The organism is Pseudonocardia sp. D17 (assembly GCF_036984265.1).
GTDB classification, from domain to species: Bacteria; Actinomycetota; Actinomycetes; order Mycobacteriales; family Pseudonocardiaceae; genus Pseudonocardia; species Pseudonocardia benzenivorans.
On sequence record NZ_BPRG01000030.1, the window covers coordinates 57,672 to 100,276 of the forward strand.

Here is a 42,605-nt window from a genome sequence, read left to right on the forward strand (position 1 = left end):
CCTGCAAGGAGCTCAAGCCGCCGCACGTGGCGTGCCCCACCTGCGGGACCTACGACGGCCGCCAGGTCGTCACCCCGGCCTGATCGCACCGCGTTGGCGGGCAAGGGAGTCCAGGGGGCCGTGGAGGATCACGGCCCCCTCCTCCGTGCGCTCGGGGTCGAGCTCGACCCCGAGCTGCTGACCCTCGCGCTGACCCACCGCTCCTACGCCTACGAGAACGGCGGGCTGCCCACCAACGAGCGCCTGGAGTTCCTGGGCGACTCCGTGCTGAGCATCGTCGTCACCGAGCGGCTCTACCTCGACCACCCGGACCTGCCCGAGGGCCAGCTGGCCAAGCTGCGGGCGAGCGTGGTCAACATGAACGCGCTGGCCGGTGTGGCCGCCGAGCTGGTGCCCGACGGGCTGGGCGCGCACCTGTTCCTCGGCCGCGGTGAGGAGCTCACCGGCGGCCGGGCGAAGGCGAGCATCCTCGCCGACGCCACCGAGGCGCTCATCGGTGCCGTCTACCTGCAGCACGGGCTGGAGACGTCGCGCGACGTCATCCACCGGCTCTTCGCCGACCTGCTGCGCAACGCCCCGCTGCTGGGCGCCGGACTCGACTGGAAGACGTCGCTGCAGGAGCTCACCGCCGCGGCCGAGCTGGGTGTGCCCGAGTACCGGATCACCGAGGACGGTCCCGACCACCTCAAGACGTTCACCGCGACGGCCGTCGTCGGCGGGCGCGAGCTGGGCTCGGGCGACGGGCGCACCAAGAAGGAAGCCGAGCAGAAGGCGGCCGCGCTCGCCTGGCGGACGCTGTCCGCCGAGGCCGACGGATCCGTCGGCACCGCCGTCTGAACGGGCGCGCGTGCCAGAGCTCCCCGAGGTCGAGGTCGTCCGCCGCGGACTGGCCGACCATGTGGCCGGTCGCCGGATCGCCACCGTCACCGTCGCGCACCCCCGCGCGATCCGCCGGCACGCCGCCGGGGCCGCCGACTTCACCGGCCGGCTCGCCGGTCGACTGGTCGGTGCGGTCCGCCGCCGAGGCAAGTACCTCTGGCTGGAGCTGGCCGATGCGGCGCAGGACGCGCCGCAGCCGGGCGACGACGCCGTCCTCGCCCACCTCGGGATGAGCGGGCAGATGCTCGTCGCCGACCACGGCAAGCCCGACGAGAAGCACCTGCGCGTGCGCGTCACGTTCGACGACGACGGGCCCGAGCTGCGGTTCGTCGACCAGCGCACGTTCGGCGGCCTCTCGGCCCACCCCCTGGCCCCCGCCGCCGGGGGCGGGCTGCTGCCGGCGCCGGTCGCCCACATCGCGCGCGACCCGATGGACCCCGCGTTCGTCCTCGACGACGCCGTCGCCGGCATCCGGCGCCGCCGCACCGGGCTCAAGCGGGCGCTGCTCGACCAGACCGTCGTCTCCGGGATCGGCAACATCTACGCCGACGAGGCGCTCTGGCGGGCGCGGCTGCACTGGGCCCGTCCGACGGAGAGCCTCACCCGGGCGCAGGGCCGCGCCGTGCTCACCGCGGCGGCCGAGGTGATGGACGAGGCGCTCGCGCAGGGCGGGACGTCGTTCGACGCGCTGTACGTCAACGTCAACGGGGCGTCGGGCTACTTCGACCGCTCGCTGGCCGTCTACGGGCAGACCGACCGGGCCTGCCCGCGCTGTGGCACGCCGATCCGGCGCGAGGCGTTCATGAACCGGTCGTCGTTCTCCTGCCCGCGCTGCCAGCCGCGCCCCCGCAACGCGCACCCCTGATGTGTAGGTCTCAGAGCCAGCCGCGGCGCTTGAAGATCAGGTACAGGATGACGCCGAGCAGCAGCATCAGCCCGAGCGCCATCGGGTAGCCGAACCACCACTGCAGCTCCGGCATGTGCGTGAAGTTCATGCCGTAGATGCCCGCGATCAGGGTCGGCGCGAACAGGATCGCCGCCCACGACGACACCCGCTTCATCTGCTCGTTCTGCACGTAACCGGCCTCGGTCAGCCGGGTCATCTCGTCGTTCTGCCGCTGGGCGACGAGTGTCGAGTTGACGGTCAGGATGTTGGCGAGCAGCTGCCGGAACCCGTCGGTGCGTTCGAGGACGCGCAGCGCGTGGTCGGCGACGTCGCGCAGCGCCCGGCGCAGCTCGGGGTCGCTGTCGGTGCCGCCCTTGGAGAACCGGTAGCGCAGCTCGCCGAACAGCTCCCGCAGCGGCTCGACGGCCCGCTGGAACGCGATGACCTCGCGGGTGAGCTGGTAGATCCGCCGCGACGCACCCGGGTCGCCGTCGAATACCTGGACCTCGATCTGGTCGATGTCGTCCTGCAGGCCGTCGAGGACGGGCCCGTAGTCGTCGACGACCTGGTCGAGCACCGCGTAGAGCACCGCGAACGGGCCGTGCGACAGGAGCTCGGGGTTGGCCTCCAGCCGCTGCCGGACCACGGCGAGGTCGGGCTCGTCGGCGTGGCGGACCGTCACGACGAAGTCCCGGCCCAGGAACAGGTGGATCTCGCCGAGCTCGACGACCTCGACCGGGTCGACGTAGCGCGCGGGTCGCAGTACCACGAACACCGTGTCGTCGTAGTGCTCGAGCTTGGGCCGCTGGTGGGCGTGCACGGTGTCCTCGACGGCGAGGTGGTGCAGCCCGAACTCCTTGGCGACGGCGGTGATCTCGTCCTCCGACGGCCGCAGCAGGCCGATCCAGCCGAAGCTGCGCCCGTCGGGGCAACGTCGCAGCGCGGCGAAGGTCTGGTCGAGCGAGCTCGGCTCGGCCTCCCGCTTCCCGTCCACGTAGACGGCGTTGTCGACGACCGTCACGACCGCTCCTCCCGCCGCCCGGGTGGGCCCGGACCGCCGGGCCAGCGTATCCGCGGGCCTCGGCGGTCGCCGGTCGGTCGACGTCGGACGTGGTGAGCCGCAGCTCCTCGGCGGGCGGGCGCGGCCGCGGGAAGCGCGACGTCGGCGCGGCGCCGCCCGTCGACGACGCGCGGGGCGGAGTCAGAATGTCCGTGTGAGCTCCCCGGTGCGCGTCCTGGTCGTCGACGACGACCCGCAGATCCTGCGCGCCCTGCGGATCAACCTCGCCGCCCACGGCTACGACGTCCAGCTCGCCGACACCGGGAGCGGCGCCCTGCGCGCCGCGGCCGACGGCCGCCCCGACGTGGTCGTCCTCGACCTGGGGCTGCCCGACCTCGACGGCACCGAGGTCGTCGAGGGTCTGCGCGGGTGGAGCAGCGTGCCGATCGTCGTGCTGTCGGCCCGGACCGACGCCGGCGACAAGGTGCGGGCGCTCGACGCCGGCGCCGACGACTACGTCACCAAGCCGTTCGGGATGGCCGAGCTGCTGGCCAGGCTGCGGGCCGCGGTGCGCCGGGCCGCGGTGTCGGGTGCCGACGGCGGCGAGGCCGTCGTCGACGCCGGGGCGTTCCGGGTCGACCTCGCCGCCAAGCAGGTGGTGCGCCGGGCCGCCGGGGGCGAGGTCGTCGTGCACCTGACGCCGACCGAGTGGGGCATCCTCGAGATGCTCGCCCGGCACCCGGGACGGCTCGTCGCGCAGCGCGACATCCTTCGCGAGGTGTGGGGCCCCGGCTACGCGACGGAGACCAACTACCTGCGGGTCTACCTCGCCCAGCTGCGCCGCAAGCTCGAACCGGAACCTGCCCGCCCCGTGCACCTGCTCACCGAACCGGGCATGGGCTACCGGCTGGTCCTCGACCCCTGATCCGGTGCGTGGGGCGACGGAGCCGTCGCCGGACGCACCGGACCGGGGTCAGCGGCCGAAGTCCTGGGTCCAGTAGTTCCCGTTCGACGCCCAGCCGACGCCGATCGTCCGCAGCGAGCAGTCCAGGATGTTGCGGCGGTGGCCGGGTGAGTTCATCCAGTCGTCCATGACCTCCTGGGCGCTCCGCTGGCCCTGCGCGATGTTCTCCGCGCCGGGCGAGGGATAGCCCTCGGCGCGGATCCGCTGGTCGAAGGTGCGGCCGTCCTGGCTGTCGTGGTCGAAGTAGCCGCCCGCCGACATGTCGGCGCTGTGTTTCTGCGCCGCGGCGGTGAGCCGTGCGTCGACGGTGAGCGCACCGCAGCCGTTGGCGGCGCGTTGCTGGTTGGTGATCGCCACGACCTGGGCTGCGGGTCCGCCGGATGTCGGGGGAGCGACGGCGGAGGAGGGGGAGCGGGGAGCGGTCGTGGTGCGGGGAGGCTGGCTCGTCGTGCGGGGTGGGGCGGCCGTGGCGGAGCCCGGCGGCGCACCTGCGCGGGGACTCGGGGCCGGTGGGCCGGTCGACGTCGGCAGGGTCTCGCCGGGGAGGGCGAGCGCCGACGAGGACTGCGTCGTCGGTGGGGTGTACGCGGGGAGCGGGGGGTCGTTCGACATGCCCGTCGTCGAGGCGAGCCCGGCGGGCATCGCGTCGACGCCGAGCAGCGTCCCGAGACCTGCGAGCAGCGCACCGACGGTCAGGGCGATCAGCAGGGGACCGCCGCGCCTTCCCGTCAGTCGGGTCACGGCCGGGTAACGTACCAGTACTGTGAGTATCAACGATGGTTCCGCCGTTCGGCTCACGGCGTGGGTGCACGGAGCCGTACAGGGCGTCGGTTTCCGCTGGTGGACGCGGGCGCGGGCGCTCGAGATCGGGCTCGTCGGGGAGGCCCGCAACCTTCCCGACGGACGAGTGGCGATCGTTGCGGAGGGTGATCACGAGTCGTGCGAGCGGCTGCTCGGGCTGCTGCGCGGCGGCGGGACACCGGGCCGGGTCGACGACGTCGTGACGCAGTGGGGCGACGCGCGGGGCGGCTGGGCCGGATTCCGCGAGGCCTGACCCCGGTAGCCTTTCCCGACCGCCGCTCCCCGGGAGATCCGAGTGCACCTCAAGAGCCTGACGCTGAAGGGCTTCAAGTCCTTCGCCTCGGCCACGACGCTGCGCCTCGAACCGGGCATCACCTGCGTCGTGGGACCGAACGGGTCGGGTAAGTCCAACGTCGTCGACGCGATCAGCTGGGTGCTCGGCGAACAGGGCGCCAAGGCGCTGCGCGGCGGGAAGATGGAGGACGTCATCTTCGCCGGCACGTCGGGCCGCGCGCCGCTGGGCCGCGCCGAGGTGACGCTGACGATCGACAACTCCGACGGGGCGCTGCCCATCGAGTACTCCGAGGTGTCGATCACCCGGCGGATGTTCCGCGACGGCGCGGGCGAGTACGAGATCAACGGCGACCGGGCCCGGCTGCTCGACGTGCAGGAGCTGCTGTCGGACTCCGGCATCGGCCGGGAGATGCACGTCATCGTCGGGCAGGGCCAGCTCGACGGGGTGCTGCAGTCCAAGCCGGAGGACCGGCGCGCCTACATCGAGGAGGCCGCGGGCGTCCTCAAGCACCGCAAGCGCAAGGAGAAGGCGCTCCGCAAGCTCGACGCGATGCAGGCCAACCTGACCCGCCTCACCGACCTCACCGCGGAGCTGCGCCGCCAGCTCAAGCCGCTGGGCCGGCAGGCCGAGATCGCCCGGCGGGCCCAGGCCGTGCAGTCGGAGCTGCGCGACGCCAGGCTGCGGCTGGCCGCCGACGACCTCGTCGCGCTGCGCGACGCGCTGGCCCGCGAGGAGGCCGACGAGCAGGCCGCCCGGGCCCGGCGCGCGGAGGTCGAGGAGGAGCTGCGGGTCGCCCGCGAGACGCAGGCGGAGCTGGAGGAGGCGCTGGCCGCGGACGCGCCGCGGCTCGCCGCCGCCCAGGACGTGTGGTACCGGCTGTCCGCGCTGGCCGAGCGGCTGCGCGGCACGGTCCGGCTCGCCCAGGAGCGGGCACGCCACCTCGCCGACTCGGCCGCGGCCGAGCGCACGCCCGGCCGCGACCCCGACGAGCTCGACGCCGAGGCCGACGAGATCGCCGCCGAGGAGGAACTGCTCGTCGAGGGTGTCTCGCAGGCACGTACCCGGCTCGCGGAGGTGCTCGAGGAGCGCACCGAGCACGAGCGCACGCTGCAGGCCGCCGAGCGCGCACACCTCGCCGCGGTCCGGGCGCTGGCCGACCGCCGCGCCGGGATCGCGACCCTCGCCGGGAAGGCCGAGGCCCTTCGCACCGGCGCGGCCGCCACCGCCGACGAGATCGAACGGCTGTCCGAGGCGCTGGCCGAGGCGCAGGCCCGGACGGAGGAGGCCGCGGGCGAGCTGGAGGCCGCGCGGGAGAGCACCGGCGTCCTCGACGACGGCGACTCCGGCCTGGCCGACCGCGTCGCCGAGGCCGAGGCCGCCCGGGAGAGCGCCGCGGCGCGCGTCGCGGAACTGGTGGCCCGCGAACGGGAGGTCGAGCAGCAGCGGGCGCACTGGCGGGCGCGGGTCGACGCGCTGTCGGTCGGACTCGCCCGCAAGGACGGCACGGGCGCGCTGCTCGGCGCCGACGGGGTGCTCGGCGCGGTGTCGGGGCTGCTCACCGTCGACCCGTCGGCGCGGACCGCGATCGCGGCGGTCCTCGGGTCGCTGGCCGACGGTGTGGCCGTGGCCTCGCCGGCCGACGCGGTGGCCTCGCTGCGGTCCCTGCGCGCCACCGACTCCGGGAGCGCGTCGCTGCTGGTGGGCGGTTTCTCGACGGCGGCCCGGACGGGGGAGCCGCCGACGGGTCGCTGGGCCTCGGCGCTGGTCACCGCCGCCGAACCCCTGACCGGTACGGTCGCCGCCCTGCTGGCCGACGTCGTCGTCGTCGACGACCTCGACGCCGCGCGCGCCGTCGTCGACGCCCGGCCCGAGCTCACCGCCGTCACCGTCGAGGGCGACGTGCTGTCCGCGACCCGGGCGCGTGGCGGGTCCGGCGCGGCGTCGTCCGCCCTCGACGTGCAGGCCGCGATCGACGCCGCCGTCGAGTCCCGCGAGGCCGTCGAGCAGGAGCTGGCCCGGCTGCGCCCGGCGGTCGAGGGTGCGCGGGCCGAGGAGGCCGCCCGGTCGGCCGACGTCGACGCGGCGCGCGGCGCGCTGCGGTCCGCCGAGGCGGGCCGTTCGGCCGCCACGGCCCAGCTGTCCCGGCTGGAACAGGTCGTCGCCTCGGCCGAGGCGGAGGCGCGGCGGCTGCGGGAGCGTCGGGACGCCGTCGAGGCCCGCCGGTCCGACGCGCTGCTCGCGCTGGAGGCCGCCGAGCACCAGCTGTCCATCGCCGAGGACGAGCCGGTCGAGGAGGAGCCCGACACCGAGGTCCGCGACGCGGCCGCCGACGCGCTCGCGCACGCCCGCTCGGAGGAGGTCGAGGCCCGCCTCGCACTGCGCACCGCCGAGGAGCGGGCCCGCGCCATCGCGGGGCGGGCGGAGTCGCTGCGCCGGCAGGCGTCGTCGGAACGCCAGGCCCGCGCCCGCGCCGAGGCCGCCCGGGCCGAACGCGAACGCGGTGCCGCCGTGGCCGCCCTGGTGGTCGATGCCGGGGCCGCCGCGTTGGAGCGCATCGACGTCTCGCTCGGCCTCGCCGCCGCCGAACGCGACGAGGTGGCCGCGGCCCGCGCCGACCGCGAGGCCGCCCTCGCGGAGGCCCGCACCGCGACGACGCGGCTCACCGGGCTGCTGGAGAAGCTCACCGACGCCGTGCACCGCGACGAGGTGCTGCGCGCCCAGTCACGGCTGCGCCTGGAGCAGCTCACCGAGAAGGTGCTGGCCGACCACGGCCTGGGCGTCGACGACCTGGTCGCCGAGTACGGGCCCGACGTGCCGGTGCCGCCGTCGGCCGCCGAGATGGCCGAGTTCGAGGCGGCCAGGGAACGCGGCGAGGACGTCGTCGCGCCCCCGGCCATGCCGTTCGACCGGCCCACCCAGGAGCGCCGGCTCAAGCGCGCCGAGAAGGACCTCTCGCTGCTGGGCAAGGTCAACCCGCTCGCCCTGGAGGAGTTCGCCGCGCTCGAGGAGCGCTACCGCTTCCTGTCCACGCAGCTCGAGGACCTCAAGAACACCCGCCGCGACCTGCTCACCGTCGTGCAGGAGGTCGACGACAAGATCCTCGAGGTCTTCGCCGCCGCGTACGCCGACGTCGCCCGCGAGTTCGAGATCGTCTTCGCGACGCTGTTCCCCGGCGGCGACGGCCGCCTCGTCCTCACCGACCCCGACGACCTGCTCACCACCGGGATCGAGGTCGAGGCCCGCCCGCCGGGCAAGAAGGTCAAGCGGCTGTCGCTGCTGTCGGGCGGCGAGCGGTCGCTCACGGCGATGGCCCTGCTCGTCGCGATCTTCCGGGCGCGGCCCTCGCCCTTCTACGTGCTCGACGAGATCGAGGCCGCGCTCGACGACGTCAACCTCCGGCGGCTGATCTCGCTGATGGAGGAGCTGCGCGAGACCAGCCAGCTCATCGTCATCACCCACCAGAAGCCGACGATGGAGGTCGCCGACGCGCTCTACGGCGTCTCCATGCGCGGCGACGGAATCACGACGGTCATCTCGCAACGGCTGCGCCCCGCGTCGTGACGCCCTCCGGGGCATGACAGGGTGGAAACGTGACGCAGACCCTCTGGATCGTCGTGGCCGTGGTCGCGGCTGTGCTGCTGATCGCGCTCGTCCTCGGGCTGGTGATCGGGAGGCGCAGACGCATCAGCCTGCGCGAGCCGGGCCAGGTCGAGGGCGGCTCTGCTCCGGAGGTGGCCGCCCCACCGAAGGGCGGCGGCTACAAGGCGAGCAGCGGGTTCAGCTTCTCGTCGGGAACGGCGACCGCACCGGCCCCCGCGCCGTCCGGACCGGAGGAGGCGCCCGAGGCGGAGCCGCCCGCCGAGGCGCCGCCGGCCTCCGCGGCACCGGCGCCCACCGGCTCCACGGACACCGCCGACGACGTCCGCACCCCGCCCGACGGCCTGCCCACCGCAGGCACCGCCACCGACGCGCGCACGCCCCCCGAGGGCGTCCCCACGGTCCCCAGCGGCGCGCCCAACGACGTCCCGACGCCGCCGCGCGGCACGGCGATCGTCTCGCCCGCCGAGCCCACTGCCGACGCTCCGGCCCCGGAGAAGGCGCCCGAGGAGAAGGCTCCCGAGGAGAAGCCGGGCACCGCCACCGACGGCAGGCCGGGCACCGCGGCGGCCGCCGCGGCAGCAGCTGCCGCCGCGGCGCCGACGGAGGCGAAACCGGCCCCGGCCGACGGGGCAGCTGCGCCCGCCGAGCCCGCGGAGAAGGCGCCCGCTGAGCCGGCCGCGGAGAAGGCGCCCGCTGAGCCGGCCGCCGAGAAGCCCGCCCCGGCGGCACCCGTCGAGAAGGTCGCTCCCGAGAAGCCCGCTCCGGCGAAACCCACTGCGGGGAAGCCCGCTGCGGACACCGCCGCTCCGGCGAAGCCCGCGGAGAAGGCGCCCCCGACACCGGCCGACGAGGCGTCGGCCGCCGGGGCCGCGCCGGCCGCGCCCACCGAGCCCATCGCGCCGACCGCCGGCCGCCTGGAACGGCTGCGTGGCCAGCTCTCGCGGTCGCGGTCGGCATTCGGGCAGAGCCTGCTGGGCCTGCTGGGCGCGGGAGAGCTCGACGAGGAGTCGTGGGAGGACGTCGAGGCGACGCTCCTGCAGGCCGACCTCGGCCCCGAGATGACGGCCGAGCTCGTCGAGATCCTGCGTACCGAGATCGCGTCCCGCGGCGTCCGCACCCCCGACCAGGCCCGCCGGCTGCTGCGCGACGTCCTGGGGCAGGCGCTCGAACCCGGACTCGACCGCTCCGTCGCGGCCCTCCCGCACGACGGGCGGCCCGCCGTGCTGCTCGTCGTCGGCGTCAACGGCACGGGCAAGACGACGACCACCGGCAAACTCGCCCGGGTGCTGGTCGCCGACGGCCGTCACGTCGTCCTGGGCGCCGCCGACACATTCCGGGCCGCCGCCGCCGAGCAGCTCGCGACATGGGGCGAGCGCGCGGGCGCGGCCGTCGTGCGCGGTCCCGAGGGTGGCGACCCCGCGAGCGTCGCGTTCGACGCGGTCAAGCGCGGGACCGCCGACGGCGCCGACGCCGTCCTGCTCGACACCGCCGGGCGGCTGCACACCAAGACCGGCCTGATGGACGAGCTGGGCAAGGTCAAGCGCGTCGTCGAGAAGCAGGCCGAGGTCGACGAGGTGCTGCTCGTCCTCGACGCCACCACCGGCCAGAACGGCCTCACGCAGGCCCGCGTGTTCGGCGACGTCGTCAAGGTGACGGGCATCGTCCTCACCAAGCTCGACGGCACGGCCAAGGGCGGCATCGTCTTCCGCGTGCAGCGCGAGCTGGGCGTCCCGGTGAAGCTCGTCGGCCTCGGCGAGGGCCCCGACGACCTCGCCCCCTTCGAGCCCGCCGCCTTCGTCGACGCCCTCCTGGCCTGACCGGCCTGCTGCTTCGCGACCGCACGGGCCGACGCCCGCCGCGCGCAACCTCACGGTCCTGCTGGGCGCCAAGGGCGACCGTGGGGTTGCGCTCGGGATTGCGCGGGGGTCCGGGCGGCCTGCCGCCCGTCCGGGGCGGGGCGTCGTGCCGCGCAGGCGTTCGACGGCTCGGCCCCGGTCGGGCGCAACCTCACGGTCCTGCTGGGCGCCGCGGGCGACCGTGAGGTTGCGCCCGGATGGTCGGGGCCCCGACAGCCTGTCGCCCGTCCGGGTCACGGCGTCGCGCCGCGTGTAGCCGATCGACGGGGCGGCCGAGGCGTCGTGACCTGCGCGTGACCTTCCTGGCGCCCGGGGGAGCCGACCGGTGAGCCCCGCCACGCGGTAATCCGCTTGTAACGCGCCGGGGCGGTCCGTTCACCGCGCCGAAACGTACGGCGGCTCCCGGTGAAACACGGCGATCCGAGTATTCCCGCACCTGCCGCACTACGAGCGGCGTAGACGGGAGGGAGTTCCGTGCCTGACACCGGCGATACCGCATGGATGCTCGCCAGCTCCGCGCTGGTGCTGCTCATGACACCCGGACTGGCGTTCTTCTACGGCGGCATGGTCCGCAGCAAGAGCGTCCTGAACATGATGATGATGAGCATCTCCTCGCTCGGCATCGTCGGGGTGCTCTGGGTGCTCTACGGCTACTCCATGGCCTTCGGCAATGACGTCGGCGCCGGCCTGCTCGGCAACCCGGCGCAGTACGCGGGCCTCAAGGGCCTGTTCGGCGGGACGTATCTCGAGGCGGCGGGCGGACCGCCGGTCGAGGTCCCGCTCGTCGGCACGATCCCCGCGACGGTGTTCGTCGCCTTCCAGGGGATGTTCGCGATCATCACGGTCGCCCTGATCTCGGGTGCCGCCGCCGATCGTCTCCGGTTCGGTCCGTGGCTGGTCTTCGCGGGCCTGTGGGCGACGATCGTGTACTTCCCGGTCGCGCACTGGGTGTTCTCCTTCGACGGCGTCACCGCCGAGAAGGGTGGCTGGATCGCCAACACGCTGAAGGCGGTCGACTTCGCGGGTGGTACCGCGGTCCACATCAACGCCGGTGCCGCGGGTCTCGCGCTCTGCCTGGTCCTCGGCAAGCGCCGCGGCTGGCCCAAGGAGCCGATGCGTCCGCACAACCTGACGCTGGTCATGCTCGGCGCCGGGCTGCTGTGGTTCGGCTGGTTCGGGTTCAACGCCGGTTCGGCGGTCGGCTCGAACGCGGTCGCGGGCATCACGTTCGTCAACACGCTGGTCGCGACCTCGGCCGCGATGCTCGCCTGGCTGCTGGTCGAGCGCTTCCGCGACGGCAAGCCCACCAGCCTCGGTGCCGCGTCCGGCATCGTCGCGGGCCTCGTCGCGATCACGCCGTCCTGTTCGTCGGTGTCGCCGCTCGGCGCGATCGCCGTCGGTGCCATTGCCGGCGTCGTGTGTGCCCTGGCGGTCGGCCTCAAGTACCGGCTGGGCTTCGACGACTCGCTCGACGTCGTCGGCGTCCACATGATCGGTGGTCTCGCGGGCACCCTGCTGGTCGGCTTCTTCGCCACCTCGTCGGCCCCCGCGGGTGTCGACGGCCTGTTCTACGGCGGCGGTCTCGACCAGCTGTGGCGGCAGGCGGTCGGCGGGTTCGCGGTGATGATCTACAGCTTCGTGCTGAGCCTGGTCATCGCGTTCATCGTCAAGGCGATCTTCGGTCTGCGTGCCACGGCCGAGGACGAGGTCCAGGGTCTCGACGAGACCGAGCACGCGGAGACGGGCTACGACCTCGCGGGTCTGCGCGGTGGCGGCGGCCTGGGCACCCCGCGTCCCGACGCGGCGACCGTCTCGGCTGCCGTTCCCGCAGGCGCCGGTAAGGAGAGCTGACGATGAAGCTGGTCACGGCGATCATCAAGCCGTTCGTGCTGGAGGACGTGAAGGGCGCGCTGGAGCAGATCGGCGTGCTCGGCATGACGGTCAGCGAGGTCCAGGGCTACGGCCGGCAGAAGGGCCACACCGAGGTCTACCGCGGTGCGGAGTACTCGGTGGACTTCGTGCCCAAGGTCCGGGTCGAGGTCGTCGCCGACGACGCGCTGGCGGAGAAGGTCGTCGACGCGGTGATCGAGTCGGCCCGCACCGGCAAGATCGGTGACGGCAAGGTCTGGACGACGCCGGTCGAGTCGATCGTCCGGGTCCGCACCGGCGAGCGCGGCGCCGACGCCATCTAGCAGCCCGAATGCCCCGGGGCCCGTCGCGGAGTACAGCGGCGGGCCTCGGGGCCGTCGGGGCGGGTTGTTGGAGGAGGGAAATGCAGCTCGTGACGGCCGTCGTCAAACCGTTCGCGCTCGACGACGTCCGGGCGGCGCTCGCCGCGCTCGGGGTGGAGTCGGCGACGGTCACGGAGGTCTCCGGGTTCGGCCGCCAGCGCGGCCACACCGAGGTCTACCGCGGGGCGGACTACCGGCTGGACTTCGTGCCGAAGGTGCGGGTCGAGGTCGTCGTGGACGACGCGGTGGCCGACGAGGTCGTCGACGCCGTCGTCCGGGCGGCTCGGTCCGGGCGCATCGGCGACGGCAAGGTATGGGTGTCGCGGCTGGAGACGGCCCGGCAGACGAACGGCCCCGAGGCAGGCGCCCCGGGGGACGACGGAGCAAGACCCGCGATCGTGTCGTGGGGGAACAGGGTCCCGTGACACGCCACGGGCAGGACGACGCCTCGGGGGGCGCGCAGTGGTGACGGCAGGGTCCACGTCGGCGGAGGACCTGGTCAAGGCGCGGGCGGTGCTGCTCGACCCGGTCGACGGGAGACGGCGGCTGGCGCCCGAGGCGCTGCGCACCGCGCTGGTCGACCTGCACGACTTCTGGCTTGCGGGCCGCGCCGCGGCCATCGGCATCGGCGGCGCCGGATCGGGGATCGCGCTCGCCGCGGTGGGGGCACTGGGCCGCCGTGAGCTCGCCCCGTACTCCGATCTCGACCTCGTCCTGCTGCACGAGGCCCGCACGGGCGTCGATCGGCTGGCCGAGCAGATCTGGTACCCGCTGTGGGACGCCGGGATCGGCCTCGACCACTCGGTGCGCACTCCCGGCCAGGCCGTCCAGGTCGCGGCCACCGACCTGCGGGCCGCCTTCGGCCTGCTGGAGCTACGGCACATCGCCGGCGATCCGGGACTCACCGACACGGTGCGGACCGCGGTGCGCAACGCCTGGCGGTCGGGCATCCGCGGCCGCTTCGACGAGATCGCCGACGGCGCCACCGAGCGCTGGCGGCGCAACGGCGAGGTCGCGCACCGCGTCGAGCCGGACCTGAAGAACGGGCACGGCGGGCTGCGCGACATCCAGCTCGTCGACGCGCTCGCCGCCGCCCAGCTGCTCGACCGGCCCGCGGCCGACGTCGTCGCGGCGCGGCTGCTGCTGCTCGACGTCCGCACCGAGCTGCACCGCCTCGCGGGCCGCGCGCGTGACGTGCTGCGCGCCCAGGACGCCGACGAGGTCGCGAGCGTGCTGGACCTGGGCGACCGGTTCGACCTGGCCAGGGCCCTGTCCGGGGCCGCGCGGGCCGTGGCGTTCTCCGCCGAGGTCGGTCTGCGCTCGGCGCGGGCGGCACTGCCGAGGCGGGGGCTCGCGGCGCTGCGCCGACCGCCGGTGCGCCGTCCGTTGGACTCGGGCGTCGTCGAGCACCTCGGCGAGGTCGCGCTGGCCCGCGACGCCAGCGCGGCGCGCGACCCCGCGCTGGTGCTGCGGGTGGCCGCGACGGCCGCGCGGACCGGCCTACCGGTCGCCGCGTCGACGTTGCACCGGCTGTCGGAGACCGCGCCCGAGCTGCGCGAGCCGTGGCCGCGGGAGGCGGTCGGCGAGCTGCTGTCGCTGCTGGGGTCGGGCCGCGGGATGGTCGACGTCGTCGAGGCGATGGACCGCACCGGGCTGTGGGGACGGCTCTTCCCGGAGTGGGGCGCCGTGCGCGACCTGCCGCCGCGCGACCGGGCGCACGTCTGGACCGTCGACCGGCACCTGGTCGAGGCCTGCGCGCACGCCGCCCGCCTGACGACGCGCGTCGCCCGCCCCGACCTGCTGCTCGTGGGGTCCCTGCTGCACGACATCGGCAAGGGCCGCGGTGCCGACCACTCCGTCGTCGGGGCCTCGCTGGCGCGGCAGGTCGGGCACCGGCTCGGGCTGCCGGAGGCCGACGTCGAGGTGGTGGGGGAGATGGTCCGCCACCACCTCCTGCTGCCGCACACCGCGACGCGTCGCGACCTCGACGACCCCGCGACGATCGAACGCGTCGTCGAGACCCTCGGCGGGAGCCCGCTGCTGCTCGACCTGCTCGCCGCGCTGGCCGAGGCCGACTCGCTGGCCACCGGACCGGGCGTGTGGAGCCCGTGGAAGCAGCGGCTCGTCGGCGATCTCACCGTCCGGGCCCGTGCGCTGATGGCGGGGGAGCCGCTGCCGCGGCCGGGGGCGCTGGGCGAGGAGGGACTCGCGCTGGCCGCGGCGACCCGCGACGACGGGAAACCGCACGTCAGCATCAGCGGCGACAAGCCCGCGTCGGTCGTGGTCGCGATGCCGCACGGACCCGGCACCCTCGCCGCGGCCGCCGGGGTGCTCGCGCTGCACTCGCTGGAGGTGCACGCCGCCGAGATCCACTCGGTGGACGGCGAGGCGGGCGAGGTCGTCGTGCACGAGTTCACCGTGTCCCCGCGGTTCGGCGGGATGCCCGACCCGGCGTTGGTCCGCAGCGATCTCGCGCGCGTCGCGTCGGGCGCGCTGTCGTTGCCCGACGCGTTGGCGCGCAAGGAACGTGACTACGCCCCGGCCAACCCGGATGCGGAGTCGTCGGCGCCCCCGCGGGTGCTCTGGTTCGACGACGAGTCGTCCGGTGTCGTGGTACTGGAGCTGCGCGGGACCGACCGGATCGGGCTGCTGCACCGCGTCGCCGCGGCGCTGGAGCAGGAGTGCGGGCTGGACCTGCGCTGGGCCCGCGTCTCGACGCTCGGCGCGTCGGTCGTCGACTCCTTCGGGGTGTCGGGGCCCGGCCCGGGTGGGGCCCTCCCCACGCCGCTGCGCACCGCCGTGGAGCATGCGGTACTGACCGCGGCGGGCACCGCCGCGGCCCGACCGTCCCCGGAGGGCCCCCGATGATGCTCGTGACCGCGATCGTCAAGCCGTTCCAGCTCGCCGACGTCCAGGCGCAGCTCGAGCGGGCGGGCGTGCTCGGCATGACGGTCTCCGAGGCCCAGGGCTTCGGCCGGCAGAAGGGCCACACGGAGGTCTACCGCGGCGCGGAGTACTCCGTCGACTTCGTCCCCAAGCTGCGCATCGAGGTGCTGGTCGACGACGAGTTCGCCGACCGCGTGATCGACGCCGTGGTGGCGGGCGCGCGGACGGGCAAGATCGGCGACGGCAAGATCTGGGTGACGCGCGTCGAGACGGTGGTGCGCGTGCGGACCGGCGAGCGGGGCCCCGACGCCGTCTGACCGTGAGCGCCGATGGTCGCCGGTGCGACCTGTGCCAGAACGACCATCGCCGCTCACGACCCCGCCACGACCCCCGGCACGGCCCCCGCTGCGCGCGGGGTCGTGACTCACGGAACGAGTGGACGGAGCGGGACGCCGAGCCCACCCAGGCGCTGCGCGGCCAGCACGCCTGCGGCCGGACGGTGCGGCCCGAGGCGTTCGACCGGCACGTCGCGGCCCGCCGACGGGCCGGCCGGACGGCTGCGCCGCGGCGAGGTCGACGACGGTTGGGCGTCGGTCCGGGTGCCCGACCGCACCGACACCGGGCGTGGCCTGCGGGTGGACACGACGCCCGCTGCCGGGCCCAAGTAGGCTCGGAGGGGTGTTCGACACCCTCTCCGATCGACTCGGTACGGCGCTCGCCGGTCTCCGTGGCAAGGGCCGGCTCTCCGAGGCCGACATCGACGCCACCGCCCGCGAGATTCGCATCGCCCTGCTCGAGGCGGACGTCGCGCTACCGGTCGTGCGCGCGTTCATCGCCCGGATCAAGGAGCGCGCCAAGGGCGCGGAGGTGTCCCAGGCGCTGAACCCGGCGCAGCAGGTCGTCAAGATCGTCAACGAGGAGCTCATCGCGGTCCTCGGCGGCGAGACCCGGCGGATCGCGCTGGCCAAGGAGCCGCCGAGCGTCATCATGCTCGCGGGTCTGCAGGGTTCGGGTAAGACGACGCTCGCGGGCAAGCTCGCCCGCTGGCTCAAGGGGCAGGGCCACACGCCGCTGCTCGTGGCCTGCGACCTGCAGCGCCCCAATGCCGTCAACCAGCTGCAGATCGTCGGCGAGCGCGCGGGCGTCACCACGTTCGCGCCCGAGCCCGGCAACGGTGTGGGCGACCCGGTCGACGTCGCCCGCCGGGGCGTCGCGCACGCCCGCGACAAGATGTACGACATCGTCATCGTCGACACCGCGGGCCGGCTGGGTGTCGACGCCGAGCTCATGCAGCAGGCCTCCGACATCCGCGACGCGGTCCGCCCCGACGAGACGCTGTTCGTCGTCGACGCGATGATCGGTCAGGACGCCGTCGCGACCGCCGAGGCGTTCCGCGACGGCGTCGGCTTCAGCGGCGTCGTGCTCACGAAGCTCGACGGCGACGCCCGCGGTGGTGCCGCGCTGTCGGTCCGCGAGGTCACCGGGCAGCCGATCCTCTTCGCGTCCAACGGCGAGAAGCTCGAGGACTTCGACGTCTTCCACCCCGACCGGATGGCCTCGCGCATCCTTGGGATGGGCGACCTGCTGACCCTCATCGAGCAGGCCGAGCAGGTCTTCGACGCCGAGAAGGCGCAGGCGACCGCCGACAAGATCGGCAGCGGCGAGCTCACCCTCGAGGACTTCCTCGACCAGATGCTCGCGATCCGCAAGATGGGGCCGATCGGCAACATCCTGGGCATGCTCCCCGGCGCCAACTCGGCGCAGATGAAGGAGGCGCTGGCCCAGGTCGACGACAAGCAGCTCGACAAGCTGCAGGCGATCATCCGCGGTATGACCCCGGCCGAGCGGGAGAACCCGAAGATCATCAACGGGTCCCGGCGGCTCCGGATCGCCAACGGCTCGGGCGTCACCGTGAGCGACGTGAACGACCTGGTCAACCGGTTCTTCGAAGCCCGCAAGCAGATGAAGGCGATGGCGGGCCAGTTCGGCTTCGGCGGCGGTGGCCGCCGGCAGTCGAAGACCCGCAAGGGCAAGAAGAACGCCAAGGGCCGCAAGGGCCCGACGCAGGCTCGCCGGCCCGTCGGGATGCCGGACATGTCGCAGCTGCCGTCGAGCCTGCAGCAGCTGCCGCCCGGGCTCGGTGGACTCGACCAGCTGCCGCCCGGGTTCGACCCGTCGAAGCTGAACTTCGGCAAGAAGAAGCCGTGACGGCCGCAGGGGTGCCCGCCGCCGGCTACCGGCTGCGGGGTGTGCTGCTGCCCGACGGCGAGACCGGCGAGATCCTCGTCGGTGGCGACGGCCGGATCGTCGAGGAGGGCTCGGCCGGGGCGGAGACGCTGGTCGACGGCGGGTGGATCCTGCCCGGCCTCGTCGACGCGCACTGCCACGTCGGGCTCGACGCCGAGGGCGCCACGACGCTCGACGAGGCCGCCGCCCAGGCGACCACCGACCGCGACCACGGCACGCTGCTGATCCGCGACTGCGGCTCGCCGGTCGACACCACGCCGCTGCAGGCCCGCGTCGACCTGCCCGAGATCATCCGGGCCGCCCGCCACCTGGCCAGGCCGAAGCGCTACATCTCGGGGGTCTCGGTCGACCTCGACGATCCCGCGCTGCTGCCCGAGGCGGTCGCCGAGCAGGCCGCGGCGGGCGACGGCTGGGTCAAGCTCGTCGGCGACTGGATCGACCGAGCCGAGGGCGACCTCGCCCCGCTCTGGCCCGACGACGTGCTCGCCGAGGCCATCCGTGTCGCGCACGACGCGGGCGCCAGGGTCACCGCGCACGTCTTCGGCACCACGGCCCTGCCCGGGCTGATCGGCGCGGGGATCGACTGCATCGAGCACGGCACCGGTCTCACCGACGAGCTGATCGACGAGATGGCCCGCCGGGGGACCGCGCTGGTGCCGACGCTGATCAACGTCGACACGTTCCCGTCGATCGCCGACCGCGCCTCCCGGTACCCGGCGTACGCGGCACACATGCGCGACCTGCACCGCACCGCGGCCGACGTCGTGCGCCGCGCCGCGGAGGCAGGGGTGCCCGTCTTCGCGGGCACCGACGCGGGCGGCGGCATCCGGCACGGCCGCATCGCCGACGAGATCGCCGCGCTCGCCGCCGCCGGACATCCCGACCCGCTGGGCGCGGCCTCCTGGGCCGCCCGCGAGTGGTTGGGACGCCCCGGGCTGACCCCCGGCGCGCCCGCCGACCTCGTCGTCTACCGCGCCGATCCGCGCGCCGACCTCGGCACCGTCCGGGAGCCCGCGCTGATCATGCTGCGCGGACGCGTGGTGTACGCCGCGGCCTGAGCCGGCACGCGCACGGGGAGCAATCGGGCATCGGGGTCGGGCGGCCGACCCGGTGGGGCGCACGCAGGTAGCGTCGTCGTGTGCGATCACCGGAGGGCGACCCGACGCGCGTGCCGGACGTCCCGGTACCCGACGTCCCGGTACCCGACGTCCCGGTCGACGTCCCGGCACCCGAGGTTCCCGCGCCGGATGTCCCGGTATCCGACGTCCAGGCACCCGACGTCCGGTTATCTGCTGGCGTTCCCGTGTCCGGCGTTCCCGTGTCCGGAGTCGCCGAGCCCGGAGTCCCTGAGCCCGGAGTCCCTGAGCCCGGAGTCCCTGAGCCCGGAGTCGCCGAGCCCGGAGTCGCCGAGCCCGGAGTCGCCGAGCCCGGATTCGCTGAGCCCGGAGCCCCCGTGCCCGGCGTCCCGCTGTCCGGTGTCTCTGCGCCCGGCGTCCCGGTATCCGGCGGCAACGCCGCCGCGGGGTCCGGCCCGTCGGTCCCGACGGACAGCGACCACGAGCACGCGGCGCCCGCGCCCGACCCGACGCCGCCACAGCCCTCGTCCGCGGGGGAGCCGTCGGCGGCCGATCCCCACTCCGCCCCGGCGGATCCCGGTCCCGTCCAGCCCGGTCGGGCCGAGCCGCCGCGCCCCGGGCCGGGCGTGATCGGCCCGCCACCCGTGGGACCGTTCCCCGGCGCACCGCCGCCGTACCGGGGCGGTCCGCCGCCGGGCCGGCCGTCGTCGGGACAGCGGTTGGGACAGGGGTCGCCGGGACAGCCGTTCCCGGGGCGGCCGGGCGGGCCCTGGGGGCCGCACCCCGGCCCACCCCCGTATCCGCCGGGTCCCCACGGCGGGGCGCCGGCCGTCGCGAGCGGTCCGCCACCCCGGGCACCCCACCGCTGGGGTTTTCCCGCCTACCTCCTTGCCGAGGCCGTCTTCCTCGGGGTCTCGGCCCTGCTCGGCGCAGTGCTGATCACGGCGGGGACGGCGCCGGGCGTCGGCACCCTCGCGGTCCTGCTCGGCGTCCCGACGATCTGCTCGGCCACCGTCGCGATCGTCGCCACGAAGGTCCGCGGCAACGGCCCGAAGATCGACCTGGCGCTGCGGTGGTCGTGGCGCGACGTCGGGATCGGTGCGCTGTTCGGCATCGGCGGCCTGTTGCTCACGGTGCCCGCGTCCCTGGTCTACATCGCGATCGTCGGGGCGGAGAACGCCAACTCGGCGGTCGGCGACGTGTTCGAGCACCTCCGCGCGACGCCCGCGCAGGCCGTCCTGGTGTTCCTGCTCGTGGCGCTCGTCGGGCCGATCTGCGAGGAGATCGTCTACCGCGGACTGCTGTGGGGTGCGACGGAGAAGCACGGCGCGAACCGGTGGCTCGCCTTCGCGCTCACGACGATCATCTTCGCGCTGGCGCACTTCGAGTTCACCCGCACGCCGCTGCTGCTCGTCGTCGCGATCCCGATCGGGCTCGCCAGGGCCGTGACCGGCACCATCACGGCGAGCATCGTCGCGCACCAGATCAACAACCTGCTGCCCGCGCTCGCCCTCGCGCTCTCACTGCTGGGGACGCTCCCGGGCACCACCTGACGGCCCGGGCGGCCTCGGGTTCGGCCTGCGCCGGGTCATCTGGCAGAATGACCAGTCGGTTCCGTGACCGGCCCTCTCATCCGTGTCGCGGCCTGAGACCTCGAGTGAAGCGCAGCCCGTACCCCACGCGAGCCGCGCGGACTCACTGCAGCAGCACCGATCCGCGAGGAGTAGTTGGAAGCGTGGCCGTCAAGATCAAGCTGATGAGGCTGGGAAAGATCCGTCAGCCGTACTACCGCGTCGTCGTCGCCGATGCCCGCACCCGGCGTAGCGGGCGGGCGATCGAGACGATCGGCAAGTACCACCCGAAGAACGAGCCGAGCCTGATCGAGATCGACTCCGAGCGTGCGCAGTACTGGCTGGGTGTCGGCGCGCAGCCGACCGAGTCGGTCCAGCACCTGCTCGAGATCACCGGCGACTGGCAGAAGTTCAAGGGTCTGCCCGGCACCGAGGGCACGCTCAAGCCGCAGGCCGAGAAGCCCGACAAGCTCGCGCTGTTCCAGGCCGCCCTCGCGGCCGCGGGCGAGGAGCCGACGACCGAGGCCACCACGCCGCGGAAGAAGTCCGACAAGCGCGCGAAGGCCGAGGAGGCCGACGCGGCCGAGGCTGAGTCGACCGAGTCGTGAGCGTCCTGGCCGACGCTCTCGAGCACCTCGTCCGCGGCATCGTCGACCACCCGGACGACGTGCGCGTGGACCTGGTGACGAACCGGCGCGGCCGCACCCTCGAGGTCCGGGTGCACCCCGAGGACCTCGGGAAGGTGATCGGCCGCGGTGGCCGCACCGCCACCGCGCTGCGCACCGTCATGGGCGGGATCGGTGGCCGGGGCGTGCGGGTCGATGTCGTCGACACCGACCGGTAGCGCTGCGTCGAGCAGCACCGGGCCGAACGGATCGAGCACGTCCCTGCTGCTGGTCGGCGTGATAGTCCGGCCGCACGGGCTTCGTGGCGAGCTCGTCGTCGAGGTGCGGACCGACTCCCCCGAGGAGCGGTTCGCCCCCGGCGCCGAGCTCGTCGTGCTTCCGGCGGGTTCGTCGGCCCCGCGTTCGTCGGGCCCGGGTTCCTCAGCCCCGGGTTCCTCAGCCCCGGGTTCCTCAGGGCCCCCGCGGGTGCTGACCGTCGAGACCTCGCGGCCGCATTCCGGCCGGCTGCTCGTGCGCTTCGCGCAGGCGTCCGACCGTGAGGCCGCCGAGGCGTTGCGGGGCATCAGGCTGCTCGTCGACGCGGCCGCCCTGCCACCGCCGGCCGATCCGGAGGAGTTCCACGTCCACCAGCTCGAGGGCCTGCGTGCGGAGCTGGCCGACGGCAGCGTCGTCGGCACGGTGCGTGAGATCGCGCACGGCCCGGGTGGCGAGCTGCTCGTCCTGGCCCGCCCGCCCCGGCCCGACGCGCTCGTCCCGTTCGTGACGGCGATCGTGCCGGTCGTCGACCTGGACGGCGGCCGCGTCGTGCTCGACCCGCCCGAGGGCCTGCTCGACGACTGAGCGCCGCCGCGCGAGCAGCGCCGAGCCCGGAAGTGACAGGGCCCGTCCAGCCGGACGGGCCCTTCTTCGTGCGTGCTTCGTCAACCAAGGTTGACAGGACGTCTGTCGTCAACGTAGGTTGACGACATGACGGATGCGACGAGTGTCGCGGCGGCGGCGTCCAGCCGGGACCCGGCCGTCGGGTTGGTGGCGGTGGCCTCCCTGCGGGGGCTGCTCGAGTCCCTCGAGGAGCTGCAGGTGCGCAACGCCCGCGACCAGGGGTGGTCGTGGCAGCAGATCGCCGAGGTCCTGCAGGTCAGCAAGCAGGCGGTGCACAAGAAGTACCGCCGCTACGGGTACTGAAGGGAGACGGACGTGTTCGAACGGTTCACCGGCGGCGCGCGGCGGGCGGTCGTCGTCGCCCAGGAGGAGGCCCGCGAGCGGAGGGCGAGTTCCATCCGGACCGAGCACCTGCTGCTGGGCCTCTACTCCGTGCCCGACTCGATCGCGCTGCGCCTGCTGGCCGAGCGCGGTGTCGACCGGGCGGAGGTGGTCGCCGACGTCAGCGCCCTGCGGTCCGACGCGGGCGCGGTCGTGGACGCGGACGCGCTCGCCACGCTGGGCATCGACCTCGACGAGGTCCGCCGTCAGGCCGAGGAGGCGTTCGGTCCCGGGGCCCTCGAACGCACGCGGGCCGGTCGTAGGGAACGCGGCCGCCGCACCGGCCACATCCCGTTCCACGCGACGGCGAAGAAGGTGATGGAGCTCTCGCTGCGTGAGGCGCTCCGGCTCAAGCACGGCCACATCGGGACCGAACACCTGCTGCTCGCCCTGCTGCACTCCGGCACGGGTGCCGCCCACGACATCCTCGTCCACCGCGGCATCACCCTCGACGACATGCGCGTCGCGGTCGCCGACGCCGGGACGGGCGAGGCGAGCGGCTGACGTGCTGCCCGCGTCACTCGTCGGGTGCCTCGTCGCGGCCGGTCGCGGTGCTGCGCACGCCCGCCATCTCCGCCACGTCACCGGCGAGCGCGGTGAGGTCGCCCCGGCCGGCCAGGTTCAGGGTCACCGCGGCGACCCGCTGCCCGTCGTCGGTGACGGACTCGCGGTCGATCTCGAGTCCCTGCACCGTGAAGCCGCGCTCGGTGCAGACGGTGAGCACGGTGCGCAGGACGCCGCGGCCGTCGGTGTAGCTCAACCGCAGGGTCGGCGGCTCGCGCCTGCGGCGGTGGGTCGCGCGCGCCAGCGGCGGGAACCCGCGGGTGACGAGGAAGTGCCCGGCCGTCGCGGCGAGCGCGAGCACGGGCAGGCCCGCCCCGCAGGCCATGCCGACGGCAGCGGCCAGCCACACGGTGGCGGCCGTCGTGAGCCCCCTGACGGCGTCCTTGCGCACGAAGATCAGCCCGCCGCCGATGAAGCCGATCCCGGAGACGATCTGCGCCGCGATCCGTGACGGGTCGAGCGCCACGTGGTCGGCGCCCAGCATGTCGAAGAAGCCGTACTTCGACACCAGCAATGAACACGGCCGAGCCGACCCCGACGAGGGTGTGCGTGCGCAGGCCGGCGCTCTTGGCCCCCGCCTCGCGCTCCAGACCGATCACGGTCGTCAGCGCCGTGGCCAGCAGGAGCGGCAGCAGCATCTCCCATTGCGTTGCGGTCGACCAGAACGCGGACACGGGCTCCTCCTGTCCGGCATCGGGCGGGATGGAAGGATCCCGGCGGTGCGGATCGACGTGGTGACCATCTTCCCGGGCTACCTTGCGCCTCTGCGCGAGGCGCTGCTGGGCCGGGCCGTCGGGACCGGGCTGCTCGACATCGCGGTGCACGACCTGCGCGACTGGACCCACGACGTGCACCAGGCCGTCGACGACGCGCCCTACGGCGGCGGCCCCGGCATGGTCATGCGCCCGCACGTGTGGGGCGAGGCGCTCGACGACGTGCTCGCCGCCGACCCGCGGCCCGCCCGGCTCGTCGTGCCCACCCCTGCCGGGCGCCCGTTCACCCAGGCCGCGGCGCACGCCTACGCCGCGCAGGAGCGGCTGGTCTTCGCATGTGGTCGCTACGAGGGCATCGACCAGCGGGTCGTCGACCACTACGCGGCGTCGATGCCGGTCGACGAGATCAGCATCGGCGACTACGTCCTGGTCGGGGGCGAGGTGGCGGTGCTCGTCGTCGTCGAGGCGGTGGCGCGGCTGCTGCCCGGGGTCCTGGGCAACCCACGGTCGGCCGCGGAGGACTCGTTCTCCGACGGGCTGCTCGAGGGACCGGCGTACACCCGTCCCGAGGTCTGGCGCGGGCACGCCGTCCCCGAGGTGCTCCGCAGCGGCAACCACGGCGCGATCGCCCGCTGGCGGCGCGACCGGGCGCTCGAGCGCACGGTCGAGCGGCGGCCGGACCTGATCGCCGCCCTGCCCCCCGATGCGCTCGACGAGGCCGACCGCGCGCTGCTGGAGGCGTTGCCGGCCGGCGTCGCCGGCCCGCAGGCCGGTGCGCCGGACCCCTCCTGACGACCACCGGTTTCACCCGCGCCGAGGGCGTCTGGCACTATGGATGAGTTGCCAGCCCCCGGCCCGTGCGTCGGGGCAGCCCGGCGCCAGCCCAGTCGCGTGGAGCGGCGCCCCTGCATGACCGCAATCAGACGAGGACGGACCTGCGCGATGAACACCCTTGACGAACTGGACGCACAGAACCTGCGTTCCGACATCCCCGCCTTCCGGCCGGGCGACACGCTCAAGGTGCACGTGAAGGTCATCGAGGGCTCGCGCTCCCGTGTCCAGATCTTCCAGGGCGTCGTCATCCGCCGGCACGGCGAGGGCGCCCGCGAGACCTTCACGGTCCGCAAGGTCTCCTTCGGCGTCGGCGTCGAGCGCACCTTCCCGGTGCACTCCCCGAACCTCGACCGCATCGAGGTCTTCACCCGCGGGGATGTCCGCCGGGCGAAGCTGTACTACCTCCGTGACCTGCGCGGCAAGGCCGCGAAGATCAAGGAGAAGCGGGAGACCCCGAACGCGTCGTGACCTCACCCTGTGGTGGACACGACCTCACCCTCAGGTGATCAGGCGGTGACGTAGCCTCGTGGGCGTGGCGCTTCCCGAGCTCCCCGACGACCGGCGGGCCCAGCCCCGACGGTACGGACCGGCGAATCCGCCGCCTCCGCCTCCCGGCGACGGCCGTGCTCCTGTCGGCGACCCTCGGTGGACGCCGCCCTACGGCAACGGTCGCCACGTCGGACCGCCCGCGCCCGCCGCGCACCGTCCCGGACCTCCTCCGGGTGCGGACCGCGTTCCCCCCGGTCAGGGGCCGGGCGCCCCCGACGGCCGGCCGCCACGGCGAGGGCCCGAACCGTACGACGGGGTGCCCCGTCGGCCCGTCGGCCCGCCGCAGGGCAACGGTCGTCCCCAGGGCGGCCCGCTGCAGCCTCCCCGCCGCCCCGACGCCCGCCCGCCGGGGCCGCCTCCGCGCCCTGTCCTGCGCGACGATCCGCTGGCCGCCGACGAGACCGACGTCATCGACGAGGTGGTCACCGACGAGGTGGCCGACGACGAGGACGAGCCGGAGCCCGAGCCCCGACGGCGGCCACGGCGCCCGGACGAGCAGGCTGCCGACCGCACCGGCGGCCGTGGCCCCGAACGCGCCACCGAGCGCCCGGCCGACCGGCCGTCGACCCGCGGGCGCGGCTCCGCGCGCGACGCCGAGGCCGAGACGTCGGCGGTGCCCGGGCGGCACCGGCGGCGCGCGGGCGAGTCGCCCGACGGCCGTCCGGTCTCGTCGTTCGCCGACGAGAAGGCCGGGCCGAAGGGGAGCAAGCCGAAGTCCGGGCGCCGGCGCCGCACGTCGTTCTGGAAGGAGCTGCCGCTCCTCATCCTCGTCGCCCTGCTGCTGACGTTCCTGATCCAGACCTTCCTCGCGAAGGTCTACGTCATCCCCTCGGGTTCGATGGAGACCACGCTGCACGGCTGCACCGGCTGCAACAACGACCGCGTACTCGTCGACAAGATCACCTACCGGTTCTCCGACCCGGAGCCCGGCGACGTCGTCGTCTTCCGCGGCCCGGACAGCTGGGGCACCGAGCAGGTCACCGTGCCCAGCAGCGCGTTCGTCCGCGGCCTGCAGCAGGTCGGCTCACTGATCGGGCTCGCGCCGCCCGACGAGAAGGACTTCGTCAAGCGGGTGATCGCCACCGGTGGCCAGACGGTCTCCTGCTGCGACTCCCGCAACCGCGTCATGGTCAACGGCAAGCCCCTCGACGAGCCCTACATCTACTACCTGCCCGAGGCCGGCCCGGCCCGGCAGGTGCCGTTCGGGCCGGTCACGGTGCCCGACGGCGAGCTGTGGATGATGGGCGACAGCCGCAACAACTCGTCGGACTCCCGCGCGACCGGGCACGGTCCGGTCCCGGTCGCCAACGTCATCGGGAAGGCCCGGCTCAAGGTCCTCCCGATCAACCGGTTCGGCTGGATCTCCTCGCCCGACCCGCAGTCGCCCGAACCCGTCGGGATGGGCGCGGGCGGTGGCGCGCCGCTCGCCCTCGGCCTCGTCGGCACGTTGCCGCTGGCCGCGGGCAGACGGTGGCGCAACCGGCTGGCCGACGAGCTCGACGAGTTCCTCCCGTCCCCGCGCCGCCGCCGGCGGCTGCGGCGGCGCTGACGGTGGCGGCACCCGTCCGCCGTGGCCGTCGCCGCGTCCCCTCGACGTCGCTGACCGCCGACGGCTGGCGTCCGGAGCGGGCCGTCGTGCGGCGCTCCGCGGGCAACTGGACGTTGCAGAGCACGCTGCACCGGCACGGCCTGGGTCCCGTCGCGGGGGTCGACGAGGCCGGTCGCGGCGCGTGCGCCGGGCCGCTCGTCGTCGCGGCGTGCGTGCTGCGCCCCGGCGACGCGCAGCGCCTCGCCGGCCTCACCGACTCCAAGCTGCTCACCGCCGCGGCGCGCGAGGAGTACTTCGAGCTCCTCACCCGTCGTGCCGTGGACCTGTCGGTCGTCGTCATCCCGCCGCGGGAGATCGACCGCCGCGGCGTGCACGCCGCCAACATCGAGGGGATGCGCCGCGCCGTCGCCGGGCTCGCGCAGCGTCCGGGCTACGTGCTGACCGACGGCTTCCCGGTCCGCGGCTTCGGTGCGCCCGCGCTGGCCGTCCCCAAGGGCGACCTGGTCGCTGCGTGCGTCGCGGCGGCATCGGTACTGGCCAAGGTGACCAGGGACCGGATCATGGTCGAGCTCGACGAGCGGCTGCCGCAGTACGGTTTCGCCGTGCACAAGGGCTACTGCACGCCGGTGCACGACGCCGCGCTCGCGGCCCACGGTCCGAGCGCGGAACACCGCTACTCGTTCGTGAACGTCGCGGGAGCGGCCGCCGCTGCGAGAGGCGAACCGGTGCTGGTCCACAATGGGGCCAGCACGCCGTCGGAAGACCCGGTGGTGGCCGCCGGGGGAGGGGTTGCGTCGTGAGCGCCGAGGATCTCGAGAAGTACGAGACCGAGATGGAGCTCACGCTCTACAAGGAGTACCGCGACATCGTCGCCCAGTTCTCCTACGTCGTGGAGACCGAACGGCGCTTCTACCTGGCCAACTCGGTCGACGTCGCGCCGCGCAACGCCGACGGCGAGATCTACTTCGAGGTCCGCATGTCCGACGCCTGGGTGTGGGACATGTACCGGCCGGCGCGGTTCGTCAAGAACGTCCGGGTGCTGACGTTCAAGGACGTCAACATCGAGGAGCTCGACAAGCCCGACCTGCGCCTGCCCGACGACGGCCCGTTCGGCTCGTGAACCCGTCCGGGCAGCGCGGCTAGGGACACCCGCCTACCACGGCACGCCGACGGTTCCGGGTGCTCCGCGACGGAACCGGGCCGGTTGTCCACATGCGGCGGGGTCGTCCACAGATCGTCGCGACGGGCCCTGCGGCCCGCGGCGAGGCCCGATCGTTGTCGGCATGGCAGCGAAGGACGTGCTGGGCCGCCGCGGTGAGGACGTCGCGGCCGAGTACCTCGAGAAGCAGGGTCTCGTTGTGCTGGACCGCAACTGGCGGTGCCGCGAGGGCGAGCTCGACATCATCGCGACCGGCTCGGCGGGCCTGGTGGTCTGCGAGGTCAAGACGCGTTCGGGAACGGCCTTCGGCGAGCCCGCCGAGGCGGTGACCGACCGCAAGATCGCCCGGATCCGGCGGGTCACGCAGGCGTGGCTCGCCGCGCACGGGTTGCCGTGGTGCGCCGTGCGGTTCGACGTGCTGGCCATCGTGATCGAGCCGGGCCGGCCGGCCACGATCCAGCACTACCGCGAGGCGTTCTAGTGGGCGGGCTCGCGCGGTCGTGGTCGGTCGCGCTGCAGGGTGTCGACGGCACGGTCGTCGAGATCGAGGCCGCGATCGGCGGCGGGCTGCCGGGGATCCACCTCGTCGGGCTGCCCGACGCGGCCCTGCACGAGTCGCGCGACCGGGTCCGGGCGGCCGTCGTCAACTCCGGGCGGCACTGGCCGAACGAGCGGATCGTGCTCGCCCTCTCACCCGCGACGCTGCGCAAGGCCGGCTCCGGCTTCGATCTGGCCCTCGCGTGCGCCGTGTTGGCGGCCTCGGGGACGATCCCGCAGGGTGCGTTGCACCGCACGGCACTGCTCGGGGAGCTCGCACTCGACGGGCGCCTGCGCGCGATCCGGGGCGTCCTGCCCTGTCTGCTGGCCGCCCGGACGGCCGGGCTGCGGCGCGTCGTCGTGCCGGTCGCGGCGCTCGCCGAGGCGTCGCTGGTGGCGGGGCTGGAGGTGCACGGCGCCGGCTCGCTCGCCCAGGTCGTGGAGTTCCTCGTCGAGGGGACGCCGCTGACGGCTCCGGACGCGGTCGGCGAGGCCGGCGCGCCGCCGTCGCCGCCCGACCTGGCCGACGTCGTCGGGCAGTCCGACGCCCGGCACGCGCTCGAGGTCGCCGCCGCAGGCGGACACCACCTCCTGATGGTCGGGCCACCCGGCACGGGCAAGACGATGCTCGCGCAGCGGATCGTCGGCCTGCTCCCCGACCTTCCGCCCGACGACGCGCTCGCGCTCGCCGCGATCCGCTCCGTCGCGGGCCGGTTGCCCGCCGACGGGCTGCTCAGCACCGTCCCCCCGTTCGTCGCCCCCCACCACTCGACGTCGGCGGCCGCGCTCGTCGGCGGCGGCAGCGGGGTCGCCCGCCCCGGAGCGGTCTCGCTCGCGCACCGAGGGGTGTTGTTCCTCGACGAGTGCGCCGAGTTCGGACCGCGGCTGCTCGAGTCGCTGCGCACGCCCCTCGAGGAGGGCGAGGTCAGGCTCTCCCGGGCCGAGGGCACCGTGACCTACCCGGCCCGGTTCCAGCTCGTCCTCGCCGCCAATCCGTGCCCGTGCGCCCCGGCGCACGACCGCGACTGCGTCTGCACCTCGCTGGTGCGGCGGCGTTACCTCGGCAGGCTGTCGGGCCCGCTGCTCGACCGCGTCGACCTGCGCTGCCGGATGCATCCCGTCACGGCCCTGACCAGCGGTGAGCAGGGGGAGAGCACGGCCATGGTCCGGGCGAGGGTGCTGGCGGCGCGTGCCGCCGCCACCGAACGCTGGGCCGCGCACGGCTGGCGCACCAACGCCGAGGTTCCCGGGCCGGTCCTACGGTCGCGGTTCGCGCTGTCGCGTGACGCGCTCCGACCGCTGGAGGCCGGCCTGCGCGCGGGCGAGCTCACCGCGCGCGGGGCCGACCGCGCGCTGCGTGTGTCCTGGACCGTCGCGGACCTCGCGGGGCTCGACCGGCCCGACCGGCAGACCGTCGAGACCGCGCTCTACTTCCGCGATCGGAGAGCCGCGTGAGCGCCGACGACCGCCGCAACGAGATGGCAGCCCCGACCGGGACGACCCCTCCGGCGCACGCCGACGCGGAGGGTGGGCCGACGCGTGCCGGTGAGAAGCAGGAGACATCGACGCAGATCGCTCCGGTGCGGGGTGGTGCGGTTCCGAGCGGGCCGACGCTGGTCGCCCCTTCGCGGGCTGCCGCGACGTGGGCCGGCCCGACGCGGGCCGGAGCGCCCCCGCAAGGCGCACGGACGAAGACCGCTTCGACGCAGGACGCTCGGGCGCCCGTCGATCCGGCGCAGGCTACTCCGCCGCAGACCGGTTCGACGCAGCCTTCTCAGAGGCAGCACGTTCACAACCAGCCTGCTCAGACGCAAGGCGTTCAGGCGCAGGCCGGTGCGACGCAGGCTGGTGCGACGCAGGCTGGTGCGACGCAGGCTGGTGCGACGCAGGCTCGTGAGACGCGGTGCGATCCGCTACCGGCCGCCGGGACACAGGCCGCTGCGGCGCGGTCTGTTCCGGCGCGGCCAGGACTCGTCGTCACCGGGGCCGAGGAGCCGGGTCGTCGCTTCGTGGTGGTCGAGTCCGAGCCGTGCCCTGCCCAGCCGAGCTCCTCGCCCCCGATCGCGGCGCCCGCGGTCGCGGTGGAGGTCCTGCGGGCCCGCGCCTACCTCTCGCGGGTCGCGGAGCCGCCTGCTGCGGCGCTGGGTGTCTTCGTCGCCCAGGTGGGGCCGGTCGAGGCGGCGGAGCGGGTGCGGCGCGGCGCGGTCCCCGACGCGGTGCGCGCCGCGACCGGTGCCCGCCGCACGGTCGACCGGATCGACGCCGACCTCGATGCCGCCGCCGCGCTCGGGGCGCGGCTCCTGGCTCCGGAGCACCCGGACTGGCCGCACTGGGCGTTCGCCGCCTTCGACAACGCAGGCGTCCGTGAGCTGGCGGCGCCGCTCGCGCTGTGGGTCCGTGGGCCCGCCTCGTTGCTCGAGGTCAGCGAGCGGGCGGTCGCGGTCGTCGGGGCCCGCGCGGCCACCGGCTACGGCGTGCACGTCGCCGGGGACCTCGCGGCGGGGCTGGCCGCGGCCGAGTACACCGTCGTCTCCGGGGCCGCGTTCGGGATCGACGCCGCAGCGCACCGCGGTGCGCTCGCGGCCCGGCGCCCGACGGTGGCGGTGATGGCCTGCGGGGTCGACCGCGCCTACCCGGCCGCCCACTCCGAGCTGCTCGCGCGCATCGCCGCGACGGGCCTCGTCGTCAGCGAGTACCCGCCGGGCGCGGTGCCTGCGCGGCACCGCTTCCTGGTCCGCAACCGGTTGCTGGCCGGGATCGGAGCCGGAACGCTCGTGGTCGAGGCGGGGGTGCGCAGCGGCGCCCAGCGCACGGCGGCCGATGCCCGCGCGCTCGGCCGCGTCGTCATGGCCGTGCCCGGGCCGGTGACCTCCGGGCTGTCCGCGGGCTGCCACGAGCTGCTCCGGCACGGCGCGACCCTCGTGACGCGGCCGGAGGAGGTCCTCGAGGCCGTCGGACGGCTCGGCATCGACCTGGCGGTCGACCGCCCGCGGCCGACCCGGGCCACCGACCATCTCGACAAGGCGCAGGCAGCCGTGCACGACGCCCTCCCGACCCGAGCCGCCCGCGATCCGCGCTGGCTCGCGATGGAGGCCGGTCTGCCGCTCGACGTCGTCCGCGCCGGGCTGATCGATCTCGAACGGCTGGGCCTCGCCGAGTACCGCGACGGGTTGTGGCAGCGTGCGACGCCGCGACGGTGAGGCCGGGTCCGACCGGGCTCGTGGGTCGCGGGCGGACCGACCCCGTCCGACCGGCTTCGCGGTCGCACGGCGACCGGTTCGGCCGTCGTGCGGGTCGTGCGCGGGGAACCCCGGGCGGCCGGTGCGGGGACTCAGGGCGTGCGCACCCGCATACCTCGCCCGGGTGGCGGCGGGCCTGAGCGTGGCGGCGTGCCGGCGGGGGCGGACACCTGGGCCGATCGTCCGACCGCGGCGCGCCGCGCTTGACCGACCGGGCGTCGTCCGATGACCGTGGACGGATGGGCGCGCAGCGAGCGGACCGCACGGAGCTCCCGCCGACGGTGGCCGGGCACCTCGACGCGTTCACGGCCCACCTGGACCGTGAACGCGGACGCTCGCCGCACACGGTTCGCGCCTACCGGTCCGACCTCGCCGGGCTCCTGGGACGGCTGCCCGGCGACGACCTCGCCGTACTCGACCTGGGCCTGCTGCGCTCCTGGCTCGCCGAGGCCCACGCCGCGGGCACGAGCCGGTCCACTCTCGCCCGGCGCGCGGCGGCCGCCCGCACGTTCACCGCGTGGGCCCACCGCACCGGGCTGCTCGACTCCGACCCGGGCGCCCGGCTCGACTCCCCGCGGCCGCAGCGACGGCTCCCGTCGGTGCTGCGCGCCGACCAGGCAGCCGACCTCATGGACGCGGCTGCCTCCGGCGCCGCGGAGCGTGATCCCGTCGCCCTGCGCGACCAGCTGCTCCTCGAGCTGTTGTACGCGACCGGGGTGCGGGTGGCCGAGGTGTGCGGCATCGACGTCGACGACGTCGACCAGAGCGCGCGCACCGTCCGTGTGCTGGGCAAGGGGAACCGCGAGCGAACCGTCGTCTACGGCGTACCGGCGGAGCGCGCGTTGCGGACGTGGCTCGCCGCCGGCAGACCCGCGCTGGCACGGCCCGGAGGTCCGCCGGCGCTCCTGCTCGGGGTCCGCGGCCGACGCCTCGACCCCCGGGTGGCGCGGTCGGTGGTGCACGCTGCGGTCGCCGCGGTACCCGGTGCGCCCGACATCGGCCCCCACGGGCTGCGGCACGCCGCCGCCACGCATCTCCTCGACGGCGGCGCCGACCTTCGTTACGTACAGGAACTGCTTGGTCACGCTACGCTGTCGACGACGCAGCTCTACACGCACGTCACGGTCGACAGGCTGAAGGTGGTCCATGGCCAGGCGCACCCCAGGGCATGAGCGGCCCCTGACAGAGGATCTCCAGTTCACAGCGCTGTCCGCCGCCGTTGTTGCGGCATTGGCCGGCCCGCCCGGAGACGTGTTCGCCCCGCCGGTGCCGACTCCTCCGCGCCGTGCGGCCCTGCAGTCGGTGACTGCGCAGCGTGACCAACCGCCGGTCGCGATCAGTGACACGCCGGGAGCGAACGACTCGGTGACGAACCTGTCGAAACCGTCCGAGACCGACACCGACCCGAACCTCGCCCTCGCGGTCGCGGCGCCCGCCGAGTGGCCCGCCGAGCTGCCTGCCGGCGCGCAGCCCGAGCGGTCCGAGGGAAGACCCGTCGAGCGGCCCCCTGTGCGGCCCGCCGGGTCGGCTGCCGCGCCGGTCGTCGAGCGGCCCATCGCGTCGGCCGTCGAGTTGCCCGTCGGGTGGGCGGTCGAGCCACACATCGAGCCGCCTGCACAGCCGCACCTCGACCCGTCCGCCGAGCTGTCCGCCGAGTTGTTCGCGGCGCGGCATGCCGGGCCGACTGTGGCCTCGGCCGTCGACACGCTCGCCGCGCTGTGGCTGGACCGCGGCGGGCCCCGCGACAGGACGGTCCGGGACCTCCTCGTCGCGCACTACGGGCCGCTGGTCCGCGCGGTCGCGGCGCGCATGGCCGTCGGCCTGCCCGCGAGCGTGGAGGTCTCCGACCTCGTCCAGGCCGGCGTCTTCGGACTGCTCGACGCCATCGCCCGCTTCGACCCGACCCGCGGGATTCGCTTCGAAACCTATGCAGCACAACGTATTCGGGGAGCGATGCTCGACGAGCTGCGCGCGCAGGACTGGGTGCCGCGGACCGTACGCAGTCGGATCCGCGAGATCGAGCGCACCCGCGAACAGCTCGAGCGCCGCCTCGGCCGCGCCCCGGATCGCCGCGAGATCGCCGCGGAGCTCGGCCTGCCGCTGCGCGAGCTCGTGCGCGCCGGACAGCACCGACGGTTGGTGAGCGTCGAGGCGCTGGCCGAGAGCGCGTCGTCGGTGGCGGAGAGCGTCGTCGACGAGTCGGCTCCGGACCCCGCGGAGGTGTTCGCGCTGCAGGAGACCCACCGCGAGCTCGCCGCCGCCGTCCGCCTGCTCGACGAGCGCGACCGCCTCGTCGTCCAGCTCTACTACGTCGAGAACCGGACCCTGGCCGAGATCGGCCGGCTGCTGGGCGTCACGGAGTCGCGGGTGTGTCAGCTGCACGCGCGCATGATCGTGCGCCTACGGGGCCGACTCGAGGAGCGCGCCGCGAGCTGAGCGCTCCTCAGGGCCGTTCCCCGTCGCCGGGATCGGGCAGCAGCCGGACCCGCCCGGGGCCGACGAGCACGAGCGGGTCGAGGTAGTCCGCATCCCCGCGGCGCACGCCCCAGTGCAGGCAGGCCGTCGCGGGACAGCCGGGATGGCCCGGTTCCAGCGTGCCGAGCACGGCCCCGCGCGAGACCACCGTGCCGACCGCGACCGTCGCGGTCACGGGCTCGTAGGTCGTGCGCAACCCGTCGGGGTGCAGGACCGAGACCACCCCGCGCCCGGTGAGCGGGCCCGCGAACGCGACCACGCCGTCGCGGGCCGCGCGCACCTCCTGGCCGGGCGCGCCCACGAGGTCGACGCCACGATGCCCGGGCGACCACGGGTTCGGCGGCGCCCGGAACCGCTGTCCGATACGCGGGACCGGCCGCAGCGGCCAGCCGTAGCGCGCCTGCCGCCCAGCAGTTGCCGACGGATCGTCCGGAGCCGCTGCCCCGGCCGGCGGCCGCGCCCCGCCCGACGCGTGTGGAGGACGCCCGCCCGGCACCGTCCCCGGCGGGTCCGCGGTCCGCCGCCGGGCGTCGAGGCCGACGGTGGTCGTGCCGGGGAGGTCGTGCACCGCCGGGACCGTCGCCGTCGGTACGGACACCGGGCTCCCGGCGACGAGGGTGGGGGAAGGCGGCGCGAGGACGGCCGGCAGCGCGGCACACCCGATCAGACATGCGGCGAGCCACGCGGCGAGCGGACGGTCGATCACGCGCCCAGCCTGCGGGAATCCGGCCCGCGGCGGGCGGCGCGACGGGGAAGTTGTGGATGCTCGCCCGCGTTGTGGACAACCGAGTGGCGCTGGACCGGTCCGGATGAGGCGCGATCGGGCCGCCGCGTACACTCGACCTGCACCTCAGAGCTGTCCGAGGTGACTTCGCGCGCTCGCGTACCTCGCTCGCCGGTGATCTCCGGCAGGCGTGGACGGCACCGGGCGGTCCCGCGAACCGACGGCCCTCCTCGCGGTGGGCCGTGCGGTGGACGGGTTTCCGGCGCCGGCGCGGCGCCAGGGCGGTCCCACCGACCGGTGGACCCGCGAAACCGCGAGCGCGGCACCTGCCGCGCCTGATCGAGAGGTGAACATCGGCGATGGCCGTCGTCACCATGAAGCAGCTGCTGGACTCCGGTGTGCACTTCGGGCACCAGACCCGCCGCTGGAACCCGAAGATGAAGCGCTACATCCTCACCGAGCGCAACGGCATCTACATCATCGACCTGCAGCAGACGCTGTCGTACATCGACCGCGCCTACGAGTTCGTCCGCGAGACCGTGGCGCACGGCGGCACGATCATGTTCGTCGGGACGAAGAAGCAGGCGCAGGAGGCCATCGCCGAGGAGGCGGGCCGCGTCAACATGCCGTACGTCAACCAGCGCTGGCTGGGCGGCATGCTCACCAACTTCCAGACCGTCCACAAGCGTCTCCAGCGGCTCAAGGAGCTGGAGTCGATGGAGCAGACGGGTGGCTTCGAGGGTCGCACCAAGAAGGAGATCCTCATGCTCACCCGTGAGAAGGACAAGCTGGAGAAGACCCTCGGCGGCATCCGCGACATGTCGAAGGTCCCCAGCGCGGTCTGGGTCGTCGACACCAAGAAGGAGCACATCGCCGTCGGTGAGGCCCGCAAGCTGGGCATCCCGGTCGTCTCCATCCTGGACACGAACTGCGACCCCGACGAGGTCGACTTCCCGATCCCGGGCAACGACGACGCGATCCGCTCCGCCGCGCTGCTCACCAAGGTGATCGCCCGCGCCGCGGCCGACGGCCTGATGGCCCGCTCGGCGCGCAGCGGTGGCCGCGACGGCGCCGAGGGCAAGCCCGAGGTCGGCAGCGACGAGCCGCTGCCCGAGTGGGAGCAGGACCTGCTGGCCAACGGCGGCGAGGTCGGTTCCGACGGTGCGAGCCTGTCGGCCGCCGGCGCCAACGCCGACGCCCCGAACGCCGCCGCCGCGGCTGCGCCGGCCTCCACCAGCAACGGGACCCAGTCCGCGAACTGATCCGTCGTACCGCGGGTGGGCCGGGTCCGGTCCACCCGCGGTCCGGTCCGTCCCGGACACGATCTTCACGAACCGACTAGAGGACGAAGAGACCACAGCGATGGCGAACTACACCGCCGCCGACGTCAAGCGGCTCCGTGAGCTCACCGGCTCCGGGATGATGGACTGCAAGAAGGCCCTCGACGAGTCCGACGGCGACCTGGACAAGGCCGTCGAGCTGCTGCGCATCAAGGGTGCGAAGGATGTGGGCAAGCGCGCCGAGCGCTCCACCTCCAACGGCCTGGTCGTCGCCCAGGGCGGCACGATGGTCGAGCTGGACTGCGAGACGGACTTCGTCGCCAAGAGCGACGACTTCATCACCCTCGCCGACAAGATCCTCGCCGTCGCGGTGGAGCAGAAGCCCGCCGACGTCGAGGCGCTGGCGAAGGCCCAGCTCGACGGCGGCACCGTGGCCGACGCGGTCCAGGCGCTGTCCGCCCGCATCGGCGAGAAGCTCGAGCTCAAGCGCTACATCCACATCGACGGACCGGTCGCGCTGTACCTGCACCGTCGTTCGTCGGACCTGCCGCCGGCCATCGGCGCGCTGGTGTCCTACGAGGCGGCCGACGCCGCCGCGGCCGACGAGACGGTCCGCGGCGTCGCGATGCACGTCGCCGCCGCCCGCCCGCGCTACACCACGCGCGAGGAGGTGCCCAGCGACGTCATCGACAACGAGAAGCGCATCGCCGAGGCCACCGCCCGCGAGGAGGGCAAGCCCGACCAGGTGCTGCCGCGGATCGTCGAGGGCCGGGTCAACGGCTTCTTCAAGGACGTCGTGCTGCTGGAGCAGCCGTCGGTCCAGGAGCCGAAGAAGAGCGTCAAGGCGCTCCTCGACGAGGCTGGTGTGACGGTCAAGGAGTTCGTCCGCTTCGAGGTCGGACAGGCCTGAGCCGGGCCCGACGAGCATGAGCGACCCAGTCGACGCCACCCCCCGCCCCGGATTCCGCCGCGTGCTGCTGAAGCTCGGCGGCGAGATGTTCGGCGGCGGGGGGCTCGGCGTCGACCCGACCGTCGTCCAGACCGTCGCGCGCCAGATCGCTGAGGTGGTCTCCAGCGGGGTCCAGGTCGCCGTGGTGATCGGCGGCGGGAACTTCTTCCGCGGGGCCGAGCTGCAGCAGGGCGGCATGGACCGCTCGCGCGCCGACTACATGGGCATGCTGGCGACCGTCATGAACTGCCTCGCGCTGCAGGACTTCCTGGAGCGCAGCCACGGCATCGACACCCGGGTGCAGACGGCCATCACCATGGGCCAGGTCGCGGAGGCCTACATCCCGCGCCGGGCGATGCGGCACCTGGAGAAGGGTCGCGTCGTGATCTTCGGCGCGGGCGTCGGCATGCCGTACTTCTCGACCGACACCGCCGGCGCCCAGCGCGCGCTCGAGATCGGGTGCGACGCGTTGCTGCTGGCCAAGGGAGTCGACGGCGTGTACACGGCCGACCCGAAGACCGATCCCGACGCCACGCTGTTCACCGAGATCACCCATCGCCAGGTGCTCGAACGGGGGCTGAAGGTGGCCGACGCGACCGCGTTCAGCCTGTGCATGGACAATCGCATGCCGATCATCGTGTTCAACCTGCTCACCGAAGGAAACATCGCACGGGCCGTGCGTGGTGAGAGGATCGGGACGCTGGTGACCACGCCGGAGAACGACCGGGCGAGCTGACCCGGTCGTCGCCGCCTGAACGCTGGGGAGCAGCCGTGATCGACGAGACACTCTTCGACGCCGAGGAGAAGATGGAGAAGGCCGTCTCCGTGGCCAAGGACGACCTGGCCAGTGTGCGGACCGGCCGGGCGACGCCGTCGATGTTCTCCCGGATCATGGTCGACTACTACGGCGCGATGACGCCGTTGAACCAGCTCGCGTCGGTCAGCGTGCCCGAGGCCCGGATGGCCGTCGTCAAGCCGTACGACGCCAGCCAGATCGGGGCACTCGAGAAGGCGATCCGCAACTCCGACCTGGGCGTCAACCCCACCAACGACGGCCAGATCATCCGTGTGGTGATCCCGCAGCTGTCGGAGGAGCGGCGCAAGGAGATGGTCAAGGTCGCGCGCGGCAAGGGCGAGGACGCGCGCGTGACCATCCGCAGCCTCCGTCGCAAGGCGATGGAGGAGCTGCACCGCATCGTCAAGGAGGGCGAGGCGGGCGAGGACGAGGTCGGTCGCGCGGAGAAGGAGCTGCAGGGCACGACCGACAAGTACGTCCACCAGGTCGACGAGCTGGTGAAGCACAAGGAAGCCGAGCTCCTCGAGGTCTGAGCAGATGTCCCGCCCCGCCCACGGTCGCGCCGCGTGAGCCTCTCGCATGAGTCCGCGTCAGCGACCCCTCCGGCTGCGCCGCCGGCGTCGCCGGAGACCGTCGTGTCGTCCGTCGTGAGCGCGGACGCGGCCGGCCGACCGGAGAAGCGGCAGTCACGGGCGGGGCGCAACCTGGTTGCCGCGATCGGGGTCGGGGTCGCCCTCGGGGTCCTGATCCTCGCGTCGCTCCTGCTGGAGCGGCACTTCTTCCTCGGGGTCATCGCCGTGGCCGTCGCGGTCGGGACGTGGGAGCTCGCGGGCGCGCTGCGCCGGGCCGCCGGGATCGCCGTCGCGCTGCCGGTGCTGCTCGTCGGCGGGCAGGCGATGATCTGGCTGAGCTGGCCGTTCGGCGTGCAGGGCGTCGTGGGCGCGTTCGCGCTCACCGCGCTCGGCTGCATGATCGCGCGGATGCGCCGGGGCGCCGAGGGCTTCCTGCGCGACGTGGGCGCGAGCCTGTTCGCGGCTGCCTACGTGCCGCTGTTCGCGTCCTTCGCGGTGCTGTTGGTGTTGCCGCAGGACGGCGTCGGCCGGGTGCTGACGTTCATGATCTGCGTCGTTGCCTCCGACGTCGGCGGCTATGCCGCGGGCGTGCTCGCCGGTCGCCATCCCATGGCGCCCACGATCAGTCCCAAGAAGTCGTGGGAAGGCTTCGCCGGGTCGGTCCTCGCGGGCGTCGTGGCCGGGTCGCTGTCGGTGGCGCTCCTGCTCGACGGGCCGTGGTGGATCGGGGCCATCGTCGGCGCCCTGCTCGTGGGCACGGCGACGTTGGGCGACCTGTGCGAGTCCCTGGTCAAGCGCGACCTCGGGATCAAGGACATGGGCACGCTCCTGCCCGGCCACGGCGGACTGATGGATCGGCTCGACTCGATGCTGCCCGCGGCGTTCGTCGCCTGGCTCGCGCTGAGCGTCCTGCTGCCGGTCGGCTGACGCATGGCGCGGCTCTACGCCGGCTTCGGCGGTCGGCTCAAGCCCGGCCCTGCCATCCCGAGCCCGAACATCTGGAACTGGCCGGAGGTCTACGAGCGAGAGAACGCCGCGCAGGACGTCGACGACGCCGTGTGGGCCGTCCTGCGGGAGCTCGCCGACTGGGCCGGCGCGGACGTGCTCGACGTCGGCTGCGGCGACGGGTTCCATCTCCCGCGCTTCGCCTCCGACGCGGCCTCGGTGGTCGGGGCCGAGCCACATCCGCCGCTGGTCGCGCGGGCCCGCGCCCGGGTCGCCGGACTCGACCGCGTGCGGGTCGTCGAGGCGGGGGCGGCGAATCTGCCGCTGTCGGACCGCTCCGTCGACGTCGTGCACGCGCGCACCGCCTACTTCTTCGGCCCGGGTTGCGAGGACGGGCTCGCCGAAGCCGATCGGGTGCTGCGCCCCGGCGGCGTGCTCGCGATCGTCGACCTCGACTTCACGGCCGCTCCCTATGGCGACTGGCTGCGCGCGGACCTGCCTCGCTACGACCCCGCGAAGGTCGAGCGCTGGTTCGACGAGCGCGGTTTCGTCATGCGTCGCGTGCCCACGACGTGGCGGTTCGACGACCGCGCGACCCTCGAGGCCGTCCTGCGCATCGAGTTCTCCCGCGAGGTGGCGGCACGCGCGATAGCCGCGACCCCCGGCCTGACGATCCCCGTCGGTTACCGCGTGCACGTGCGCCGGGCCCCGACGGGCCTGCTCGCCAGGCCCGGCCACGCTCGTCGCTAGGACTCGTCGCTAAGGACGCAGCCGGGCCACTCCGACGGACATTCACCGCAGCCGCGCGGCCACTCCCACGTTCAGCCCAGGACGATCTGACCGCCCTCGACCTTCACCTGCTCGGGCGTGAGGCCGCGCTGGGCCGGGCCGCGCTCGACGGACCCGTCGAGGCCGAAGGTGCTGCCGTGGCAGGGACATATGATCGACGCGCCCTGCACCTCGTTCACGGTGCAACCCTGGTGAGGGCACGTCGTCGAGAAGGCGGCGAACGTCCCCGCCGACGCCTGGGTGACGACGACCCCCTGGTCCTCGTAGATCTTCGCGCTGCCGACCGGCACGTCCGACGACGGACCGAGGGGACCGGTCGTCGGCGCCGGTCCCGACCCCTCGCCGGAACCGCTGCCGGGGTCGGAGCCGCCCGATCCGGTCGAGCATCCGGCGACGAGCAGCCCGGCACTCACCGCGACGGCTCCCGCACCGGCGACGATCGCCCGCCGGGAGTAGGTCGGGGTACCGGGCGCGGTGGCCGGGGGAGCGTCGTCGGTGGTGCTGGGTGCGGTACGCGACATCGAGGGGTCTCCCGGTGGTGGCGCGGGCGCCGTTCGGGGTGGCATCCCACGCAGGGCGGATCCGTTGCAACTTCAACCATGACAGGCCGGGTGTGGGGCTGCTGTGGGGTGGCGACCGCCCCCGACGCCTCCCGACCGGAAATGGCTACCGTGGGTTCATGACGCGCCCGATCAGGCTCCCCGACGGGGTGGCCGCTCCTCAGATCGAGACCGTCCTTGGTGTGCTGTGGTGGATCGCCGGTGCCCTCGCCCTCTCGGGCGGGTCCGGCACGGTCCTCATGGCCGCCGGGCTGGGCGTCGCCGGCGGGTTGTGGACGCTGGTGCGCCGCCGCCACGGCTCGGGGCTCTCGCTCGGACCTGCCCGGCGGGCGCGGCTCGTCCGGCAGGCCGTCGTCGCCGGTGCACTTGCGCTCGCCGCGCTCGTCGGCGTCGGCATGACGTCGTGGAGCGAGCTGGCCGTCCCCCTGGCGAGCGCGCTCGTGGCGATCGTGCTGTTTTCGCTCTCGACGATCATCGGCTCGCGCACGTTCGTGCTGGTCGGAGGGCTGGTGCTCGTGCTCTCGGCGGTGGGCGCCGTCGTCGCGCTCGGCACGATGGGGTCGACGGCGTCGCAGGGGCTCGTCGGGTTCGGCGGCGCACTCGTCTTCTGGGTCGCGGGGGCGCTCCGCGCCGGGCTCGTGTCGCCCGCGGTGCTGAGGTCCCTGCGCCTCCCACAGTTGTCGACGGTGCTGCGTCGCCGGACGGGCCGGGAGCCCGCGCCCGACGACGACCGCACCGGATATGCCCCCGCGGCGGCCCTGCGGCCGGCGCCGCCTGCCGCAGGCTCCGCGGCCGCGCGCCCCGCTGCCGGCGCCGCTTCCGTGGGCCCCGCAGTGGTGCACCGCCACGCTGGTCCCCTGCGGGTGCCGCCGGCGGCCGGACCCGCCCCGGCCCCGGCTGCCGCTGGACCGGCCCCGGCCCCGGCTGCTGCCGGCCCGGCGCCGGCGCCGCGACGGCCCGGCTCCCCGCCACCGGTATCGCAGCGCCGCGCCACACCCCGGCCCAGGCCGGTTCCGCCGTCCCGGGGCGGCCGGCCCCCGGTCCCGGCCCGCACGGCCGGCGACCCCTTCGGCCCGACGGTGCGTGCCCACGGCCCCGCCCGCGCGGACGGCCAGGGCCCGACCGAGCCCGTCCGCGCTCCGGGCGCCCCGCCCCGCTGAGTGGCCCGCGCCGGTTCCGGGCACGGGTGATGTCGGCAGAGATCGAGGTCGCACTCGTGCCGCTGCCGGGCACGGTCGCTCGACCGGCCCGACACCGCACGGTCACGTCCCGGATGCCGATGGTGCGCGCCGTGTCGGAGGTGTGATGGCGCGGGGCGGGGAGGCCGCCGCGCAGGGGCCGTGGTTGCCGGCTGATGACGAGTCTCGTCGACGACGCCCGGTGACCGCGACCGACCGGCTCCGCAGTCGCGCCGTCGAATCGCCGCCGAGTCCGGCGCTGCCCGGGTCGTCCCCGGAGCGGCCCGGTCGGCGGTGATGGTGGCTGCAGGGCCGCGACACGGGTTGATCGCCGAATGCGGGACGTGGGCGCCATGTGGTGCGGGCATATCCCGAGGTCGGCGATCAACCGGGCGGGCCTCGTGCTTGTGGTTCGGTTGGGACCGCAGTGCGGCGTCGGCGCGTCGGTCGGAGCGGGTGGCGACGGCGAGCCTGCGGCTCCGGTTGATCGCCGAACGTGGGACATCGACGCGAGGAGATGCGCTCATGTCCCGGGTTCGGTGATCAGGGCGGGGCAAGCGGATAGTCGGGCCGGGGCGTCGCGCTGGAGGTCCGGCCGGGTCGCTCGGCTCCGCACACCTGAGGGCGACGCGAGGTCCGACATGGGTTGATCACCAGTTGTGGGACATGGGCGCAAGGAGATGCGTCCATGTCCCGAGGACGCTGCTCATGGACGGATTCGGGGATCGTGCTGGGCGGGGCTCCGCTGATCAGGTCCGTCCCGGATTCTTCGCCAGGGTCCCCAGGGCGGCGCCTGCCCGCCGACGCCGCTGCGCCGCGCCCGGCGATGCCGCTGCGTTCGCCGATGCCGCTGCGTTCGCCGATGCCGCCGCGCCCGCCGCCACCGGACACCGCGCTGCCGGACGCCGCGCCGCTTGCCACCGCGCCACCCGACGCCGCGCCGCGCCGCGCCGCGCCGCGCCGTGCCGCTGGACGCCGCGCCGCGCCGTGCCGAGCCGCCCGACGCCGATGCCGC

General features: G+C 74.4%; 42 protein-coding genes and 1 pseudogene (1 of these 43 only partly in view). 37 read left to right on the forward strand and 6 right to left on the reverse strand.

Annotated elements, in window-relative coordinates:
• The 3 genes in view from rpmF to mutM are tightly spaced (at most 37 nt apart) and all read left to right on the forward strand, a layout consistent with a single transcriptional unit that may run on beyond the window.
• Positions 1–83: the end of a 50S ribosomal protein L32 gene (gene rpmF / locus PSD17_RS04360; RefSeq protein ID WP_013676823.1), read on the forward strand. It extends 100 nt beyond the left edge of the window; only the last 83 of its 183 coding nucleotides appear in the window; its start codon lies off the left edge, out of view; the stop codon is at positions 81–83.
• A gap of 37 nt (positions 84–120) precedes the next feature.
• On the forward strand, positions 121–837 hold the full coding sequence (gene rnc / locus PSD17_RS04365) for a ribonuclease III (protein ID WP_013676822.1): 717 nt from the start codon (positions 121–123) through the stop codon (positions 835–837).
• 10 nt (positions 838–847) lie between these two features.
• On the forward strand, positions 848–1,744 hold the full coding sequence (mutM, locus tag PSD17_RS04370; protein ID WP_013676821.1) for a bifunctional DNA-formamidopyrimidine glycosylase/DNA-(apurinic or apyrimidinic site) lyase: 897 nt from the start codon (positions 848–850) through the stop codon (positions 1,742–1,744).
• 10 nt (positions 1,745–1,754) lie between these two features.
• Here the strand turns inward: mutM and corA are convergent, their stop codons facing one another.
• Positions 1,755–2,786 carry a magnesium/cobalt transporter CorA gene (gene corA / locus PSD17_RS04375; RefSeq protein ID WP_013676820.1) on the reverse strand — a complete coding sequence of 344 codons (1,032 nt, stop codon included), beginning with the start codon at positions 2,784–2,786 and terminating at the stop codon, positions 1,755–1,757.
• A 193-nt stretch (positions 2,787–2,979) separates the two neighbouring features.
• Between corA and PSD17_RS04380 the strand changes: the two genes are divergently transcribed.
• Positions 2,980–3,690 (forward strand): response regulator, encoded by a 711-nt coding sequence (locus PSD17_RS04380; protein ID WP_339121695.1) that lies wholly within the window; start codon positions 2,980–2,982, stop codon positions 3,688–3,690.
• Positions 3,691–3,738: 48 nt separating this feature from the next.
• Here PSD17_RS04380 and PSD17_RS04385 read toward each other — a convergent pair whose 3' ends face one another.
• Entirely contained in the window at positions 3,739–4,470 is a 732-nt protein-coding gene (locus tag PSD17_RS04385; protein ID WP_339121697.1) for a CAP domain-containing protein, read from the reverse strand.
• 22 nt (positions 4,471–4,492) lie between these two features.
• Between PSD17_RS04385 and PSD17_RS04390 the strand changes: the two genes are divergently transcribed.
• The 16 genes from PSD17_RS04390 (at position 4,493) to PSD17_RS04465 (ending at position 22,682) form a co-directional block, all read left to right on the forward strand.
• Entirely contained in the window at positions 4,493–4,783 is a 291-nt protein-coding gene (locus PSD17_RS04390; RefSeq protein ID WP_013676817.1) for an acylphosphatase, read from the forward strand.
• Between the two features lie 42 nt (positions 4,784–4,825).
• The gene (gene smc, locus PSD17_RS04395) at positions 4,826–8,386 is read left to right on the forward strand and encodes a chromosome segregation protein SMC (RefSeq protein WP_339121699.1); all 3,561 of its coding nucleotides are present in this window, start codon (positions 4,826–4,828) and stop codon (positions 8,384–8,386) included.
• Positions 8,387–8,415: 29 nt separating this feature from the next.
• The gene (gene ftsY, locus PSD17_RS04400) at positions 8,416–10,242 is read left to right on the forward strand and encodes a signal recognition particle-docking protein FtsY (protein ID WP_339121701.1); all 1,827 of its coding nucleotides are present in this window, start codon (positions 8,416–8,418) and stop codon (positions 10,240–10,242) included.
• Between the two features lie 513 nt (positions 10,243–10,755).
• Positions 10,756–12,132: an ammonium transporter gene (locus PSD17_RS04405; RefSeq protein ID WP_279535395.1), complete on the forward strand. Its 1,377-nt coding sequence runs from the start codon at positions 10,756–10,758 to the stop codon at positions 12,130–12,132.
• A gap of 2 nt (positions 12,133–12,134) precedes the next feature.
• A complete protein-coding gene (locus PSD17_RS04410) occupies positions 12,135–12,473 on the forward strand; it encodes a P-II family nitrogen regulator (protein ID WP_013676813.1) in 339 nt (112 codons plus the stop codon).
• Between the two features lie 80 nt (positions 12,474–12,553).
• The gene (locus tag PSD17_RS04415; RefSeq protein ID WP_013676812.1) at positions 12,554–12,937 is read left to right on the forward strand and encodes a P-II family nitrogen regulator; all 384 of its coding nucleotides are present in this window, start codon (positions 12,554–12,556) and stop codon (positions 12,935–12,937) included.
• A 37-nt stretch (positions 12,938–12,974) separates the two neighbouring features.
• The gene (locus PSD17_RS04420; protein ID WP_445260991.1) at positions 12,975–15,380 is read left to right on the forward strand and encodes a [protein-PII] uridylyltransferase; all 2,406 of its coding nucleotides are present in this window, start codon (positions 12,975–12,977) and stop codon (positions 15,378–15,380) included.
• Positions 15,377–15,715, forward strand: coding sequence for a P-II family nitrogen regulator (locus PSD17_RS04425; protein ID WP_013676810.1), 339 nt, complete (start codon positions 15,377–15,379; stop codon positions 15,713–15,715). Before PSD17_RS04420 ends, PSD17_RS04425 begins: the two co-directional genes overlap by 4 nt.
• Before the next feature lie 361 nt (positions 15,716–16,076).
• On the forward strand, positions 16,077–17,606 hold the full coding sequence (gene ffh / locus PSD17_RS04430) for a signal recognition particle protein (RefSeq protein WP_013676808.1): 1,530 nt from the start codon (positions 16,077–16,079) through the stop codon (positions 17,604–17,606).
• The gene (locus PSD17_RS04435) at positions 17,603–18,703 is read left to right on the forward strand and encodes an amidohydrolase family protein (RefSeq protein WP_013676807.1); all 1,101 of its coding nucleotides are present in this window, start codon (positions 17,603–17,605) and stop codon (positions 18,701–18,703) included. The genes ffh and PSD17_RS04435 overlap by 4 nt, the downstream gene beginning before the upstream one ends.
• A gap of 950 nt (positions 18,704–19,653) precedes the next feature.
• Entirely contained in the window at positions 19,654–20,274 is a 621-nt protein-coding gene (locus PSD17_RS04440) for a CPBP family intramembrane glutamic endopeptidase (protein ID WP_202946309.1), read from the forward strand.
• Between the two features lie 182 nt (positions 20,275–20,456).
• Positions 20,457–20,900 (forward strand): 30S ribosomal protein S16, encoded by a 444-nt coding sequence (gene rpsP / locus PSD17_RS04445; protein ID WP_013676805.1) that lies wholly within the window; start codon positions 20,457–20,459, stop codon positions 20,898–20,900.
• A complete protein-coding gene (locus PSD17_RS04450; protein ID WP_013676804.1) occupies positions 20,897–21,136 on the forward strand; it encodes an RNA-binding protein in 240 nt (79 codons plus the stop codon). The genes rpsP and PSD17_RS04450 overlap by 4 nt, the downstream gene beginning before the upstream one ends.
• Positions 21,093–21,758 carry a ribosome maturation factor RimM gene (gene rimM / locus PSD17_RS04455; RefSeq protein ID WP_339121710.1) on the forward strand — a complete coding sequence of 222 codons (666 nt, stop codon included), beginning with the start codon at positions 21,093–21,095 and terminating at the stop codon, positions 21,756–21,758. The genes PSD17_RS04450 and rimM overlap by 44 nt, the downstream gene beginning before the upstream one ends.
• Positions 21,759–21,884: 126 nt before the next feature.
• Positions 21,885–22,100, forward strand: a complete 216-nt coding sequence (locus tag PSD17_RS04460) for a helix-turn-helix domain-containing protein (RefSeq protein ID WP_013676802.1) — start codon at positions 21,885–21,887, stop codon at positions 22,098–22,100.
• Between the two features lie 12 nt (positions 22,101–22,112).
• Positions 22,113–22,682 carry a Clp protease N-terminal domain-containing protein gene (locus tag PSD17_RS04465; RefSeq protein ID WP_013676801.1) on the forward strand — a complete coding sequence of 190 codons (570 nt, stop codon included), beginning with the start codon at positions 22,113–22,115 and terminating at the stop codon, positions 22,680–22,682.
• A 13-nt stretch (positions 22,683–22,695) separates the two neighbouring features.
• On the opposite strand, the pseudogene PSD17_RS04470 reads toward PSD17_RS04465, so the two are convergent.
• Positions 22,696–23,380: pseudogene (locus PSD17_RS04470) on the reverse strand (MgtC/SapB family protein).
• Positions 23,381–23,461: 81 nt separating this feature from the next.
• On the opposite strand from PSD17_RS04470, the gene trmD reads away from it, so the two are divergent.
• The 10 genes from trmD (at position 23,462) to PSD17_RS04520 (ending at position 33,758) form a co-directional block, all read left to right on the forward strand.
• Entirely contained in the window at positions 23,462–24,247 is a 786-nt protein-coding gene (gene trmD / locus PSD17_RS04475) for a tRNA (guanosine(37)-N1)-methyltransferase TrmD (protein WP_103381066.1), read from the forward strand.
• Between the two features lie 150 nt (positions 24,248–24,397).
• The gene (gene rplS, locus PSD17_RS04480; protein WP_013676798.1) at positions 24,398–24,757 is read left to right on the forward strand and encodes a 50S ribosomal protein L19; all 360 of its coding nucleotides are present in this window, start codon (positions 24,398–24,400) and stop codon (positions 24,755–24,757) included.
• 337 nt (positions 24,758–25,094) lie between these two features.
• Entirely contained in the window at positions 25,095–26,387 is a 1,293-nt protein-coding gene (gene lepB / locus PSD17_RS04485) for a signal peptidase I (RefSeq protein ID WP_013676797.1), read from the forward strand.
• A 50-nt stretch (positions 26,388–26,437) separates the two neighbouring features.
• On the forward strand, positions 26,438–27,187 hold the full coding sequence (locus PSD17_RS04490; protein ID WP_041762198.1) for a ribonuclease HII: 750 nt from the start codon (positions 26,438–26,440) through the stop codon (positions 27,185–27,187).
• The gene (locus PSD17_RS04495; protein WP_013676795.1) at positions 27,184–27,507 is read left to right on the forward strand and encodes a DUF2469 domain-containing protein; all 324 of its coding nucleotides are present in this window, start codon (positions 27,184–27,186) and stop codon (positions 27,505–27,507) included. The genes PSD17_RS04490 and PSD17_RS04495 overlap by 4 nt, the downstream gene beginning before the upstream one ends.
• A 163-nt stretch (positions 27,508–27,670) precedes the next feature.
• Positions 27,671–28,027, forward strand: coding sequence for a YraN family protein (locus tag PSD17_RS04500; RefSeq protein ID WP_013676794.1), 357 nt, complete (start codon positions 27,671–27,673; stop codon positions 28,025–28,027).
• A complete protein-coding gene (locus tag PSD17_RS04505) occupies positions 28,027–29,538 on the forward strand; it encodes a YifB family Mg chelatase-like AAA ATPase (RefSeq protein ID WP_339121714.1) in 1,512 nt (503 codons plus the stop codon). Before PSD17_RS04500 ends, PSD17_RS04505 begins: the two co-directional genes overlap by 1 nt.
• A 554-nt stretch (positions 29,539–30,092) precedes the next feature.
• On the forward strand, positions 30,093–31,283 hold the full coding sequence (gene dprA, locus PSD17_RS04510; RefSeq protein WP_339121716.1) for a DNA-processing protein DprA: 1,191 nt from the start codon (positions 30,093–30,095) through the stop codon (positions 31,281–31,283).
• Between the two features lie 278 nt (positions 31,284–31,561).
• On the forward strand, positions 31,562–32,494 hold the full coding sequence (locus tag PSD17_RS04515) for a tyrosine-type recombinase/integrase (RefSeq protein ID WP_339121717.1): 933 nt from the start codon (positions 31,562–31,564) through the stop codon (positions 32,492–32,494).
• A gap of 193 nt (positions 32,495–32,687) precedes the next feature.
• Positions 32,688–33,758, forward strand: coding sequence for a FliA/WhiG family RNA polymerase sigma factor (locus PSD17_RS04520; protein ID WP_339121719.1), 1,071 nt, complete (start codon positions 32,688–32,690; stop codon positions 33,756–33,758).
• Positions 33,759–33,765: 7 nt separating this feature from the next.
• On the opposite strand, the gene PSD17_RS04525 is transcribed toward PSD17_RS04520, so the two are convergent.
• The gene (locus PSD17_RS04525; RefSeq protein ID WP_339121720.1) at positions 33,766–34,503 is read right to left on the reverse strand and encodes a M23 family metallopeptidase; all 738 of its coding nucleotides are present in this window, start codon (positions 34,501–34,503) and stop codon (positions 33,766–33,768) included.
• A gap of 377 nt (positions 34,504–34,880) precedes the next feature.
• Between PSD17_RS04525 and rpsB the strand changes: the two genes are divergently transcribed.
• The 6 genes from rpsB to PSD17_RS04555 all read left to right on the forward strand — a co-directional run bounded on the left by rpsB (position 34,881) and on the right by PSD17_RS04555 (position 39,813).
• Complete coding sequence (gene rpsB, locus PSD17_RS04530; protein WP_013676788.1) at positions 34,881–35,783, forward strand: 30S ribosomal protein S2; 903 nt, start codon at positions 34,881–34,883, stop codon at positions 35,781–35,783.
• A gap of 100 nt (positions 35,784–35,883) precedes the next feature.
• Entirely contained in the window at positions 35,884–36,711 is an 828-nt protein-coding gene (tsf, locus tag PSD17_RS04535; RefSeq protein WP_013676787.1) for a translation elongation factor Ts, read from the forward strand.
• Between the two features lie 16 nt (positions 36,712–36,727).
• Positions 36,728–37,486 carry a UMP kinase gene (gene pyrH / locus PSD17_RS04540; protein WP_013676786.1) on the forward strand — a complete coding sequence of 253 codons (759 nt, stop codon included), beginning with the start codon at positions 36,728–36,730 and terminating at the stop codon, positions 37,484–37,486.
• 35 nt (positions 37,487–37,521) lie between these two features.
• Positions 37,522–38,079 carry a ribosome recycling factor gene (gene frr, locus PSD17_RS04545; RefSeq protein WP_013676785.1) on the forward strand — a complete coding sequence of 186 codons (558 nt, stop codon included), beginning with the start codon at positions 37,522–37,524 and terminating at the stop codon, positions 38,077–38,079.
• A gap of 114 nt (positions 38,080–38,193) precedes the next feature.
• A complete protein-coding gene (locus PSD17_RS04550; protein WP_339121723.1) occupies positions 38,194–39,045 on the forward strand; it encodes a phosphatidate cytidylyltransferase in 852 nt (283 codons plus the stop codon).
• A 3-nt stretch (positions 39,046–39,048) separates the two neighbouring features.
• The gene (locus PSD17_RS04555; protein ID WP_339121725.1) at positions 39,049–39,813 is read left to right on the forward strand and encodes a class I SAM-dependent methyltransferase; all 765 of its coding nucleotides are present in this window, start codon (positions 39,049–39,051) and stop codon (positions 39,811–39,813) included.
• A 71-nt stretch (positions 39,814–39,884) separates the two neighbouring features.
• Here the strand turns inward: PSD17_RS04555 and PSD17_RS04560 are convergent, their stop codons facing one another.
• Complete coding sequence (locus PSD17_RS04560) at positions 39,885–40,373, reverse strand: Rieske (2Fe-2S) protein (protein WP_339121727.1); 489 nt, start codon at positions 40,371–40,373, stop codon at positions 39,885–39,887.
• Between the two features lie 158 nt (positions 40,374–40,531).
• Here PSD17_RS04560 and PSD17_RS04565 point away from each other — a divergent pair, with 158 nt between their 5' ends.
• A complete protein-coding gene (locus tag PSD17_RS04565) occupies positions 40,532–41,572 on the forward strand; it encodes a hypothetical protein (RefSeq protein ID WP_339121729.1) in 1,041 nt (346 codons plus the stop codon).
• Between the two features lie 767 nt (positions 41,573–42,339).
• Here PSD17_RS04565 and PSD17_RS04570 read toward each other — a convergent pair.
• On the reverse strand, positions 42,340–42,605 hold a 266-nt coding region (locus tag PSD17_RS04570; RefSeq protein WP_339121731.1), incomplete at its 5' end, for a hypothetical protein.

Coding starts and splice junctions, on each gene's coding strand:
- PSD17_RS04560 (WP_339121727.1), bottom strand. CDS start 40,373: ATGTCGCGTACCGCACCCAGCACCACCGACGACGCTCCCCCGGCCACC.
- PSD17_RS04460 (WP_013676802.1), top strand. CDS start 21,885: ATGACGGATGCGACGAGTGTCGCGGCGGCGGCGTCCAGCCGGGACCCG.
- PSD17_RS04565 (WP_339121729.1), top strand. CDS start 40,532: ATGACGCGCCCGATCAGGCTCCCCGACGGGGTGGCCGCTCCTCAGATC.
- PSD17_RS04410 (WP_013676813.1), top strand. CDS start 12,135: ATGAAGCTGGTCACGGCGATCATCAAGCCGTTCGTGCTGGAGGACGTG.
- PSD17_RS04425 (WP_013676810.1), top strand. CDS start 15,377: ATGATGCTCGTGACCGCGATCGTCAAGCCGTTCCAGCTCGCCGACGTC.
- PSD17_RS04415 (WP_013676812.1), top strand. CDS start 12,554: ATGCAGCTCGTGACGGCCGTCGTCAAACCGTTCGCGCTCGACGACGTC.
- pyrH (WP_013676786.1), top strand. CDS start 36,728: ATGAGCGACCCAGTCGACGCCACCCCCCGCCCCGGATTCCGCCGCGTG.
- PSD17_RS04500 (WP_013676794.1), top strand. CDS start 27,671: ATGGCAGCGAAGGACGTGCTGGGCCGCCGCGGTGAGGACGTCGCGGCC.
- tsf (WP_013676787.1), top strand. CDS start 35,884: ATGGCGAACTACACCGCCGCCGACGTCAAGCGGCTCCGTGAGCTCACC.
- rplS (WP_013676798.1), top strand. CDS start 24,398: ATGAACACCCTTGACGAACTGGACGCACAGAACCTGCGTTCCGACATC.
- PSD17_RS04555 (WP_339121725.1), top strand. CDS start 39,049: ATGGCGCGGCTCTACGCCGGCTTCGGCGGTCGGCTCAAGCCCGGCCCT.
- rpsB (WP_013676788.1), top strand. CDS start 34,881: ATGGCCGTCGTCACCATGAAGCAGCTGCTGGACTCCGGTGTGCACTTC.
- PSD17_RS04515 (WP_339121717.1), top strand. CDS start 31,562: ATGGGCGCGCAGCGAGCGGACCGCACGGAGCTCCCGCCGACGGTGGCC.